The sequence below is a fragment of the Bacteroidota bacterium genome (genome assembly GCA_036522515.1).
In the GTDB taxonomy this organism is placed as follows: domain Bacteria; phylum Bacteroidota; class Ignavibacteria; order UBA10030; family SZUA-254; genus VBOC01.
On sequence record DATDFQ010000019.1, the window covers coordinates 57,672 to 115,342 of the forward strand.

Consider the following 57,671-nt stretch of genomic DNA (forward strand, 5'->3'; position numbering starts at 1 on the left):
GACCGAATTCGATTGTCGAAGGAAGCTCGGCCTGCGCCGCCTGGATTTTTACCGGCGAGATCCCCCGCGAGGCATCCCCGATATCCGCGTTTCTCAAGAGACCGGATCCGTCGTATTTCAATCCCGGCCCGACATTCTTCACCGCGACTCCGAGGCTGAGCCCTTCGATGCCTCCGAGGCCCAGGTATTGCACGCCGGCGCTGAACGCCACGCCCGATGCCGACACGCGGTCCATGCTTTCATAGATGATGTTCGTCGTGATCCCGACAAAAATCTTTTCGGACACCTGACGGGAGAACGTTCCGCCGACGACGACGAAGGTGGGAGACGCGGTCTCTCCCGTCCCGTCGGGGGCGTCTTCCGTCGTCACCGGTATCGATCCCACCACGAGCGATTTCAGAGACAACCCGAGATGGCCCAGGCTCCCGACGCGCGTGCTCACCCCGGCATACTCAACGTTGATATCGGCAAGGTAGGTCATATGAGAGAACATCAGGTCTGTGCCGTTTTCCTGGCGCGCGAGACCCGCGGGATTCCAGTACATCGCTTCCACGCCGGTGGAGGTCGCGAGTCCCGCCCCCCCGAGCGCAATGGAGACCGCACCGACGGGAATCAACAACTGGGAAGCGCCGGCTGTGCCCGATTTATCCCCCCGCCCGGCGAAGGCGCCGTTGAGCGGCAACATGAGGAACGCCGCGAACAGGAGAGCCGCCGCGGCAATGCTCCTTCTGCCGGAGACGCGAGCCATTGTACGGGGCGTCAGCATCGGACCCACGGCTTCATCACCGGCTCCCCCCTGCCGCCTGCTCTTCGCGGACGATCATCAGCTTCAGCGTTTTCTCACCAAGGTCGATTCCATTTGCGTCGCGCAGTTCGAGGTGCGCGAGGTAGAGTCCGCCTGCCGCCGGCAGGCCGTTTTCGTTGTTCAAATCCCACGTCGCGAACTGGGAGTCGTCGTCCTTCCGTATCGTCCTCACGTGCACCCCCGCCAGGTTGAAGATGCGGATGACTGCGGCCCGGGGGAGATGATTAAAGGTGACGAACCGCTGAAACCGGCTGAGCTCCCTGCTGTTCATGCCGTAGTACGGGTTCGGAAAAACGTTCACACGGTCGACTTCGCGCCTCGCCGCCGAAAGGTCGTTCGTCAGCACCGGTGAGGACTGGAAGATCTTTTCGTCGAGATCGCGGATCTCCTTGTACGCCTCGAAACGGACGATCGTCCCGGCCGGGGCGGGCACCCCGTCCCCGTCGACGTCGGCGAGGTAGGCCCGCCAGATCGAGCTGTAGATATTCCTCACAATACAATTCGACCAGATGTATGCTTTTGTCAGCGCCGAGTCGGACCGGAAGACGATATCGTCGTGGTAGGTCCCTCCCAGGGTGGCAAAGCTGTCAACCATGATCGTCACGGGATAGTAGGCCTTCACCGGAATGTCGTTGTACTCGAGGCCGGGAAATGGGACCGGCCGCCATACGCTGTCGGACCCGGTGTTGTTCATCGCGGTATAGAGCTGGCGGTAGGTGGTATCGCCCCCGTTGACGATGACATGCCAGGCCGTGAACGGGACCCTCACCCACCGCGAGCTGCGGGGCAGGCTGCCGACGAACACCGCCCAGCTCGAGTCGCCGGTGAACCGAAGCTCGACGTCGAGATCGAGCGCGCTTCCTCCCCGCAGGGTGTCGAGATCGGATGTCCCCGCCGCCACGACCATGTAGTTTTTCCCGGGGTTCGGAGTGTTGAAGACGAAGTTTCTCGCGGGTTGATAATGGGACTCCACTTCGAAGACCCCCTTCATCGCGAAGAGCGGGGAGGTCGCCTGCACGGTCATCCCGCGGGTCTCGATTCTCGCGGGAATCGTGTCCAACCGCACGCGGTGAAGAAGCGTGTCGTTCAAGGTCGAGTCGATGAAATCGAATCTCGGCTTCTTGTCCAAAAACTCCTGTGTGTTGCGCGGGACATGGAACAGAATCTTGTAGGTATGGCCGTCCGGCCGGGTCGGATCCAGCCAGGCGACGTTGACGACGGCATCGTTGATCCCCACATTGTTCCTGATACCGGGTATCAAATCCCCCGCGCGGTAGGGATAGACCGTGCCGGGATTCGGGCTGTGGGGTGTCGATGTGTGAAGGACGAGCGGCGACTCGATTCTCCGTTTCGAGATCGAGGGGTCGGGATTCTGCATCACGGCCGAGACGGCATAGTAGTATTGCTGGCCGTTCACGAGCGTTCCTCCCCGGAAGAGGTCGGATGTGACGGTGACGAAACGCGGGGAAGATACGACAAAAGCCGGTAGCTGCTTCGCGCTCCCGATTCCGGCTCCCGGCAGGGGGAGTTGATAGAGACGGTATGTCTCGAAGCGATATCCCTTCGAATTGTACGATTCGATCCTTCTCGTCTGCGCGGTATCCTTCTCCCAGTCGAGGATCAGCTTGTTTTCGAGTTCGACGATTCTCAGGGAAGGAACCGGAATCGGGTCCGGGCTTTCAAAATTGAGGTTGAACGCATCCTGCGCGGCATCGTCCGTCGCTTCAAGGGGGGTGATTCCGGAGCGGGCGTCTGTCCCCATCGCGCCCATCAGAGCGCTGACAACCTCCTGCGTGTCGCCGAGCGCCATGGAAGCGGGACCGGAGGAAATGACAAAACGGCGATCGCCCGCCTGATCGAACCGTCCGTCCACCCACCCTTCCTGCGTGAGCGGATCGCCCGGGAGCTGAAACGGAGTGCATTCCCCAGACGTGGGATCGATAAGGCATTGCGGCGGCGAGGTGAACGGAGCATACCCGCGGAGAATATTCCACCATCCCAGCGTCCCCGTGTACGAGCCGAGCAGGAAATCGACGGTGCTGGTGGTTCCGTTAAAATAGAAGAATGCCGCCGGAGGCAGATTCGCATACCCGGGGACACTCTTCAGGTCCCAGTGCGCCGAGGAACCAGGACGGACGACTCTCGGACCTGCGAGCAGATCGTAGCCTGCCACCGGGGGCACGAGCCCGAAGCCGGCATATTTCGAATCGACGTCGACAGAATTGTAGTCATAGCCCAGCCCCCGGGGGAGCGAACTCCCCGCGTAATCATCGACGTAGTCTCCGATGTCGGTGTCCGCCCACTTCGCAAGATAGAGGGAGTCGATGCGGGCGTTCGCGGGGGTGGTCGCAGTTCCCTTGTAGATGAGCCGGCACCGCTGGTAGACGACATTCTTGAGATCATCGGCACTGGCGAATGCCCAGCAGGTGACCTGCATCTCCAACCCGATTGGCGGCGATCCGTACAAACGGCCTGTCGCTCCCGGGTCCAGATCGTTCGAGACGAACCAGAGTACCTGGTCGGCGTTCGCAAGGCCGGGTTCGTCGGACGTTGAATCGGCGCTCGCGTCAGGAGCGGGCTGGTACCCCGGGATTCCGTTTCGTTCATAGTAGGGCGCCCCCTTCTCCCATGGCCATTCGAGCCAATCCTTACGGTACTGGTCCCTCAATGTCTGGATCTGCTCGCCGGTCACGCGCGAGGGCGCCACGCCGTAGAACTCGGAAGCGTCCTCCTTCAGGTCGGCCGTCCCCCACTCGCGCCTGATCCGGTAAATCCGGACGTCCGGATTCTCGGGGTTTTCGGAGACGCCCGGCCTGACGATCCGGCCGGGAACCGTTCCGGAATTGTACGACTGGCCCCCCACGCGGAGCGCGGGAAACGAACCGTCGAAGACCTTCCCGCACCAGAGGAAGCCCGCAGCATAGACGACGGTCCCGGTTCCACGGGGGAATGTGACACCCGCGGAGAAGTCATCCGGCCGGCGCTCCATCATGCCGTTATCGGTCGCCCACATCGAAACATTATTGATATTCATCAGGCTTGAGCGCGGCGAGCCGAGCAGGCCCGAGCTCCGCCTCGGCGGAGAAGGCGGTTTCTTTCCGGGCGCGCCGGTTCTGGCAAGAGGGGGCGCAAGGAGAAGAGCCGCGAGGGCGAGCATCGGAAGCAGCGGCCGCACCGCTCCAATGCGGAAGCGTTCTCCCTGGAAAGGCTTTAATCCCCTGGGATTCAAAGAGCTGGGAGGAAATTCACTGAAGAAAAGAGAGGGGAGTCCGGAATTAATTGTTATTTCAGTAACACCATTTTGATGGTACCCACGACGCGGCGGCCGTCGGTTTCGCCGCCGCCCACCTGCTCTGCGATCATCCGGGCGTAGTAGATCCCGCTCGGCACCTGCCCCGCCCGATCGCCCGCGGCATACCAGGAGACCGAATAGACGCCCGGGAAGAAATCCGCATCCGCGAGCGTCGCGACCTCTCTGCCGAGCATATCGAAGACGGTAATCCGGATGTGCGCCGAATGCTCCGTGGAGAACCGGACGCGCGTCGACGGGTTGAACGGATTGGGATAGTTCTGGGATAAGACGAATCCGCGCGGGAGCCCCGGCATGATCGGCTTCACATCCAGGATCGGGAAGGCGCCGTAGAGAATCAGAATGAGCGAAGAAATGCTCGGATTCGAAACTGAAAGCGTCGAATCGATATCCATCCGTTTGTGGACGGCGAATCCGCCGAATTCATCCATCACGACGAGGCTGTCGCAGATTCCCCGAATATATCCCGCAGGCCACGAGAACTGCATCGGGTACGACCCCGACCCTGGCTCGAACCTCATTTTAAATGTGTCGATCTGCGTATAGGTACTGAAGGGGAGATAATTCACGCGGAGCCCTTCTCCGATCAGATAGGGCGCATGGAGGTCGACGAACCTGATATCGAGCAGGCCGTTGTTCGTCATCGGGGGAAGTTCGTACTCGCCCAGAGTCGGATCGATCCCGTTCGTCGCCTGGGGACTGATGCCGAAGAACGCCGTGTCCCTTCCGGGCCCGGTCTCGCCGATCGCGATGGGGATCGCCCAGTTCGCCGCGCCCACCCGGGTGGTCCGGAAATTGGCGGTGGGTGAAAACGGCCCCCAACCGACGGAATTCCTTGCCCTGACACGCCAGTTATACCGCGTGTACGAGGAGAGCATCCTGCCGAGGACCCAGCTGGTGTTCGTGAGGTCGGAATCGTTCGAGAAAAAGTTTGTAAACAGGGCGTCCTTGGAGACCTGCAGTTGATAATTGACGGCGCCCGAAGGCTGGGTCCAGACGAACGTGGGCGTGACCGGCACATCCACCGCGCCGTCGCCGGGCTGGACGGGCGCCGGAGCCGAGGGCGGGGCGAGCGTCGAGAACGACCAGTACGCCGAGTAACCGCTCGACCCGGAATCGTTCCTCGCGCTCACGCGCCAGAAATAAGTGGTGCTGTTGAGCAGGGGGCCGACCTGTCTCTGAGATTGGACGAGCGTGGAGTCCTCGAATGCGATCAGCAGGAATGTCGAGTCGTACGCCACCTGAAGCTTGAACGAATTCGCGCGGGAGCTCGTGTCCCAGATGAACACAATATTCGTGGGCAGGCCTCCCTGTCCGTTCGAGGGGCTGAGCAGAACCGGGACCGGCGGTTTGGTGATGGAGCTCGTCGTGAAGTTCCGGATCGACGAAACACCGGACCCGGAATCGTTTACGGAATAGACGCGCCAGAAATATGTCGTGTTGGCGGCGAGAGATCCCTCCTGCCGGCTCGTCTGGGTCACGGTGTCGCTCCGGAAGATCGTGCCGAACGAGATATCAAGAGCAAGCTGAACGACGTATTTTGACGGAGCGCAGAGGCCGCTCGTCGCCCAGCTCAGGAGCACCGACGTGGGCTGGTTCGTCGCAGCGTCCGGAGGCGCGAGGAGCGCGGGGGGCGCGGGCGCCTGCAGCGGCGAAGTGAAATTCAGGGCGGCCGAAAACGGGCTCGAACCGATTGTGTTCAATGCGCTGACGCGCCAGTAGTACTTGGTGCACGCCAGGAGCGGCCCGACCGTCCTGAACGTATCGGTCAGGGACGAGTCGTCCACGATCGGGGCCGTGAAGGCCTGGTTGACGTCCACCTGGACGCGGTACTTGGTCGGATTGTTGAGGGATGAGCTCCAGACCAGCTGCGGGCTAAACGTTGAGACCGTACTGCCGGTCAAGGGGGAGCGCAGGACGGGGACACTCGGTGGCAGGAGCGCCGTGGTGAACTTTCGAGTCGCGGTGTACGCGCTTCCGAATGATGGATTCTGCGCCAGCACCCTCCAGTAGTAGTCGGTCAGACCGAGAAGGTTATTGAGAACGACCGTGGTGTCGGTAACGGTCGTGTTCAGGACGAGCTGGCCGAAGAGCGAATCGCGCGCGACCTGCACGCGGTAATCGATACTGCAGTCGTCCCTCCCCGTCCATATCAAACGCGCGTTCGCGGGGACGTCCGTCTGACCGTCGGCGTACTGCACGATCACCGGGACCGCCGGAGTCGCGAACGTGACGGTGAAGCTTGCGCTCGAAAAGTTTCCGAACCCCTGACCGTTCTGACCGCGGACGCGCCAGTAGTAGGTATCGCAGTTCGACAACGGAGAAGGAAACACCACCGACGTGTCGGACACCGTCGTGTCCCGGATCAGCGGGGCGTAGGTCGCCGACTTTGAAAGCTGCAGCTCATAGGTCAGGGGCGGCGCCCCGGCCCGCCATTTGAAGGTGGGAACCGTCGGGACGTTCTGTTGGCCCGGAGTCGGCGATACGATGGGCGGCGGCACGGGCGTCAGGGCGAGCGTCTTGAAGCTGTCGGGGGGATTCTGATAGTAACTCACCCCGAACGGATTTTTCACGAGCACCCGCCAGTAATACCAGGTGCTGGAGAGAAGACCGTTGACGTTCCGGGTGAGTACCGCACCCGAGTCGCTCAGCAGGGGATGCGCGAAATTACGCGAGGTATCCAATTGATACTTATAAGAGAAGGCGCTTGGTGTCGCGTTCCACTGAAGAGTTTCGTTCACAGGTCTTCCCGTCGAACCATTCGGCGGGGAGACGATCGTCACCGGATCGGGCGGACCGGGAGAAATCTTCGTGTGGTAGACAAACATGAAGAAGCCCTTTTGTTTCGGATCGACGGTGTAAATGCTCAGGTCAGGATCAAAATAGGTGTCGCCGAAGTACGTCCACGTCGAATCCTGCGTCATCTTGACCCGGACCTTGGTCCCTGCGACTGTCTGGCCGTTGTTCGCTACATCCCGGAGGATGATGCTGTCTGCATAGAAGCGGAGGACCGAAGGCCATGAAAGAATCTGCGGATGGGTATAGAGGTACAGGCTGTCTCCGACTGAGTTCGCATCGCCGGTAAATCCGACGATGAACGTATCGACCATCGTCGGGCCCGTATAAGGATGAATGTTCCCGAACAAGAGCCCGTTGTCGCTGAACTTCTGGCGGAAATTATTGATCCGGAGCTCCTCGAAAAATCCCAGAGGAGGAGAAGGATATTCGACATGGAAGGAGGAATCGTTCTCGTACCAGTGATCTTTGAACCCGAAAAGCGTGTCCGGCTCGATTCCGAGGGTTGCACGGGGGTGGAATCCAAAGGCCGCCTTCGCGCTCTTCCCTGTGACACTGTCGGTGATGGTCAGGTAGACCCTCCACCTCGCGGAATCGGGAACCTGCGAGACCGCGGTGAACGGATGGGACAATCCGCCGACCAGGAAGAAAGCGAGAAGGATCAGATGAGTTCGAAATTTCATAGAGCGCCGTTCGGTTCCGTCATCACTTGAGCAGGATCATTCGAATCATGCTCTCGACTCGCAAACCGGAAGCGTCCCCGGGAGCCGAAGGAACGGCTACCATCCTGGCGTAGTAGACCCCCGAGGGGACCGCGGAGCCGCGATCGTTCGCCCCGTTCCAGGTGGCGGTGTAAAATCCCTGCCGGAAGACCCCCTGGGCGAGGGTCGCGATCGTCCTGCCCAGTCCGTCGTAGACCGTAATCCGGATATCGGCCGCGCGGGGGACCGCAAATTCCATACTCGTCGTCGGGTTGAACGGGTTCGGATAATTCTGGAAAAGAGCGAAGGTCCAGGGTATCCCCCCTCCCGCTTCGTGCACTCCGGAAGAGGATGTCGTCATGAAGCTGTCGGGCGGATCCTGGAAATAGCTCAGGCCGTACGGATTGGAGACCAGCACGCGCCAGTAATACCATGTGTTCGGCGCAAGCCCGCTGACCGGTTCCGAGGTTCCCGTCAGACCGTCCGCCAGGATCGGGTGCGCGAACGTGCGAAACGTGTCGAGCTCGACTTTGTACGAGGAGGCGCCCGCAGAGGCGTCCCACTGGAGGCTACCGCTCAGCGCGACACCCGTCGCCCCGTTCGCAGGAGAGACGAGCGTGACCGGCCCCGGCGGTCCGGGAGCCGGCTTCGGGTGATAGATGTACATGAAAAACCCCTTGTGCACCGGATCGACATTATAGATGCTGAAGTCGGGATTAAAGTACGTGTCTCCGAAATAGTGGAACGTCGAGTCGGTCGTCATGTTGATGCGGACATAGGGGCCCGCAAGGGTCTGCGCGTTGTTTGAAATGTCCCGCAGGATGATGCTGTCCGCATAGAAACGAAGCACCGAAGGCCAGGTAAGAATCTGAGGGTGCGTGAAAAGATAAAGGCTGTCGCCGACGCTGTTCTGGTCGCCGTTGAAGGTGACGATAAACGTATCGACCATCGAAGGCCCGGTATAGGGATGGATGTTGCCGAAGAGGAGGCCGTTGTCGGTGAATTTCTGCCGCACGTTGTTCACGCGGAGCTCCTCGAAGAACCCCAGGGGCGGGGAGGGATATTCCACCATCGAGGGGCCGTCAGATTCGACCCAATGGTCCGTAAAACCGCGCAGCGTATCCGAGTCAATCCCGATCGTCGCTCTCGGGTGGAATCCCAGAGCCGCTCTCGCAGTCTTGCCGGTGACGCTGTCGGTGACGGTGAGGTAGATCCGGTAGCGCGCCGAGTCGGGCGCCTGGGAAAGAAGAATTGATGGCCGAAGGGCGGCCACAACGGCGGCGAGAACAAGTGCGAGAAGCATTCTTCGGGGATTCATCTGGGGTCTACCTCCAATCTGCCGGGTACCAGGGCATGGGTGGTCGCGTACAACACCATTCAGGCACTACACACAAATGCGGAAGCTCTCGCTTGTGAGCTCCCGCATTCGTGATATTCCTACTTCGTCCTCACTCACTTCCTCGCAACGCGGGAAACGGTTCCCGCTACTTCATTAATACCAGTTTGCGGACCGCCGAAAAATGTTCTTCCTTGCCGTTGCCGGCCGTCGATTGCGCGGACATGCGGACAAAATAGACGCCGCTCGTCGCCGGAATGCCCCGGTCGCTCTGGCCGTTCCACGTCGTGGTATAGACTCCCGGCGCCATTTCGCGTGAAACAAGCGTGGTGACTTTCTGACCGAGGAGATTATAGACGGAGATGTCGGTTGCCGCCCGTTGCAGGATATCGAACTCTATCGAAGTCGACGGGTTGAACGGGTTCGGATAGTTCTGATGCAACGCGTAGCTCTTCGGGGCCGTCTGATTGTCCTTCGGTACCGCGTCGGTGTAGGGCTGATGCACGCCCCAGCGGAAGACCCTGAGCCTGACCGTCGGCGCGGTGATGTTCGTGCCGTTCGGATCGTACGCGTCGCTGATGACCACGTTGTCCTGCGTCATCATGTCGATCCGGCCGGGGATAACGGCTCCGCCGACACGGTCCGACAGGAACATGCTGTCGCAGATCGCCGCCAGGTGCGCGGCATCGGGCCAGCGAACCGTGATGTTCACTCCCGGAAGCTGTGCGATGCTGTCGAGGTTGGCAAAATCGATATAGAAGGTATCTTTTTTTGCGATCGTCGAAAAATCACGAAGGTCTTTCTTGATGATCCCGAGCGTGGTGAAGCAGTTCGCCCTTCCCGGGATGCTCTGGAACACGGCGTAGAAGCCCCCCGGTGGATAGGGCGGCGAAGCATTCTCTCCAATGGCGGTATCGAGACAGTACGTGGCCGATTGATGGGTACCGAACACCAGGGAATCATGCCCTCCCACATCGTCCCTGATGTCCAACCATGCCGTGCTCGAAACAAACTGCGCGGAAAGCGTCAGGGGATAAAAGAGGGCCAGCGCAAACACCACAAAAAGAAGATTCCGGACTTGCAGCTTCATTCAATCCTCCAGATGGTCTTGAGTGATACGTTGATTGAAATATGACTTTTCGGTACCTACCGCCTTAATTAGTTCCTCCGCATCCCGCTAGGGATGCGGAGGAAGTACAACTCACCGGAACAACAACACCGGCGTACGCTTCAACTTACTTGATCAACATCATCTTCTTCACTTGCGTGAAGATCTGACCGGTCGCGGCGCCGTCGTCGTTGAGGCTCTGAGCGCTGATGCGATAGAAGTACACTCCTGACGGCAGTGCTGAGGCGTCGAAGTCCACTTCCTGGTTACCGGCATCGAGTAGTTCGTGATTGTAGAGCGTGCCCATTTCCTGGCCCAGAATGTTGTAGATCTTCAGGGTCACGGAGGCATCGTTCGGCAAGTCGAACCCGATGGTTGTCGTTGGGTTGAACGGATTTGGATAGTTCTGATACAGAGAGTACACATCCGGCAACGGTACAGGAGAGGTCGTCGGTACTGTCACAGGCGCTGCATTCGGATTCGCCTTCATGTACGAGATGGCGGATACCGGATAGAGCCCGTTGACAACGACTTTTGCAGTCCCTGCCCATGATGCGGAGTCATAGCCACCGGCCTGACCTGCCAGGAACGGCTGGACCGTCTCGCAATCAACGCCGCCGCAAGAGAAGGCGTCATTGATCTTCGAGGCAACCTCTTCCAACCGCTTGTAGGTATCGAGCGACACGAAGTCGGTGTTCGTCATGACGTTGTTCGCAGCAGCCATGATTTGACCGACCGTCTGGCCGTTGTAGGCGCCAGCCGTGCCGTCATCGTAGATGAGCGAGCTTAATCCGACCGGAGTCTTACCGGCATCGCTCAACGCGATGTTGACCGAGAGCATCAGCAGCTCTTCGAACGCGTCGTTTCTCTGCTTCTTCGGCGACAGGCTCTTGAACCGCTTCAGCATTTGCTTGCCCTTGTTGTCGATGTCGAATCCGCGATACACTTCGGTGCTGTCGACATCCGTGGAGTGGACGATCCCCTTGTCATACAGAGACTTGAACACGTCTGTGTACGACTTCGGGAACACATACGCCTTCTCCTTGCCGCCGGCATTGAGGACGCCCGCGACGCCGACTTTGATCTCGCTTGTGAGACCGAACTGCTTGAAGTAGTCGTACATCAGGGTCTGCAGATTCGCCTGGATGAACGGCTTCAGCGGTTTCGCCGGCTTCACTTTTTTGTGCAGGGCGCCGTCCTCGAACTCGTCCGAGGTAAACGTCCTGTACGTGTAGGCGCTGTCGCCGACCTTGAAGTTTCCGAAGTTCTTACCGGTCGTGATGTTCACACCGCTGGTCGGGGTAAACACGTAGCTTCCGCCGATCGGCTCCTTCGTGATCCATCCAACTTGCGCGGTTTCCGTCAAGGTGTGACTTCCGGGACCGACGTTCGTAAACGTGTAGCCGCCGGTCGTCGAATCGGAGTTCGTGGATCCGCCTCCGGTACCCGACAGGTTGATCTGCCATCCGCCGAGACCTTCTTCTCCGGCCTCACGCGTGTGGTCGCCGTTCCGATCGCGGTACTTCACACCACTGACGGTGATGTTCTTGAAGTTGCCGAAATCGAGACCGCTCTGGTTTGAACCGCTTGACACGTTCACGACGATTTGACCGGTCGCGGGGGCTGTCTGAGTCCATCCGCCCTGCACGACTTCCGTGAGCGTATCCTTGGCGCCGCCGACGCTGTCGATCGACCAGTTGCCGTTCGAGTCGGTCGTGGCGCTCGTTGAACCGAAGAAGAGACCGCCCTTGACGTTGATCTTCCAGTTGGCAAGACCACCCTCTCCGCTGTCTCTCGTGCCGTTCCCGTTCTTGTCTTCGTACTTCGTGCCGCTCAGCGTAATCATCTTGAAGTTCGCGTAGCTGATCGTCAAGCTGGTCGCGCTCGTGTCGACGATGAAGTTCTGCGTCGGGCTTCCGGCAGGAATCGTCCTGATCCATCCCGGTGTCAGGTTGGACTCAGTGAACGAGTACGAACCGGTGTCGAGCACCAGGGTCGTGTTCAGGATGAGGTTACCCAACGTGACCGAGTCGATGGTCGTGGCACCTCTCTTGAGGTAGAACTTGGCTGTCGCGCCGACCGGCATGGCCGTCACGTCGCCGCCTTCCTTGATTCCGTTACCGTTCAGGTCGACCACCTTCTCAATCTTGATCGAGCCCTTCTTGTAGTTACCGAAATCGTTGCCGGTGGAATTAAACGTCCCGCTGGCTCCGCTCACCGTAACAGGGATACAGTTGTTCGCCGGGCGTGTCTGCCTATAGGTCGCCGGTTGCGTGACTTCCTTCAGGTAGTACGTGGCGGGCGCGGCATTGAACGAATAGTTGCCGCTGCCGTCGGTGACCGCGGTCTGCACCGTGGCGCCGTTGCACGAGTCCTTATGCAGTTGAATGGTCCAGCCGGCAAGCCCGACGTCTCCGGCATCTTTCGTGCCGTTTCCGTTCTTGTCGTTGAACTTCTGGCCGGAGATCGTGCCCTGGTACACACCGAAATCCTTGCCGGTGAATACAGTGCCGCTGCCGTCGTAGCTGATCGTGTAGAACTGAGTGACCGGTTGTGTCTTGACAAAGCCCGGCTTCACGATGGAAACCTGATAGGTCCCAGGCGTCGTGAGCGGAAGGCTATACACACCGGAACCGTTCGTGGTCGCCGAATCCTTCGGGACACCGAAGTAGGCAAGGTAGACCTTACCCACGTCGGCGGGCTCGGCATTGTTGGCTCCGTTGCCGTTCACGTCGATGTACCGCGTGCCGCCAACTGAACCGGCGACAAATGTGGTCGGCGAGTTGGCAAGACGGAAGCAATCCCATGCCCAGCCGTCGCCCTTGGCCGCGTTGTTGCCGTCGACCGTACCGGAGTTGCCGCTGTTATCGGAGAACGCCAGATAGCGGAACCGGATGAAGGACTTCTGGGGGGTCGTGAGACCCTTGATCTGCAACTGTGAGAACACGTAGCCGAACGGGCCGGTGGCAGTGTCCACAACCGCGTCCTCGCCGTTGCTCGTCCAACCCGGGTTCGATTGCCCGAATGTGAACGGATAGCCGGCAAGCCGCGCACCGGCAGAGTCGAAGTTGTCGACGTCGGTGTACGCATGCTCGTAGACTGCCTTATTGTACCAGTTGACGCCATCCGGCGTATTGGTATCGCCAAGCGTCACCCAGTTGACGTTGTCTGTCGTGTACTGGAAGATGCTGCGATCCCAGTTCGGTTCGGTCAGGACCGAATGGTTGAACGAAACCCACACGTTGTCGCCCGTGAAAGCGCTGATATCGAAGAACGGGCTCAGCACCTGGTGAAGGACGCGGCCGACGCTATAATGGCCTGCGGTCTTCGTGACCCATGTTTTGCCCGATCCGCCAAACACACCGCCCAGCTTTGTAAAGCTGCCGGAGAGAACGAAATCACCTGTGCCGTTCCAGCCGGTGACCGTGCCGTCGAAGCACTCGCTGTAGAGCGAGGCGACGGTGATCTTCGGCGTGACAAGCTGCGATGCTTTCGCCGTGTCGTTCGAATGATCCTGATCGCCGCCGAGGTCCGCACTCACTGTGATGGAATACGGTCCGTTGGTGGTCGGCGTGAAGCTCGAGAACGTCACCTGGGTGCTCCCAAATGCGCCGAGGGCGCCCGAGGGCTTGGTTTCGTCGAGGAAGGTCGCCGCCAACTCGTTCTTCACGACGATGTGGACGCTAAACCCTGCGGTCCCGGTGAGTGAATTGTTCTTCACGGTCGCCTTCGGAATCGAGGGGAGGCCGAAAGGAACGCCGGACGAGGGGAGGTTGTCGATGGTGATGGTCCGTGCGTCGAGCGTGACCGATGTCGCCACGCCGGACTCGTCGTACCCTGCATCAGGCGTCGTCGCACTGCGGACGTCGCCGTCGATGTCGTCTGCAACCGTCACAGGCAGGCCGAGGTTATTGGCCGCCGAAGCGCCCGCCGCAAGGTGGAGGTTCCCGGTGCTGGTGAAGTTCGGGTTTCCGTCGGTGCTGCTGGAGTCGATATGCCAGAGTCCGATCCATGTGAAGAGTCCGCCGCCGGTCTGAATGTTCGTCACTGCGGCCGAATAGACGTTCCGGTCGCCGGAAGAGATGTCAGTACCGCGCGTATTGAACACGCGAGTGGCTGCGGAAGCCGCGTTCGTGCGGTTCACCTGGACTGCGTTGTTCCGGACGGCAAACTTACCGAACCCTGCGTTCGGATCGGGTGCGGTTGTCTGATCGCCGGAAAGCTGGAAGCCCGTGCATCCACGGCCCGAGCCGCCCGGATTGGCGCCCACGCCCGTCAGATAGACCGAGTTGTTGTAGAGCGTATCCTTGTAGCCGGGGAAATTGTCGATGCCGATATCGCCCGCCGAAATGGCGCCGATACCGAACACACGCGTGACGGCATTGTTAAAGATCTTGTTCTGGCTCGTTCCAGGGAAGCCCTGGTTCGGGGTCAAGCTGTTCAACCGGATACCCGCGTTACGGGCGGTCGTCGCCGCTGCGCCGGAATCCGAGATGACGCTATCGATGACGTTGTACGAGATCGTGCTGTTGTCTGTCCACAACGCGTAGATACCGATTGCGCGCTGGGCGTCGGAGGTTCCCGAGATGACTGCTCCTTCGCCGACGTTTCGTTTCACGCCGGTGACCGTGTTGCGCGAGAAGATGGCTCCGGTCGTCCATTCGGAATAGATACCTGTGCGCTGGACATAGTTCTGTTGTCCTGCGAACGCGGTGCCGAAGGCGTTACCGACCTGGTTGTTTGTGATCACGAGGTGATCGTCAAACGGGTCGCCGCCGACGGTCGCAATACCGATCGAAGCGCGCGTGACGAGGTTATTGTTGATCGTGATGGAACCCTGCGCGGGCTTTCCGCCTGCGTTGGTCAGAATGATGCCCGGACGCGCGTCGGTGTTCGTCCCGTTGTACATCGAGAACACCTGCGTGTTCATGACGGTGATATGGTTCGAACCATCCCTGATACGGAGAACGCCGTTCGTCGCGCTGGCGGGGAACGGCTGCGTCACGTCGTACTGGAGGATCAGGTTCCGTGTGCCCGGTGCTCCGTTTTTCTTCGTGCCGTCGATCGTGATGTACGAAGATCCCGTCATCACCCAGCCGCCGCCGTTGGCGGAGCTGTTGGTGAGGGTGACGGTGCAAGTCGTCGCAACAGTCGAATCGGGTTTGAAGAGAATGGTGTTCACCGCGCTCACGCCTGCGGGCGCGCCGATGAGCAGACCGCCTTCGGTGTATGCCGCATCGGTCAGGTAGAATGTCACCGGACCGGCGACGCCGTTGATGGCCAGGCTCGTGAGAGCGGAGCCGATCGTCGGAAATGTCTTACCGACGCCGACCCTTTGAATGCCGCTCAGACCCGCCGTGGTGGAAGAAGGCGCCGGGAGTTGTCCCCGGAATGGATCGGCCTTCTTGACCTCCATGCGAGCCGATAGAGGCACGTTGCCCTCTATGCCCTTCGAAATGCCGCCGATCGGAAGAGACTGTTGCCGCACGCCGCCTTTGCCAACCGCAAACGCAGACGTCGCAACGATCCCCATGATCAACAGCATCGTTACAACAAGTTTAAAACGATTCATATATCCTCCTACGAGGGATGGGTTATGATATGTGGATTAGTGATTAGTGGATTAGAAATTTCAATTCGTTTGATCTTCGGAGGGAAAGAGCGGAACAAACCAGGGGCGAACGCCCGAGCGGAAGTTGGTGCGAGACGACACCTCCCTGTGCAGGAGCAGAAACCGATTTACCGAGGCTGGACTGCAGGTCATACCAAACTTCAGCCGGCATATCTCCCCAGTAAATTCACATGCTTGGAAGTCATCTTGCTCACGCCTGATCGTATTGAAAAAAATTTACGTTTCCTGAACTCGCGCAGCCGCGGCGCACCGATGCTCAACCTATTCGACGAAGTTCAAGAACGCGATGTGAAGAATACACTGAAAAAAATTCGGAGACGTTGAAAACCTGAGTGTCCGACCCGCAGATTCGTTGATTCTCAAGAAGTTGTGTGGTGCTTTTGAAGGTGAGAAAGCGTCGTACTTCTTCGAGCACACATCGTCGGCGCGTCAAACTATGGTGTAATTGTAAGAAAGTTTAGATTAACTGTCAAGCATTTTCTTCAAAAATGGCATAAATATTTCGGCCATATGAAAATTTCTGCGCACTTTCCTTCAAAAAAATCGGGCTTGCGCTGCTCGAATCAAGGGAGGAGCGAGAAGATGACGGCCCCGGGAACCGCTGCGGTTTACTCGATTTGAAGCGGACCCTCCTGAGGGAATTCTTTGAATCGCGCGTTTTTTGGAGGAACTGAGGCGGGTGATCTACTGAGCGGGGTCGACGGGACTCGAACCCGCGACCTCCTGCGTGACAGGCAGGCGTTCTAACCAAGCTGAACTACGACCCCAAGGAAGAATTTCCCGGCGCGAAAATATACCAAAATTCCTCACTACTTCCAATGAAAAACTCTGTCGGGTACCGGCCGAGTTTCGTTGCGTTCTCGTCCCGCTGCGGGTTTTCGGCCCGGGTGTTGAAATTTACTCACCGCCCTCTACAGGACTCTCACCCGGCCTCCTCGCGCCACGCGTCGAGCAGGCCTTCCACGAACCGCCGCCTCTCGTCCTCGCTTCTCAGGGAGAGCAGATAGTCCCGGTTCTCCGCGACCAGCTTCCGAATCTCCGGAGTCCCTTCTTTCATGAAGGAGGATACGTACCACTCGAATGTGTCGACCGCAGACATGGCGCGCGCGAAAATGCCGGGATCAGGAAAGAAGCGCGAAACGGCTGGAGGGGTTCGTCATCCGGAACATGAGGCGGAAGTTTCCGTACTGGTCCTGGAGGCGAGAAATCGCCTGGCAAAACACGCGCCGTTTTTCCTTGCCGATGGAATACCGGACGGAGAGGATCGATTTCCAATCGTCCATGATCGCGCTGTCGAGCCGGATCATGTAGTCGACTTTGGCCTTGATCGCATGAAGGAGGAGCTCGTTGTGAATTTCCTGCGCGAAGGTCTTCTCGCGGAAGATCACCTTCTCCGTGAGCTTGATGTCCCGACCCTTGCTTGCCGGATGCTTCAGGTCGCGCTGCGCCGGGCGGCCTTTCTGCTCCTCGATCACCGCGGGGAGATGGAGCAGAAACTCATCGAGCGAGAGAACGTCGACATCCCATTCGACGGTGTCGTGCACATCGATCAGCGCCTTGAGCAAATTCACATACCGGTCCTCGATGACGGTAATAATGTTCTGATGCCCCTGGATCACCGTCCAGAAGGCGACCGGGACGAGGACGTCCTCTCCGCGGAGGATATTGAGAATCCGTTCGTGGTTGTACTTAAGGTCGGACGATTTCTTGGAGCTGAGCGTCGGTTTCCCGGCGTTGTCACGCGTGTAGTCCGCCGCATTCATCCGGTGCATGTAAAACCTCACGTCGCCGTAGTCGACGATGAAGATATTCCCCTCGTTGTCGATTCCCTTCAGCGCGAGCTTCCGCACCGGCTGACCCTTGCCCGTGCTGTCCGGCGCGTAGCTGAACCCGTAGATGTAGAACCAGTCGTCGGCCGCGAGTTCGATATCCATCGGCTCCGAGGGAAAGGGCTCCTTCGGACCGAAGTGCTCCATGATCGATTCTGTCGAATAGCCGGAATCCACCTTCACCCGATCGTCACGGCCCGCCGGCTCCACCTCTGCCGGCGACGGCGGGATGGGCTCCGGAGTCTCTCCGGAAGATTCGGCTTCACGCGCCGCCATTTCGGATTCCGCTTTCGCCCGGGCGGAAAATTCCTCCTCCTGCACTTCCTGTTCAATGAGATGGACGATGAGTTCCCGCAGATCGCTTGAGAGGAGGTACTCGAATTGCTTGAGGATCGCTTCGGCGACTTTCTCCACGGGCAGATCGGTGAACGCTTCAAGCTTCCGCCGGAGAGTCTCCTGCCGCTTTATTTTCTCGGAGAGTTCCTCGAGGATGAGTTCCGAGAGCCGTGTCCGGGTTTCTTCCTTCATCGTTCTTTTTCTACCAATGACCTTTCTTCAGTACTCGAATGCCGCGACACTCGGGCCGCGGCCGGCATTGCGAGCCAACCTTCCAAGCGGAGGGTGAGGGACTCGAACCCCCATGTCCTTTCGGACGGTGGTTTTCAAGACCACTGCCATACCATTAGGCAAACCCTCCATCATAGCGTGCCCGGTAACAGCGAACCCCTGTCTCCAATCCGTCGATAGCGGCCCGGATCGGGAGCGAAGCGTTGTTGCGCATTTAATATAGAGAAAAGCTGCGCCTCAATCAAGCGTTTGGAAGGGGTTTACCGGGTGAATCCCACAGACCGGGTAAATCGATCACCCCCGCATCCGGACGTGTGGCGCAAGGCTTGGGCGTGTCTTATTTTGTCATCCTGAGCACATTCGCTTCGCTCAGTGTAAACTCCGCGAAGGATCTCGCATACCGGAAAGACGAGATCCTTCGGTCGCTACGCTCCCTCAGGATGACATGTTCGGGGAAATTGAGACGCTGCGTAATGCTTCTTACAAAATCCCCGTCATCCAAACTGTGTGAGGACGATGCCTGCGAGTGTGATAGCCCCGCCGATGATGAAGATGAGCGAGATCGGCTGCCCAAGGAGGAAGAACGCCAGGAGCGTCGTCATCACAGGTTGGAGGTTGGTAAAGATGGCCACCTTGCTCGCCTCGATCCTTCCCAGGGCATAATACCAGAGAAAGTATGCAAAGATCGAGGTTCCCAGGGAGAGGTAGGCGAGGCCTGCCCAGTGCATGGGAGTCAACTGCGAGTAATCGAACTCAATCGCATTCACGGCACCCACAGGCAGGTAGAGCACCGTCCCGAGGATCATCGTCAGGGCGCTCGTCTGAAATGCGCCGTATTTGAGAATCATCGGCCGTCCTTTTACCGTGTAAAACGACCACGAAACGACGGCGGCGACCAGGAGCAAGTTGCCGAAGGTATAATCGGAGGCAAGGTCGATTCCGTGCTCGAAGACGACAAGGAGGATCCCGCCGAACGCAATCGACACCCCGAGCAATTTCTTCAGGGTCAGTCGCTCCTTCCCTCCCACCGCTGAAATCACAAGCACGACCGCGGGGGTCGCGGCGTACATGAGAGAGGCGTTGGACGCCGTCGTGTGCCGCAGGGCCGTCAGGAAGAGAAATTGATTCGCCGGAATCGCGAGAAAACTGAGGAGCAGAATCCTCCCGTAATCCTCCCGCGCGATCGAACTCCGGGTCCGGCGTATGAGCATGATGATCAGGAGGCCCGCTGCCGCCAGGGCCGACCGGATCATCGTCAGCCCCACCGGCTCGATATCCCTCACCACTACTTTTGCCACGAGATGGGTTCCGCTCGAAATGAGCGACTGGAATATCAGAGAGAAATATACCATGAAAAAGCGCCTGCCAGGGCCCGTTATTGGGGAAAATGATGAACAAGGTAGGGATAATTTCTCTAAGAAGGGAGATTTGATTTCCCCGTTTTTTTCGATATGTTAGGCACGATCCCCTCTGTTCGATCAATTAACCGGCATCCAATCGGCTCATGAGCGTAAAACGAGTAAATCCTCCCTCCGCCACTGAGCGCCTTTTTCTGCTGGACGGTATGGCCCTCGCCTATCGGGCATACTTCTCTTTTATAAGCCGGCCCCTGATCAACTCCAGGGGGGAAAACACCAGCGCTATTTTCGGATTCGTCAACACCCTGATGAAGATTCTTGACGAAAAGCCTGAGCATATAGCGGTGGTGTTCGATACGAAGGAACCTACGTTCCGGCATGTCATGTACCAGCCTTACAAGGCCACACGCCAGAAGATGCCGGAGGACATGGCGGGCCAACTCGACCTTCTCAAGGAAGTGGTGAGGGCCTTCAACGTGCCGTGCCTCGAGCTTCCGGGGTACGAAGCCGACGACATCATGGGAACCCTCGCCCGGAGGGCCGAACAACTGGGGATCGAGACCTACCTCGTCACCGGCGATAAGGATTTCATGCAGCTGATTTCTCCGCGCGTGAAGATGTACAGGCCGGGCAAGCGGGGCGACGACTGGGAAGTTCTTGACGAAAAAGCCGTGAAGGTAAAATTCGGAGTCGCGCCGGACCGTGTCACGGACGTTCTCGGCCTGATCGGGGATAAGTCAGACAATGTGCCCGGCGTCCCGGGGATAGGAGAAAAGACGGCAATCCCTCTGGTGCAGAAATACGGCTCGCTCGAACGAATCCTAAAGGAGATCGATCAGATCCCGCAGCAGGGGATCAGACAAAAACTCACCGACCACACCGGCGAAGCCGTCCTCTCGAAAAAACTCGTCACCATCGACACCGCCGTCCCGATCGAGGTCGATATCCATCACCTTGTCGCGAAACCTCTCAACAGGGAAAAACTTGTCACGCTCTTCGGGAACCTCGAATTCCGGACGCTTGCGAGGAAGATTTCCGAATCGCGCTCCGGAGCTGAAGAATCTCCCGCTCCTCCCCCGCCCCGCCCGACGAGCGATATCACGAATGACGAACACGTCTATCACCTTGTGGCGACCGAGAAGGATCTCGCCAAACTCGTGAAATTGCTCGGGTCCTCCGCGCGTTTCGTCTTCGACACCGAAACCACAGGCACCGATCCCCTCCAGGCGGAACTGGTGGGGCTTTCCTTCGCCGTCGCTCCGAGAGAGGCGTGGTACGTGCCGGTCGAAAGCACGCCGGGGTTTCCCGTGGAGCATGTCTTGAAAAGCCTCGCCCCCGTCTTCGCCGATCCGGCGATCGGAAAAGCCGGCCAGAATGTCAAGTACGACATGCTGGTATTGGCGAGGCACGGCATCCGGGTCGAAGGGCCCGTGTTCGACACGATGGTCGCGAATTACATCCTCCGCCAGGAGAGCCGCCACAACCTCGACTCGCTGGCCGCGGAGCATCTCGGCTACTCGATGATATCGTACGACGAACTCACGGGGACCGGCAAGGATCGGAAGCCGCTACGCGAGATCGAGGTACAGAAGGTGGCGGACTACTCCGCCCAGGACGCCGACATCACGTTCCGTCTCCTCGAGAAACTCTCGGCGGCCCTCGGGGAGCAGTCCCTCCTGCGGCTTGCGGAAGATGTCGAATTTCCCCTGATCCCCGTTCTCGCGGAGATGGAACAGGCCGGCGTCGCGCTCGACGTCGGATACCTGGCCGATCTCTCTAAAGATATGGAACGCCAGCTGGCGGTTCTCACCTCGGAGATCTACCGGCAATCCGGCGAGACATTCAACATCAACTCCACCCAGCAGCTCAGCAAGATCCTGTTCGAAAAATTGGGGCTCGCATCGGGGAAGAAAACCAAGACGGGTTTTTCGACCGACGTCGGCGTGCTCGAGATGTTGCGCCACGAACACGACGTCGTCGGGAAGCTGCTCGAGTACCGGCAACTTCAGAAACTCAAGTCGACCTATGTCGATGCCCTCCCGGCCCTGATCAACCCCGGGACCGGACGGGTCCATACTTCCTTCAATCAAACCGTCGCCGCAACCGGACGCCTTTCGAGCAGCAACCCGAACCTGCAGAATATCCCCATTCGCACCGAAGCCGGCAAGAGCATCCGGAAAGCCTTCATCCCGGGAAAGAAGGGCGCGCGGATCCTCTCCGCCGATTACTCCCAGATCGAACTGAGGGTGATGGCGCACGTCTCCGGAGACGAGGGGCTGACAGAGGCGTTCACAAACGGCGAAGACATCCACACCACGACGGCCGCGGGAGTGTTCGGCATACCTGTCCGGGAGGTGACGCGAGAGATGCGACGGCGCGCCAAGGAGGTGAATTTCGGAATCATGTACGGGATCGGACCGTACGGACTCGCAACCAGGCTCGACATTCCCCAGGCCGAGGCGAAAGCCATTATCGCGCGGTATTTTGAGAGGTTCCCGAAGGTGAATCAATATATCGGCGACACCATCGCGAAGGCGCGAAGCGACGGGTATGTCAGCACTCTCCTCGGGAGGCGGCGCTACCTCCCCGACGTGCGAAGCCGGAATTTCACAGTCCGAAGCAACGCCGAGCGCCAGGCAATCAACATGCCCATCCAGGGGACCGCCGCCGATATGATCAAGATTGCGATGATTCGAATCCACGCCGCGCTCGGCAAGAAACAAACCGGCGTCAGGATGCTTCTTCAGGTGCACGACGAACTGGTGTTCGAGGTGGACAAGAGTCCGGCGGGGGGAAAAGCCGCTTCACTCGAAAAAACAAAAGCCATCGTGATCAGGGAAATGAAACAGGCGTTGCCCCTCTCCGTGCCTGTCGAGGTCGAGGCCGGAATCGGAACAAACTGGCTGGAGGCCCACTCGTGAGAAACAATTTCAGCCCGGGATTCCGGATCCGGAAGGAGCCGTTCATGAAACGTTCGTTTATACTGCTTATGACACTGTCGGCGCTGTGCCCGGGAGCCGGCAGGCTCTGCGAGGCGCAATGGTCTCACGATCCCCTGCGAAACAATCCGCTCTGCATCGCGCCGGGAGATCAGTCCTATCCGGCGATGGTAGGCGACGGCGAAGGAGGAGCGATCATCACCTGGACGGACGCCCGGGGAAGCGACATCGACATTTACGCGCAGCATATCAGCGCCGCGGGGCGAGTGGAATGGGCTGCGAACGGCCTTCCGGTCTGTCTCGCACGAAACGACCAGACGGCGCCGACCATCGTGAGCGACGGCGAGGGGGGAGCGATTCTTACCTGGACCGATAACAGGACGGGCACGAACGACATCTACGGCCAGCACGTGAGCCGGAGCGGGCTCGCCCTCTGGCAGAAGAACGGAGTACCCATCTGTTCTGCCGTGAACGACCAGGTGGCATCGACGCTCGTGGCCGACGGCCAGGGAGGCGCGATCGTCGCCTGGCGGGACCTCCGGGGCGGAGCGAGCTACGACATTTATGCCCAACGCGTCAACTCCACGGGGAGCGGCCTCTGGTCGCCCGACGGGGTACCGGTCTGCACGGCACCAAACCGGCAAACGGACCCCGCGATCGCCACCGACGCGGCCGGGGGCGCAATCATCGCATGGCTCGACAACCGGAAGGGAAACGCCGATCTCTATGCGCAGCGCATGAGCGCATCTGGTTTGCCCCTCTGGAGCCGGGACGGAGTCCTGATCTCCGAGTCGGGGAGCGACCAGAGAAATCCGGCGATCATCGGCGACGGCGCAGGGGGAGGGATCATCGTCTGGCGTGACGCACGGAACGGAACGAATTATGATATCTACGCTGAACGCGTGGACGGATCCGGGGCGAATCAGTGGGCTCTGAACGGGATTCCGATCTGCACGGCCGCGGGGGACCAGGAATCGCCGCAGATTATCAACGACGGGCTGAGGGGCGGAATCATCGCCTGGACCGATAACCGGAACGGGAACAAAGACATTTTTGCACAGCACATCGACATCGCCGGAACCATCCAGTGGCCCGCGGACGGAATTCCCGTCTGCAAGTCGGCGGGGAACCAGATCTATCCCGCGATCACAAGCGACGGCCTGGGCGGGGCGATTATCGCCTGGCTCGATTACCGCCACGGTGAAGGCGACATCTACGCGCAGCGGATCGGCGGCCTCGGCGCCTCTGAATGGCCCGCGGACGGGGTCGCGGTGAGCAGCTCTCCCGGCGAACAATTCAACCCGGTGATCGTGACGGGAACCGGACGGGGCGCCATCATCGCCTGGTACGACTACCGGACGGGGACAAGCTCCGACATCTATTCGCAGAGGGTCGACCGGGTCGGATACCTCGGGGACGCCGCCCCCCATCTCGCCCGCGTGCGACCGGCGCCCGGCGACTCGCAGCGAACCGTCACGCTCCTGTGGAACGGCTCCTACGTCGATTCGTGGCCGAACCAGACCGTCACGTCATACGCGCTCTGGAGGGGTGAAAAGCCCACGGCGTCCGAGCGGTTCGCGTCCGTTTCCACTCTCACCACAAACGTGGAGGATTCGATTTACTGGGAGTATGTCGCGACCATAAAACCGCACTGGCTGAACGGATACTCGTTTACGCTTCCGTCGCGCACCGACGGAACGCGGATCGGGGAAGGGCAGGAGTACTATATGGTTTCGGCTCTCACCTCCGAACCGCTTGTCTACTGGGACTCGGAGATCGGCCAGATCGAATGGAGCCCAAGGAGGGCGCTGCCGCCTCTCCCCTCCGCCCAGCTCTCGAGCCGGTTCTCGTTCCCCCCCGCTCCGCCGGGAGCCGAGTCTAAAGCGAGCGAGAGCCCGCGTTGAATTCCGGGAGCGCGCCCGCAAAACCCGGCCTGGCCCGGCGGCTCGGCCTGTTCGACGCGACGATGATCGTAATGGGAGGGATCATCGGTTCGGGCATCTTCATCAATCCTTCCACCGTCGCACGGCAGGTTCATCTCCCTGTTCTGATTCTCGGCGCATGGCTCGTGGGCGGGATCATCGCCATGATCGGCGCCTTCATCTACGCGGAGCTGGCCGCTCGGAGGCCGCACGTCGGGGGCCAGTACGCGTATCTCCGCGAATGTTACCATCCCTTGATCGCATTCCTGTTCGGCTGGTCGCTCTTTCTGATCAGCGATTGCGGGGGGATGGCGGCGGTGGCGGTGATCTTTGCGCGGTACTACATTGAGCTGACGGGGGTTCCGCTGAGCGAGCCGGTGGTCGCAATTCTCGCGCTCGGGGTTCTGACGATCGTCAATTGCCTCGGAGTGCGGACGGGATCGACCGTTCAGAACATCCTCATGGTCACGAAGATCCTCGCGATACTCCTCCTGGTGGGGCTCGGGTTCCGGCTGATCGTCCAGGCGGGCGGATTTGCACAGCCTGCCGTCGCTCCCCCCTCTCCCCCCCTCTCGTTCGACCTGCTGACCACGTTCGGGGCGGCGCTCGTGCCTGTCCTCTTCGCCTACGGGGGCTGGCAGACCGCGAACTTTGTCGCCGGAGAAATACGCGAGCCGCAGAAGAATCTCCCCCGCGGCCTGATCATCGGAGTCGCCGGGGTGGTCGTGCTCTATCTTGCGGTGAATCTGGTCTGTGTCGGGACTCTCGGAGCCGAGGGGCTCGCGGCGACGGGAACTCCGGCCACGGCGGTCATGAGAATGGCGCTGGGACAAAAAGGTGCTTCGCTGATCGCCGTGGGCATCGCCATCTCGACGCTCGGGTTCCTGAGCCAATCGATCCTGACCGCGCCGCGCGTCTACTTTGCGATGGCGCAGGACGGACTCTTTTTCAAGAGCGTCGCATGGCTGCATCCCCGGACCCGGGTTCCCGTGGTGGCGATCATTCTCCAGGGATCACTCGCGATGCTCCTCACCCTTTCGGGAACCTACGAACAGCTCCTCAGCTATGTCGTGTCGGACGATTTCTTGTTCTTTGGATTATCGGCGTCGTGCATCTTTCTTCTCCGCAAACGCCAGGGTCCGGACGACTCCGGAAGCGGTTTTAACATGCCGGGGCATCCCTGGTCGACCATCCTTTTTATTACGATCTGTTTTTGCATCGTGGTGAACACCGTTTATAAATATCCGGCGAACACCGGCATCGGGATCGCGATCATCCTCACAGGAATTCCCGTCTATTATTTCTGGAAATCCCTCCGGCGACCCCGATGACGCCGGGCCGCCGCCTGAAATCGGAGTACATGGAGTGGGTGAAAACCGGCGGGCATGCGCGCTACAATCTCGCGTCGAGCGACCTCCTCCCTGTCCGCATCGACGGGCTCTCCTTCACCCCCGGCGACCTCGAGCTCACGGGTCCGGGCGGATACGGATACCGTCCGCTCACGGAGGCGGTCGCCGAGCGGTACGAAGTCGACCCGGGCCGCGTGGTGACCACGGCCGGAACTTCCATGGCGAACCACCTCGCGCTCGCCGCGCTCCTGGAACCCGGGGACGAAGTGTTGATCGAACAGCCCACCTACGAATTGATCGTGTCGGCGGCGGAATTCCTCGGGGCGAAGGTCATCCGCTTCCCCCGCCGGTTCGAGTCCGGCTTTCAGATCGATCCGGAGGATATCATCCGGGCCGCCGGCGCCCGGACCCGCCTCATCGTGCTGACGAACCTTCATAACCCGAGCAGCGCCTTCACCGATGAAGCGACTCTGTCGCGGATCGGGGAAATCGCACGGCGGACGGGCGCGCGCGTTCTCGTCGACGAGGTCTACCTCGACGCCGCGTTCGACCTCCGGCCCCGGACGTCCCACCATCTCGGCAGGGAGTTTGTCGTCACGAACAGCCTGACAAAGGTGTACGGCTTGAGCGGCTTACGGTGCGGGTGGATCCTCGCGGAGACCGCGGTCGCGGAAAAAATCTGGAGGCTTGCGGACCTTTTTTACAGCAGCCTGCCGCATGTGGCCGAGCGCCTGAGCGTGATCGCGTTCAGCCAGCTTCCCGCCCTCGAGCGCCGCGCCCGCGGGATCCTCGAGGCGAACGCCGCAGCCGTCAACAGGTTCTTCCGCGTACGGGGCGATCTCGAATCGCTGGAACACGCACGGGGGTTGGTGGCGTTGCCGCGCCTCAAAGCGGGCGACAGCTCCGGTTTCTGCGACCGGTTGCTGGCGAACTACGAGACGTCGGTCGTGCCGGGACGGTTCTTCGATCTGCCGCGTCATCTGCGGATCGGACTCGGGGGTGAACCGGCGGACGTGGAAGAAGGGCTCCGGCGGCTTGCCGGGGCGCTTGACGAGGAGGGGAAACGCTGAGTTACTGAACCTGCGCCCTGCGGCGGAGAAGCAGGGCGAGGCCGAGCACGACGAGGGCGAGAGGCCAGTAGAGCCTGACGGCATCCCACACATCATACCGGTCGAGGTATCCGAGCTCGGTGAGGACGAACGCCACGCCGATTCCGCAGAGCAGGCTCGCGGGAATGAGCAGCTCCCATTCATGGAAGTTGTTGAGGAACAGCATCAGAAGCGCGATGCCGAAGATCAGGAACGTGGCGGGGAAGAACATTCCCATCCGGACGTCGACGTAGTCGGAGGAACGGAGCAGGAAAAAAAGACCGTAGAGGAACGCGACGGTTCCTCCGAAAATCGCCCCCCTCCTGTTCCGCGCAAATCCCTGGACCGCTTTCACCAGTCCGAAGATGAGCAGGATGGACCAGATTGCCATGTGGAATCCGAACTGGATCAGATCGAGCCGGTCGAGCAGCATGACCACCCCGAGCAGGATCAGGCCGACGGCAAGCCAGTGCGTTCGATGCCTGGGAACTTCCGGCATTGGAACCTGGGGAAGCTGGGTCGTTGACCCCTGGGTCGTTGGAACCTCGGTCATTGGGCCCCCGCTGGTGAAGTCATCACCGGCTTTTCCTCGGGCATCACGATCGCAAGAATAATATAGAGCAGAAGCCCCCACCCGAAGGAAGCCAGCACCACCACCAGATAGAGCACCCGGACGATCGTGGGATCGAGATGGAAGTAGTCCGCAATCCCCCCGCAGACTCCGAACACTTTCCGGTCCTTCGTGGAGCGCCGAAGCTCTTTCGGCCGCACGGGGTTCGCCGCCCCCGGTTCTGCCGCCTGGCCGGAGGCGGATTCAGCGCCGCTCTGCCGGCGGCGGTAGGAATAAATGAGCACGATTCCGAGGAGGACGAGCAGGCTCGGGAGCAGGATCGAGTGCGAAAACGACCACCAGTTCACGTCTGCGAGCCAGCCGAGATTGATCAGGAGAACGAACGCTCCGAGAAGCACGAGCGTGATGCCGAAAAACCGCCGTTTGTCGGTCGGTTGGGAGAAGGGGCTCCCCGCAGGATGGACCGGCGCATCGCCCGGATTCGAGGGCATGATGATCATCGCGGCGATGTACAAAAAAAAGCCCGATCCCCCGAGAAGGGTCACGAGCACGCACAGAATGCGGACGATCGTAGGATCGATATCGAAGTATTCTGCGATTCCGCCGCAGATCCCGTCGATCACGCGGTTCCGCCTCGACTTGTATAACCTCTTCTGAATGTGCGCTCCTGCTTCCATTTTTGGGGTCTCCCTGGCTTTTCTCTCTACACTACTTCTACGCACTTGCCGGGGAGAATGTTTCGCCAAAAAACCGCTGGAAAACAGCGCTGAGCGCCGTCAGACCTCCATGATTTCCTTTTCTTTGATCACGACGAGCGTGTCGACATCCTTTATATACTTGTCGGTCATCTTTTGAACCTCGGCTTCGGCCCGCTTCCGTTCGTCTTCGGAGAAATGCTCCGCCTTTTCCGAGCGCTTCAGGTGCTCGATCGCGTCGCGGCGGACGTTTCTCACCGCAATCTTTCCCTCTTCGGCGAATTTTTTGACGAGCTTCACGATTTCCCTCCGGCGCTCCTCGTTGAGCGGGGGGATCGGGACGCGGATCACATTGCCGTCCGCCACGGGGTTCAGGCCGAGGTTTTCGGCCTGGATGGCTTTTTCGATGGGGCCGACCATGGCCTTGTCCCACGGCTGGACCGAAATCGTATGCACATCCATGACGCTCACGTTGGCGACCTGGTGGAGGGGCATGTGTGATCCGTAATATTCCACCTTGATGCCGTCGAGCAGGGCGGTGGTCGCCTTGCCGGTCCGGATCTTCACCAGTTCAAGGCGCACGACTTCCGTCGCCTTGTGCATTTTTTCGTCTGTCTGCTTGAGGATTTCCTTGGTCATTCCGCCTCGCTTGGGATGTTCAACAGGTCAGGTCTTTTGCCGCCGCTTGCGCTTTCCCGCCTGGACCGTGCGGGCGGAAGAGACAATCGTGCCGAGCTTCTCTCCGCCGACGATCCGCTTCAAAGAGCCGGGGACATTCATGTTGAAGACGACGATCGGCATCGAGTTCTCCTTGCAGAGGGTGATCGCCGTCAGGTCCATCACTTTGAGATCTTTCTTCAGGACGTCCTGGTACGAGATCGCCCCGAATCTGTTCGCTTTCGGATTTTTCTCCGGATCGGAGGTGTAAATCCCGTCGACCCGGGTTCCCTTCATGATGACGTCCGCCCCGATCTCCACCGCCCGGAGCGCCGCGGCGGTGTCGGTCGTGAAATAGGCGTTGCCGGTGCCGGCGCCGAAGATCACGACGCGGCCTTTTTCGAGGTGGCGGATCGCCCTCCGCCGGATAAAGGGCTCGGCGATCTCCTCCATCTTAATGGAGCTGAGCAAACGGGTAAAGGTGCCCCGCCGCTCGAGCGCGCTCTGAAGCGCAAGTCCGTTCATGATTGTCGCGAGCATTCCCATCAGGTCGCCGGTGACTCTGTCGACACCGTCGGATGAGTTCTCGACCCCCCTGTAGATGTTGCCTCCCCCGATGACGATTCCGATCTCCACTCCCGACTGCTGGAGCTCCGCGATCTCCTCCGCGTACCGCTGAAGGACCCGGGGATCGATGCCGAAATCCTTCTCGCCCATGAGGGCTTCGCCGCTCACCTTCAGGAGAATGCGTTTATACTTCATCGAGACGCGTGCGGAACGTTATAGGATCGGTAGCCGCAAGCTTTAGCTTGCGGACTCTCCCCGCGGGAGTTTCACATGTGTTCAGGAACCGTTTTCGCCAAGATGGAACCGCCTGAACCTGCGGACCGTCACTTTCTCTCCGGTCTTCGCCGTCAGGTCGAGGATCAGGTCCTTCACGGTCTTTCCCGAATCGCGGATGAACGTTTGCTCGAGCAGGCAAACTTCCTGATAATATTTTTCCAATTTTCCGTTCGCGATCCGGTCGATCATCTGTTCCGGCTTTTTCTCGTTCCTGGCCTGCGTCCGGTAAATCTCCAGCTCGTGGTCGATGGTTTCACGGGCCACATCCTCCCGCGCGATGTAGCGCGGACTCATCGCCGCGATTTGCATCGCCAGGTCCCTCGCGAGCGCCCTGAAGTCGTCCGTCTTCGCGACGAAATCGGTCTCGCAATTCACCTCCACCATCGCGCCGATCCGCCCGCCCGCATGGATGTACGCTTCGACCAGCCCCTGGTTCGTTATCCTGTCGGCGCGTTTCTCGGCCGTCGCGGCCCCCTTCTTCCGGAGATAGTCGATGGCCTTTTCGAGGTTCCCCCCGGAGGCGGCCAGCGCCTGCTTGCAGTCCATCACTCCCGCGCCGGTCTTCTCGCGCAGCTCCTTCACATGTTCCGGTTTAATCTCAGCAGTCACAGTCGGATCTCATCCTTTCAAATGTTCATTCAGAAACGGCCTGGGTCTGCTCCCGGCCGGCATCCCCTTCCATTCCTTCGAGTTGTGCGTTTGTCCGCTCCGACCCTTCGAGGATCGCGGTCGCGAAGATCCTGGTGATCATCTGGACCGACTTGATGGCATCGTCGTTCGCGGGGATCGGATAATCGACTTCGGTGGGGTTGCAGTTCGTGTCCACGATCGCAAACACGGGAATCCCGAGCCGCTTCGCCTCCTTCACGGCGATCTCCTCCTTCTTGATGTCGACGACATAGAGGGCGCCGGGGAGCCTCGTCATTTCGACGACGCCGGAAAGAACTTTCGCGAGCTTTTCCTTTTCGCGGTCGAGGACGAGCGCTTCCTTTTTCGTAATCTTGTCGTACGTCCCGTCGGTCTCCATCTTCTCGATGTTGGTCAGGCGCTTGACGCTCTTGCGGATCGTCGTGAAATTCGTCAGCATCCCGCCCAGCCAGCGCTCCGAAACGTAAAACTGGCGGCAGCGCTTCGCTTCCTCCTCGATCACCAGGCTCGCCTGTTTTTTCGTTCCCACAAGGAGGACGCGCCTTCCGTCCGCGATGATGCCGGAGACGGCGTTGCAGGCCGCTTCGAGAAGCTCTTGTGTTTTCTTGAGGTCGATGATGTGGATACCGTTCCGTTCCATGAATATGAACGGCTTCATCTTGGGGTTCCATCGGCGGGTCAGGTGCCCGAAATGGGCGCCTGCTTCGATCAGGTCTGTCAGTTCAACGCGTGGCATACCAGCGGTACTCCTTTATGTCAGTTGGCTCTTCTACTCCCGTCATCTTCCGCCGGAATCGGCCGCCTGCGACGCAGGCGAACGCGACACTGCCGACGGAATCAGAGAGTATGATTGATTACGGCTAACGCTTCGAGAACTGGAACCTCTTGCGCGCCTTCTTTTGACCGTACTTCTTTCGCTCCACCATCCTCGGGTCGCGCGTCATCAGGCTGTCGACGCGCAGCTTCGACCGGAGGTCCCCGTTGAGCTCGACGAGCGCGCGGGAGATTCCGAGCTTCACCGCCCCCGCCTGCCCCGAAAGGCCGCCTCCCCGGACGTTTGCGACGACGTCATACTTGCCGACCGTCTCCGTCACGGCAAACGGCAACAGCACCTCGCTTCGCATCGTATCGACCGGGAAATAATGTTCCAGCGCCCTGCGGTTGACCGTGATGGTGCCCGAACCGGGCTTGAGCACCACGCGGGCCACCGATGTCTTCCGGCGTCCGATCGTGATGATCTGGTGAGAATGTGTGATCATGAACGCTCCTCGGTTTTCAAGTTCCTATAAATCCAATTTCAGCGGCTCGGGTTTCTGAGCGGCGTGGGGATGGGCGGCGTCCCGGTACACTTTCAGTTTTTTGATCACATTCGCGCCGAGCCTGTTGTGCGGGATCATTCCCTTCACGGCGTGCATCACGATGCGCTCGGGGTTGGTCTTCATCAATTCCTTGAACGACTCGACAGTCGCCCCGCCCGGGTAACCGGTGTAATGAAAGTAGGTCTTCAGCTCGGTGCGCCGGCCGAGGACCTTCACTTTTCCCGCGTTCACGATGACGACGAAGTCGCCGCAATCGCTGTTGGGCGTGAAGACGGGCTTGTGCTTGCCGCGCAAGACGTGCGCGACACGGCTCGCGATCCGGCCGAGGGTCTGGCCGCTTGCGTCCACCACATACCATTTCCGTTCAACTTCTTGTTGCGTGAACGAGTGCGTTAACCTCTGTCCCAGTGCCACTGAAATGTCCTCAAAAATTGTTCAATCACGCGGAATCGGATCGGCGTACCTGACTCAGCCGGGGGGCTGAAGCCTCTTAAGCTACTGAAAAATTGGCTAAAAGGCAAGGGGAAAAATGGGAATCCGCCAGTTTGGCCCTCTTCCTCCCCGCTCGCCATCCTGAGCACATTCGCTTCGCTCAGTGTAAACCCCGCGAAGGATCTCCCGCCATTTAAAAGCGAAAAAGCCAGATCCTTCGGTCGCTACGCTCCCTCAGGATGACAAATAACAGGAAAATGCGACACCACCGGAATAACGGAAAAATCCTTGCTTGAATCTGAACAGGAGACTTTGTAGATTAACCCGTGCTCCGGATCCAACCAGAATTTCACCACCTATTTTCGGCGGGAACGCGATGAACATCCTCGTGGTCGACGACGAACGCGAATACAGAACTCTCGTGGGCAACTTCCTGGAGGATCAGGGTTGGACGGTATTCCTCGCAGGGGACGGCCAGGAGGGGATGGATACGCTCTACCGTGAAAAGATCGACATCATCGTGTCGGACATCTACATGCCGGTCATGGACGGGTTGAAGTTCCACCGTTCCGTGAGGGGGAACGCCAAGTTCGCGGAGATACCGTTCCTCTTCGTCTCCGCGTTCGACGACCCGCACACGATGGACGCGATCAAGAACCCGAGGATCGACGGCTTTTCGAGGAAGGGACGGCCGGTGGCCGACCTGAAGTCGTGGATACAGTATCTCCTGACCCCGGTGGACAAAAGACCCCCCACTCCCCCGGGAGAATCCACCCGCTCCACCGGCAGAGAATGGCGGCGCGATCTCCCGCGCACCAGGAGAAGGTAAGACTCTCTAAAGCTGTTGCTCTGCGTGGTAGGAGCTCCGCACGAGCGGTCCCGACTCCACGTGCCGGAAACCCATCTTCAGTCCCTCCTCTTTCAGCATCCTGAACTCATCCGGGTCCACGAATCGGTCGACCGGCAGATGGTCTCGTGTCGGTTGAAGGTATTGCCCGAGAGTCAGAATCCGGCACTCGACCTCCCTGAGGTCATTCAGGACATCGAACACCTCGTTCATACTCTCCCCGATTCCCAGCATCAGCCCCGTCTTTGTCGCGAACCCCCGTCTCCGGGCGCGATCGAGCAATTGAAGCGAGCGTTCGTATTTCGCCTGCGGCCTCACCGTTGGGTAGAGCCGGGGGACAGTTTCCATGTTGTGGTTGAGGATGTCGGGCAGCGCGTCGAGCACTATATCGAGCGCGAACTCATCCCCCCGGAAGTCCGGAATCAGGACCTCGATCGTAACACCCGGGCTTGCCGCGCGGACCTCTCGTATCGTCTCGGCGAAGATCTGGGCGCCTCCGTCGTAGAGTTCGTCCCTGTTGACCGACGTGATCACCGCATGGCGCAATCCCAGGAGTGCGACGGCCTCCGCGACGCGGCGAGGTTCGTCCCCGTCAAGCTCCTCCGGCTTCCCGGTTTTCACCGCGCAGAAACCGCAGCTCCGCGTGCAGACGTCGCCGAGAATCATGAAGGTGGCGGTCCCGTTGTTCCAGCATTCGCCCGTGTTCGGACAGCGGGCTTCCTGGCAGACGGTGTGCAGCCGGTGCGAGTCGACGATGTTCTTCAGGCGGGCATACCGCTCTCCCCCCGGAATCCGGGCCTTGAGCCAGGGGGGCCTGCGGCCGGGAGGCTGGGCGGCGGGCTGGCCGCCGGTGGCGGAAGACGGGGGCGCTATTTCCTGAATGATGAAGTCCATCGCCGGGTCAGACGATCTGAGATTCGTCGAACTTCTCGAGACGCTTCACCACCGTTTCCATGAACGACCCGCCGAGCGCGCCATCCACGATCCGGTGATCGAAGGCGAGCGTGAGATACGCGATGGAACGGATTGCGATCGCGTCGTTGATGACGACGGGCCTTTTCTCGATGGCGCCGGTGCCGAGGATCGCGACCTGGGGATGGTTGATGATGGGGACTCCGACCATCGTCCCGAAGACCCCGTAGTTCGTCAGCGTGAACGTCCCCCCCTCGATATCCGCAGGGCTCAGCTTCTTCGCGCGGGTCCGCGACGCGAGATCGTTGACCGCCCGGGCGAGCCCCGTAAAATTCTTCTCGTCCGCATTTTTGATCACCGGCACGATGAGGCCCGTCTCGGAGGCGACGGCGATGCCGAGGTTGATGAATTTTTTCATGATGATCTTGTCCCCTTCGAGGGAACAGTTGACGAGCGGAAACTCCTTGAGCGCCCTGATCACGGCGTCGCAGATGAAGGGCATGAACGTCAGCTTGAATCCTTCCCGTTTCTCGAACGATTCGCCTATCTTCCGGCGGGCCCTGTCCACATTGGTCATATCGCACTCGTGGACGGCCCAGACGTGCGGGGCCGTCTGCACGCTTTTCACCATGTGTTCCGACATCCGCTTCAGAACGTTGCTCATCTGCAGGATATCGTAATTCGGCCCGGGATATTTCGCGCTGAGTTCGCTGCCGTCGAAATGCTTCAGGGTTGACTCGATGCGTGGAGCGGCCGGACCCGCAGGCTGTGCAGCCGGCGCGGGGGCTCCCGGCGTTGCGGCCGCCGGCACGGTCCCCTTTTTGCGCATCTCGAGGTAGCCCAGAATGTCCTTCTTCGACACGCGGCCGCCTTCGCCCGTTCCCGGTATTCGTTCAAGTTCCGCCATCGCGATTCCCTCTTCGCGGGCGATGTTCATGACGAGCGGCGAATAGAATCTTCCTCCCGCTGCCGGGGCAGGCTCGGGTGACGGCGCCGGGGGTGCGGCTTGCGGGGCGGCGGGGGGCGCGGGTTTTGCGGCGGCCGCCTGGGCGGGCTTCGCCGGCTCGCTTGCCTTCGGAGGTGAAACCGGCTGCTGCGCGCCGGGGGCCGGCACCGCGGCGGATTCATCCGTGTCGATTTCCGCGATGACGGTCCGGACCTCGACCGTCTTCTGCTCGTCGAAGAGGAGCTTCGTGACAACTCCGGTCGCCGGAGAAGGGATTTCCGAATCGACCTTGTCGGTGCTGATCTCAAGGAGAGTCTCGTCCTTCTTCACCTTATCGCCCGGTTTCTTGTGCCACTTGATGATGGTGCCCTCGGTGAGACTTTCACCGAGTTGCGGCATGACAACGTCGACTTTCGCCATGGAATTCTCTCAGGAGTAATGGTTATTTCAATATGCTGCCAGTTGGCGCAGTATGTTCAGAACTTTTTGTGTGTTCGGAAGGAAAAATTCCTCCAGCGGCGGCGCGAACGGCACGGGGGTGTCGATCGATCCGATTCGCTTCACGGGCGCGTCGAGGTATTCGAACGCACGGTCGGCGATGAGAGCGGCGATTTCTCCGCCGATGCCGCCCGTGAGGTTGTCCTCGTGGAGGATGAGGGCCCTTCCGGTCTTCTTCACCGAATCGAGAATCGCACCGGTATCCAGCGGCAGAAGCGTCCGGAGATCGAGCACTTCGACATCGGTTCCCTCTTTCGAGATGGCCTCCGCGGCTTCGATTGCCCAGTGAACACCCGTCCCGTAGGTGATCACGGAGATGTCGCTTCCCTTCCTCTTGAGATCCGCCTTGCCGATCGGGACCACAAAATCCTCTTCGGTCAATTCCGCTTTGACGTGGCGGTAGAGATACTTGTGTTCGAAATAGAGGACCGGATCGGGATCGCGGATCGCGGCTTTGATCAACCCCTTCGCGTCGTACGGCGTGGAGGGCGCAACGATCTTAAGGCCGGGGACGTGGAAGAACCACGCCTCCGGGTTCGTCGAATGAAAGGGGCCGCCGCGGATCCCTCCTCCGGAGGGGAGCCGCACGACCATCGGGACCGGAATGCCAGTCCTGTAGTGAAATTTCGAAACGTTGTTCACGATCTGATTGAACCCGTTGGTCACAAAATCGGCGAACTGCATCTCCGCCACCGGCCGCATCCCCACGATGGCGGCGCCCATCGCCGCCCCGATGATGGCCGACTCTCCGAGCACCGTGTCGATGACGCGGTCTTCGCCGAACTCCTTCGCAAAGCCCTCGGTCGCCTTGAACGCACCGCCGTACGCTCCGATGTCTTCGCCGAGGAGGAACACCGAACTGTCGCGCCGCATCTCCTCGCGAAGACCCTCGCTGATCGCGCCGATGTATGTGACAGGCTCTCTCACGGTCGCGAACTCTCCTCCGCATACACGCCCGTTGCGGCGTCGCTGCCTTGAGGGTAACCCGCTTCGAGCCCCTTCCGGAGCGCCTCCTCAACGAGGCGTTTCGCGCCGGCGATCAGGGACGCTTTCTTTTGATCCGTCAAGAGGCCCTTCGAGAAAAGAAGTTTCTCCGTCCGCTCGAGCGGGTCTTTCTTGTTCCATTCTGCCAGGAGGTCTTTCGGCACGTACCATGCGGTATCGTGCGCGGCATGGCCCTGCATCCGCATCGTCACGCATTCGATCATCGAGGGACCGCCACCGTCCCGGGCTCTCTCCACCGCTTCCTTGCAGACGCGGTAGACGGAAGGGAGGTCGGTCCCGTCCACCGAAACGCCGGGGATGCCGTATCCGCTCGCCCGCTCGGAAAGATGCGCGACCAGAAACTGTTTCGAGATCGGCGTGGAGTAAGCGTATTGGTTGTTTTCGATGATCAGGACGAAGGGGAGACGCATCACCGAAGCCATCGCGAGCCCTTCGTGCACTTCGCCGACGTTCGAGCCCCCGTCCCCGATATAGGTCATGGCCACCGACTTTTCTTTCCGCAGCTTGCTCGCGAGGGCGACACCGACAGCCACGGGCACCATCGCACCGAGATGGCTGATGTTCCCGAATATCTTCTTCGCCGGATCTGCATAGTGCCCCGTTCCGTCGCGCCCCCTCGAGAATCCGCCCGCGCGGCCCAGATATTGCAAAGCCAGTTTATCGAGGGACTGTCCCCTCACGAGATGGGCTCCGAGGTCCCGGTGCATCGGGAAAATGTAGTCGTCTTTTCCCAGGGAATAGGCGCTCCCCACCGATGTTGCTTCGTTCCCCCGTCCGGAATATGCCCCCCCCACGATCTTGCCCTGCTGGTAAAGCCGGAGGATCGCATCCTCAAATTCACGGGTCTGGAGCATGTATCCGTACATTGCCAGGAGGTCGTCATTCCCAACCCCGGAATCCGGTTCCACTTTCCGAACCGGACCGGACTTCGAGGCCGAACGCTTTGATTTTACAAGATCCGGAGAGGGCATCGGTTAGTAACCGGCCAATTGCTGCAAGGCGGAAACGATGTCTTTCGTCTGCGGGAGCATGGCATTTTCGAGCGTTGGCCCGTAAGGGACCGGAGCATCTTTAGCCGCTACTCTGGCGACGGGAGCATCAAGCGATGCGAATGCTTCTGCTCCCAGGCGAGCAGCGATTTCTGCTCCGAACCCTCCTGTGAGCGTATCCTCGTGCACGATAAGGGCTTTCCCGGTTTTCTTCACCGAGGCCAAAACTGTATCAAAATCGAGCGGGTTGAGTGTCCTCAGGTCGATCACCTCAACGCTGCTCCCTTCCTCTGCAACGGTGCGCGCCGCTTCCACCGACCTTTGAACCATCATCCCCCAGGTGATCACCGTGATGTCGTTCCCCTGCTGCACGACCCTTGCCAGTCCGAACGGGAGACAATACTCCATTCCGGGTTCGATTGCCGCGGCATAGCTGGCCCTGTAGAGCCCCTTATGCTCACAGAAAATTACCGGGTCGCCGGAGCGGCAAGCGGTCTTCAAGAGGGCTTTGGCGTCGGATGCGTTTGAAGGAAAGACCACTCTGAGCCCCGGGACGTGTGTGAAGAACCCATCTATGCTCTGGCTATGATAGAGGCCGCCATGAATATATCCCCCGACCGCCACACGGACGACCATCGGACATGACCACTCATTGAACGACCGGAACCGGAGCATGGCCACCTCGTCCCTCAGCTGCATGAACGCGGGCCAGATGTAATCTCCGAACTGTATTTCAACGACCGGCTTGAAGCCCCGCACCGCCAGACCGAGCGCCGTGCCGACGATGCTCGCCTCCGCGAGAGGCGAGTTGAAAACCCTTTCGCGCCCGAATCTTGCTGTGAGTCCTTTCGTCGCGGTAAACACTCCTCCCTTATCCCCCGCGACATCCTCGCCATAGATCAGCATCTTCGGGTTGCGGTCCATTTCCTCGGCGAGAGCGTGATTGATCGCATCGACCATCACGATCGACTTCCCCTCGGGAGCCGGCTCGACAAATCCTTTTGCGGGCACCCCCTCTTCAGGGGAATAGACGTACTTCAGGAGCGTTCCCGGATCCTGCTGCGGTTCCGCCTCCGCCATGTCGGCGGCGCGGTCGATCCGTTCCAGCACTTCCCGCTGGATTTTTGCCACCCCATCGCGCGTGACCAGGCCTTCGGCAATGAGCCGTTGCTCCAGCCGTGGAAGGGGATCGCGCGCCCGATCTTTGGCAAGCTCGTCCTCCGAGCGATACTTTCGCTGGTCGTCCGAGGAGGAATGGGCAAGAAGCCGGACGGTGTTGGCAAGAATCAGGCTCGGCCCTTCTCCCTTCCTTGCTTTGCCGACCGCTTCGAGGGCCACCTTGTGAGAGGCCAGAAAATCGCAGCCGTCCACTTCGTACCGGTTCAGCCCTTCATAGCCGCTCACCAGATGGTAGACCGAGGTCGCCGCCGTTTGCTCCCTGGCAGGCACGCTGATCGCGTACCGGTTGTCCTGGATTAGGAAAATCACCGGGAGATGCTCGCGGGCGGCCCAATTGACCGCCTCGTGAAATTCTCCTTCGCTGGTCGACCCCTCGCCGGAGGAGACGTACACGACTTCGTCCGTTCCCTCCCGGACGGCGCCAAGCGCGGTCCCGACCGCCTGCAGGTATTGCGTGCCTGTGGGACTGGATTGAGAAACGATCCGCCATTTCTTGTGGCCCCAGTGAAACGGCATGGCGAAACCCGCGCTGCTCGGACCTTTCGCCCTGTGGAGCGCCTCGAGGAACACCTCTTCGACCGTGTATCCGAATGCAAGCGAAAAAGGGAGATCCCGGTAGTACGGATAGGCCCAATCCCTGCCGGGAGTGAGAGCCATTGCGGTCGCAACCTGGACCGCTTCATGCCCCGAACCGCCGATGTGAAAAAACACCTTCCCCTGCCGGAGCAGCGTGAGAATTTTGTCGTCGATCTTCCGCGCCGTAAACATCGTCCGGTAGGCATCGATGAGCGTCGGTCCGGCGCCTGTACCGCCGGCATCCCGATTCATCGACTCGCCGTTCGTCTTTTTCCCTTTTACCCTGGGTGGGGACTCTTCTCCCCTCGCGGGCGGCCTTCTTACTGGGGACATTCCACATCCTCTGAATGAAATTGACGTACCATCTCTCTGAAATCCGCCGCGTCGCGGCTGAATGCTTCGACGCCGAAGACGGCGGAAAAATGATGTGCGATCTCTCCCGAGACCGCCGAAAGCGGTAGCTCGCATCCCAGCCGCTTTTGCATGGAGGTGACGCCGCGGTGAAAAATTCCGCACGGGATGATCCGTTCGAAGTAGGAGAGATCCGTGTTCACGTTGAGGGCAAACCCGTGCATCGTCACCCAGCGGCTGACCTTTATGCCGATGGCCGCAATTTTTTCACTCCCCACCCATACGCCCGTAAAATCCCCGTCGCGCCGCGCGGAGAGGCCATATCCGGCAAGCGTCCGGATCAGCACTTCCTCCAGGTCCCGAAGATAGCGATGAACGTCGCGGTAGTAGGCGCTCAGGTCGATAATGGGATACCCGACGATCTGGCCCGGCCCGTGGTAGGTGATGTCCCCTCCCCGGTCGGTCAGGCAAACCTCGATCCCCCCCTCGCTCAGTTCGCCCTCGGCCGCGAGCAGATGATCGGGGTCGGCGTTTCTTCCGAGTGTGTAGACGTGATTGTGCTGATTGAGGAGGAGGACATCCGGGATTTTTCCGTCCAGGCGCAGACCGAACACCTCCCGCTGCAATTCCCAAGCAGCCCGGTAGGAGGTGAGCCCGAGATCCACCACTTCAATCATATGTGGATCGCGTGACCGTACGCGCCCTCGGCCGCTTCCAACACCGCTTCGGAGAGAGTCGGGTGGGCATGAATCGTTTTCATGATTCCGTCGGCGGTGGACTCCAGCGTCTTTGCCACGCCGAGTTCGGCGATCATCTCGGTGGCTTCAGATCCGAGTATGTGCGCGCCGAGGAGCTCCCCGTACTTTTCATCGAAGATGAGTTTCACAAGGCCCTCGGTCTCGCCGATGGCTCGCGCCTTCCCGCTCGCGCTGAACGGAAACCGGCCCACCTTGATCGACCGGCCTTCGGCGATCGCGCGCTCTTCGGTCATGCCGAGGCTCGCGACCTGCGGCTGGCAGTAGGTGCAACCCGGGATGTTGTCATAGTCGATCGGCTGGGGATTTTTCCCGGCGATCGCCTCGACGCAGATCACCCCTTCCCGTTGCGCGACGTGGGCCAGCCAGGGGGGTCCGGCGACGTCGCCGATTGCATAGAGACCGGGCACATTCGTCCGGCCGAAGTCATCCGTCTTGATCCACCCGTTCTCAAGGATGACGCCCGCGGTTTCGAGCCCGAGCTGCTCCACATTTCCCTGCACCCCGATCGCCATGAGCGCGACCTCTCCCGCAAATTGCTTCTTTCCCTCCTTCGTCGAGACGCCAACGGTGACGTCCTTCGCGACGGTCACGCTTTCGGTCTTCAGCTCGGTGTGGATCCCGACCCCTTGTTTTTTCAGGCTGCTCTCGAGCAATTTCGAGATCTCTTTGTCCTCAATGGGAAGGATGTTCGGCTTCATTTCCAGAAGGGTCACTGCGGTGCCGAAGGCATTGTAAAAGTAGGCGAATTCCACTCCGATCGCGCCCGCCCCGATGATGACCATCGATTTTGGAATTTCCGGCAGGACCATCGCCTCCATGTAGGAGATCACCCGTTTCCCGTCGATCTTCACGTTCGGGATCGAGCGCGCCCTCGCGCCTGTGGCGATGATGATATGGCCCGAGGAGACCGTCTCCGTTTCCTTTCCCTCGCGCGAAACCGAGACTTTTCCATTTCCAAGGAGCAGACCCTGGCCCGGGATGTGCTCTATCTTATTCTTTTTGAAGAGGTATTCCACCCCTTTGGAGTTCCGGAGCGCGACATCCCGGCTCCGCTTGACGATTTTCGTAAAATCGAACTTCAAATCCTTGCAGCTGATCCCCCATTCGTCCGCATCCTTGAAATGGCGGTAGAGCTCGGCGTTTTTCAGGAGGGCCTTGGTCGGAATGCATCCCCAGTTGAGGCAGATCCCGCCCAGCTTGTCCCGCTCGATGACCGCCGTCTTCATCCCGAGCTGGGCCGCGCGGATGGCAGCGACGTATCCTCCGGGGCCCCCTCCGATCACGAGTAAGTCGAATTGTCGTTCAGCCATGCACGTTTCTGGATAAAACAAAAAAAGGGTTTCGCACCCGGTTTTATGGCTGCCGCAGCCCGCGAACCGGCTGCCGCGCGAAAAAATATATGAAATAGCGGCGGTAAAGTCAAAGAAGGACACCCCGCTGAAAACGGTGGTGTCTCAATTTGGGCGAACCTCTCTCGACCTCGTCATGCTGACATGCTCCTGGTCAGCATCTTTCAACTCTTTTATGAAGATCCCGGCCTAAAACATGTCGGGATGACGAGAGAAGGTGAAACTGCGACACTACTCAGAAAACGGTAGTGTCTTATTTTGTCATCCTGAGCGCAGCGAAGGATCTTCTCCGAACCGGAACGAGATCCTTCGGTCGCTACGCTCCCTCAGGATGACATGTTCGGTGAGACTGCGACACTACCCTGAAAACCGTGTCGTTGACAATGGCCTCCGAATAGACTACCTTGCCTCCCTCGGGGCTTTACCATTCCTTCAGCAAGGAGTCCATCCGACATCGCTTCGTAACCGCTTCAGGAACGGAAGTTCTTTCCACCAATCTCAAGAATGGAGTTATGAAAATGTGTAAAGTCTCTACGGCATTCGTTTGTATCGTGCTATCAATTCTGACCTCAGGCGCAGCACACAGCCAATGGGTGCAAACTGACGGACCCTACGGCGGTTACGTCTATTCCCTCGCGGTGAGCGGGACGAAAATATTTGCGGGAACGTATGGCGGCGGGGTTTATCTTTCCACCAACAACGGCACAAGCTGGACTGCGGTCGATTCCGGCCTGACCAATCTCTATGTCCAAGATCTCGCCGTTTCGGGCACGAATCTGTTCGCCGGAACTGCGAATGGCGGTGTTTTTCTTTCCACCGATAACGGTACAAGCTGGGGGCCGGTGAATTCAGGCTTGACTGCGCTCAATGTCGGGGCTCTCGCTTCCGGCGGCTCGGGGAGTCTCTTTGCCGCATCAATAGGGCACGGGGTCTTTCGTTCCACCGACGACGGCGCCAACTGGAGTGCGGTCGATTCCGGCTTAACCGATAATCATGTCTATGAGCTCGCTCTCTCGGGCACGAATCTATTTGCCGGAACTGGTACCGGCATTTTCCTTTCAACCGACGATGGCACCAGCTGGATTGGGGTCGATTCTGGATTGACCCATTCTGGGTTTAAGGCCTTCGCCGTCTCGGGTACGAATCTGTTTGCCGGATCGTTTGGCGGCGAGGTTTTTCTTTCCACCGACAATGGTACGAGCTGGACTGCAGTCGATTCCGGCTTGACCTGTACTTCAGTCTATTCCCTTGCCATTTCGGGCACGAATCTCTTTGCCGGAACTGATGCCGGCGTTTTCCGTTCCACCAACGATGGTTCAACCTGGACGGAGGTCAATTCCGGTCTGACCAATCCTGGTATCGAGGCCCTTGCCGTCCTGGGAACAAATCTCTTTGCAGGAACACTTGGCGCCGGAGTCTTTGTTTCCACCGACAACGGCTTAAGTTGGACGGCGGTCAATTCCGGCGGGAGCAGAACCTCTGTCCGCGCCTTCGCCGTCTCGGGATCGAATCTCTTTTCCGGAACTGACGGCGGCGCCTTTCGTTCCAGTAACAGCGGCGCCAGCTGGACGACGGTCAACTCTGGACTGACCATTATTCACACCCCCAATACCGAGGTCCAGTCTCTTGCGGTCTCGGGCACGAAACTCTTTGCGGGAACGTATGGCGGCGACGTCTTCCGCTCCACCAATGATGGCACAACCTGGACGGCGGTCGGATCTGGATGTGTCTTCGTCTACTCCCTTGCGGTCTCGGGGACGAATATCTATGCCGGGGGTAACGGGATCTCGCTCTCCACAAATGACGGAACAACCTGGACCCGGATCATCTCTGGATTGCCGAATAATGATGTGAATGCCCTTGCAGTCCTGGGCACGAATCTCTTCGCGGGAACCGGTGGCACGGGCGTCTATCTCTCCACGGACAACGGCACAAACTGGAATCCGGTCAATTCCGGTTTGGCCAACAATACTGTTTTTGCCCTTACCGTCTCCGGCACAAATCTCTTCGCCGGGACCGCAGGAGGAGTTTTCCTTTCCACGGACAATGGCACGGTCTGGACTGCCGTCGATTCCGGCTTGACCAACAGTGTCGTCACGGCCCTCTCCAGCTTCTCGGGAATCCTCTTCGCCGGTACGTATGGGGGAGGCGTCTTTCTTTCCACGGACAACGGGACGAGCTGGACGGAGGTGAACGCCGGCTTGACCAACAGGATTGTCCGGGCCCTTGCCGTCTCAGACACAAACCTCTTCGCAGGCACTTCCGGCGGCGGAGTCTGGCGGCGATCGCTGTTTGAGCTACTAGAAAATAGCACAACCCTTGGCCAGGGATGGAACCTTATCTCCGTCCCCCTCAAGGTCAATGATTTCCGCAAGACGACTCTTTTTCCAGGGGCCACCTCCGGTGCGATCGCTTATCAGGGAGGCTACCTCGCGAAGGACACGCTGGCGAATGGAAGAGGCTATTGGCTCAGGTGTGGTGCCTCCCAGCTAGTCCCCTGGTTCGGCGACACTCTCACGACAGACTCGCTCGACGTTCTCGCAGGATGGAATCTTATCGGGTCGATCACCTCGCCCGTCCCCGTCGGGTCGATTGGTTCGGATCCGCCGGGGATTCAGACCTCGCGGTTCTTCGGATACGCCGGTCATTACCAGGTCAGTGATATGCTTCAACCGGGAATGGGGTATTGGGTCAAGGTGAGCCAGAGCGGAAAGTTAATTCTTTCATCAGGCGGGTCGGCGGCACCGGCAAACCGTATCAACATTGTGCTGAATGAAGAACATCCGCCTCCGGCACCGGATGATGCGGCCGCGGGACACCCGAACACGAGAATCCCGCAAGAGTTTGCTCTCGAGCAGAATTACCCGAATCCCTTTAATCCGAGCACAGCGATCGGGTTTTCAATTCCTCGAGCCGGTTTGGTGTCGATCAAGGTGTTTAACACACTCGGGGAGGTTGTCGGGGTGCTGGTAGATGAAGAGCTTGAAGCCGGCCGGTATACAAGGACCTGGGACGCATCGGGTGTCTCAAGCGGCATTTATTTTTACCGCGTGCGGTCGGGCTCCTTTTCGGAAACAAGGAAACTCATGGTAATCAGATGAACAGTCAACACTGGTCCACTCGCGGCAACGCCTGAGAGGCCTCCGCAACAGCCCCCCTTATGATAGCACGCGGGGAGGCCAAATCGCCTTCACTGAAACCGTCTCCGGTGACTCCGGTTATTGCATCTTTGCGCTGAATTCCGTATCATTGCATGCGCCGAGTTCAAACTACGATGACCTCCGTTACCCCCGATGAAAAGATCGTTGTCAGGAACCGAAAGGCGGCGCACGATTATTTCATCATCGACCGCTACGAAGCCGGCATCGTCCTGAAGGGCACCGAGGTCAAGTCCCTGCGCCAGGGAAACGCCAATCTGCAGGACGGATACGCGGTCGTCAAGGACGGGGAAGTCTGGCTGATCGGGCTCCATATCAGCCCGTTCGAAAAGGGGAACATCAACAATCACGATCCCAAACGGGACCGGAAGCTCCTCCTCCACAAGCAGGAGATACGCCGGATGTTCGGCAAGCTTTCGCAGAAGGGCCTGACCCTCGTTCCGCTCAGAATTTACTTCAACAAGAAAGTCGCAAAAGTGGAGTTGGCTGTCGCCCGGGGAAAGAAAGACTACGACAAGCGAGAGGCAATCGCCAAGCGCGATGCCGAGCGACATATGCGCCGCGAATATGCCGGCTGAGACCGAGCCGGGCTCTTTTTCTTCCGTTTCTTCCATCCTATTCATCTTCTGAGGAGTCCCGTCAGTGTACGTTCCCACAAAGATCTTTTTCACCAAAGGAGTCGGCCGCCACAAGGATTATCTCCAGTCCTTCGAACTCGCTCTGCGCGACGCGAAAATCGAGAAATGCAATCTCGTGACCGTCTCCAGTATTTACCCCGCCGGTTGCAAGCGGGTGCCGCCGGAAGACGGCCTCAGCCTGCTCCAGGCCGGGCAGATTACGTTTGCGGTGATGGCGCGGAACGCTACCAACGAGCCGAACCGGCTGATCGCGGCTTCGCTCGGCGTCGCGACCCCGGCGGACAGTTCGCAGTACGGATACCTCTCCGAACATCATCCGTACGGCGAGACCGATGAGCGCGCGGGAGAGTATGCCGAAGACCTTGCCGCCACGATGCTGGCCACGACCCTCGGTGTGGAATTCGACGCCGATACCGGATGGGACGAGCGGGAAAAGCTCTACAAGATGAGCGGAAAGATCGTGAAGACCTACAACGTGACGCAATCGGCGGAGGGAGACAAGAACGGACTTTGGACGACGGTTATCGCGAGCGCGATTCTTCTTCCCTGAGAAAGCCCGCCGATCCCGCGAATAACGTCGAAGACACCGAAGAGTACCCGAACCGCCTCCCGAGCAATTGAATACCCCCGGTGCCCCCGACAGGATGACTGTCACCTACGGGGCATCCTGGAATTTTCGTACACGCTTCCGGGGCATTAACCGAAGTGAAAAAACACCTCCCGACCTGGTCCTGATTCCGGGCCTAATATAGAAAAGACCCTTCAGCCTGTCAAGTAAAATCGCAGACGCATCCGGAAAAAAATGTTCCGGTGTGCCGCTTGCTACATGACCGACTGATAGAAGGCGTAGCTCTTGAGAACGGCGCGGACGTAGCCGATTGTCTGGCGGGATTCGCCGAAGTAACCGCTCGGAGGCCGCCCGGCCTCCCAGACGGTTTCATGGAGCGAATAATAACGTTTGGAGAGGAGCGGCAGAATGCTCTGCACGGAACTCCAGCGTTGTCCATCTTCCCCGACGTACGCTGCGAGCTCCTGCGCGTCATAGATGCGGGCCGGGCCCGCGTTATATGCTGCGAGCGCCAGAGAAAGACGGTCGTTCTCCCCCGCGCACGGGAAGAGAGCATAGAGTTTGGAGAAGTAATAGACTCCGGCTCGTATGTTTTGGAGGGGAAGTTCGGGGTCGGGGAGATCAAGCTCTTCCCTCAGCTCAGAGTTCGTGACCGGCATGATCTGCATGTAACCTCTCGCACCCCGTCCGCTCAACGCCTTCCCGTCAAATCGCGATTCCTGGTTGATAATCGCGAGAATGAGCCGGAAATCGACACCATACATGGCGGAATAGGTCTTTACCGCCTCGAAACTGGACTTCTCAAGGCCGGGGAATGCGGGCTCGGTGGAAGGGGCGGAGGCAAGTTGATCCACAAACCTTTGTTCTCCCCGAATCCTCAAGATGTCGCCCGACGAGAGCGGCGCAAGGCAGACCGCCACGCTGATTACCGAAAGCGTCGTAAAGAGCACACCTTTGAGCAATATCGAGAACCGTATGAGCACTAGTTCCTCTAAATTGACGATTGCGAGACTTCGGTTAAAGCAAGAAGGATACATCGAGAAGGGTACAGGAGAAATATACCATGGACGAGTTCAAGAGTCAATACCCCCAAAAACTCAAACAGGTAAAGCGGGAAAGCGGCGGGTGAAATTATGAGGGGCGTCACCTGATTCGCATGACGCAGGGCACATGATCCCCGGCGCGACGGAAGCCCTATTCCTGCCTTGCAATCGCCAGCAAATCAGCGTCCGTTGGGTACTTTTAAGGAGCGAGAGAGATTCGGTAGGCGCGACCTTCAGGTTGCGCAGGTCGGTCACTCCCATTCTTCTCGTTCCGCCGCTCTGCGGCGGAATGCATATTGGGACGCTCCGCGTCCCAACCTCGTCGCGGCGCAGAGCGTCGCGGACTGCGTTCCCACGCAGAGCGTGGGAACGAGAAAAATCACGCAAGCTAAAGCTTGCGGATACCGGGTCTTCAGCCAATTCGGTAGCCGCCCCATTCTCAACCGGCTTGATATTGAAAGAAGTCTTTTCTATCTTTCGGCCTTCGCCGGTGCGGATGGGGGCTGCGGAGATTGATGGGCCGTACCCGGCGACATTCCACGATCTGTCCATATCAGGATCGGTGTGCCGTAGTACGCGGGGTCGGGTACTCGTCGCATGCCGGTGTTTTTCGTTCTCAAATTTCCCATGGCTCCGGATCCGGAGCGGTGGTTTACTTCTGAGAGTACCGCATGAAATTTCGATCTCGCCAGGTGTTCCTTGCCCTCTTCCTCGCCGGTGAAATGCTCCTGTCCGGCGCCGCGCGCTCTCAAGCTCCAGACTCAGCCCGGTGGAGGGTCTATCTGACCGTCACCGACAGCCTGACGCACAAGCCAGCGCAGGCCGCGTTCGGCTTCCATCCCAGAGCCACGCTGGGCATCGACACTGCCCTGATGTTCGGATTCAAGGACCACTGGACACAGGAAGACACTCCCTACGTGAGGGAATTCCCCTCCCCGCCGCTCGGATTCTTTCAGGAGCTTCGCATTAACAACGTCCGGCAGAAGCTCAACGACAACGGGACCGTCTTCGTAAACCTCCACCCCTACACGGGCCCGTCGATGGTCGATACCTTTATCGTCTCGTTCAACGGGGACCAGAACTTTCTGGGGGATAGCCTCTATCTCTACACCCATCCGCAGATACTTTCCTGGCCCTCGGTGTTGTCTGCTTACGCGGACAGCATCATCCTTCGGGATATCTCGGACAATCTTCAGACTTCGGCCGGGCCGAACGTTCATGTCGACATGACGCAGGACTCGACGTACACCTATTCCGGAGAGCAATATTTCGATCCCAACACCAGCACCTACACTGTCGATCCCCTGCACAAGGGGTTCTTCATGTATGTTTACCATCCGAAGATCTCTCCGGGCCCGCCTGTCGTGACGCTGTTGTCGCCTCTGAACGGCACCACGAACAGGCCCGTACAGGATACTCTCCGGTGGGCCTCCGTACCCGGGGCCGACTTCTACAAGGTTCAGGTGGACACGAACCGCGGGTTCACGGACACGATTTTTACCGACTCCACCCATGCCACGTCGCGCGTCATCCCGGGGCTTCATCGAAACCCCTGGTATTACTGGCGCGTGATCACCCAAAACTCGTACGGCGTAGGCTATTATCAGGATCCGCCTGATAGTTTCGCCGCTTCGCCGGGCGTGATCGCCGGGGCCGTCTACAATGACCTCGACGGCGACGGACAGCGAGACCCGGGAGATACGAACCTCGCGAACTGGAGGATTGTCCTGAAAGACCAGTTTGAGGCCACTCTTGATTCAACGCTCACGGATGCATCAGGCCATTATCATTTTTCCGGCCTCACTGCCGGGCAGTACATCCTCCTCGAGAGACAGCAGCCCTCCTGGATTCAGACCGATCCTCCGGCAGTCGGAAATCTTACGGTCACCATCTTCAAGGGAGATACCTCGACCGGAAACGACTTCGGCGACATCGCCAGCGTCGTCTACACCGGCCCTCCCAACGGAAACTGGTCGTCGCCTTCCAACTGGGCGGGGGGTCAGGTTCCGGGACCCACCACACCGGCGATTATTCCCGCCAATACGGCTGTCGTCCTCGATGCTCTCCCGAGCGCGTCCGTTCTCTATCTGAAAGTGCAGGGAGGCGGAAGCCTTACCTGCACTGATCCGTCTCTGGTACTCACCGTAACGAAATCGATTCAGATCGATCCGGGAGGAACGATCCAGTTCCCGGACGGGCCTCTCGGAACGACTGACATCACGGCTGCGAGCGACACGGGCGGCATCGTTGATTACGCCGATTTCATCAACAACGGGACGTTTCACGCCGGGCACTCAACCGTCACCTTCGCCGGAAACAACCCGAAGGTCATCATGAGCACCGAGGCAAAGACCGCGGGGGGAACCAACTTTTACGACCTTCAGATCGAGGGCGACAGCCTTATCTCGATCGGAAATATTACGGTTGCGCACCAATTGACACTCGATTATTCTCTCAAGCAACGGCTGGAGGATACAATTACCATCACCGACTCGTCGCCCGGCGCGCTGACCGGCAACGGGACGGTTCCGGCCGGTTCGATCAAGCGGGCGATCCTGCAGGCTGAAACCACCGCGTACCGGTTTGAGTCACCCAAGTCGTTCATCAAATTCGACGGGACAGGGACCTACCCGACCGACATGACTGTGACGACGCTGCCGGATACGGCGCCTCCCTCCTTCCGTCTCAACTGGCTCGTGGTGGGCGGTGCGAACGATACGGCGGGAAACGCCGTCAAGGCGGGATCCGTAACGCATTTCTCCAAATGGGCTGTTGGTGTCCCACAGCCCAACTCTGCCCTCGGGGTAGCCGTCGTCAACCGCGAATACGTTCTCAAATCTTCAGGCGGGGGCGGGGCGACTTCAACGGTTCAGCTTGACTATGACCAATCCGAGGTGCCGCCGGGGACCAATGAAACGACGTTGCAGCTCCTGCGCGGACCGTGCATAGTCGACAGCCTGCCGGAAAAATGGAACATGGTTTCCGTGCCGCTTCTGGCAGATAACGATCTCAAGGACTCGCTCTTTCCCGGTGCATCTTCGCCGGCATTCTCATACGACGCGGGATATGCGGTCGAACCGCATCTGACAATGGGGAGAGGTTACTGGCTGAGATATCCTTCCCCGAAGCACGTGCAGATCGTCGGCGCCGAAGTCGAAGAGGATACGCTTGCTCTGGCTGCGGGATGGAATATGATCGGTGCATTGAGTTATCCGATTCGCGCCACCTCGGTGGCTTCGATTCCTCCGGGTATCGTCACAAGCCGCTTCTTCGATTACGCCGGCGGATACCGCGTCGCCGACAGCCTCAGGCCGCTCCGTGCCTATTGGGTGAAGGCAAGCGGTCCGGGCCAGTTGATTCTCTCTGCCGTGACGGGTAACGCAAAGGCCTCCCCGCCTTCTTCCCTCCTGAACCGTTTCAATTCAGTCGTGTTCCGGGATGCTGCGGGAAGCGAACAGCGCTTGTATTTCGGCTCCGGGGGGAATCTTGACATGCGGCAATTCGAGCTACCGCCCGTAGGACCCGAGGGCGCGTTCGACGTCCGTTTTTCAACTCAACGGATGCTGGAGGTCGGCGAGCCTCAGCACGAGAAGACTCTCCCGATCCTGGTCTCATCGGCGAACTATCCGGTTGCGGTGAGCTGGACGATCTCAGACCAGTCCCTCCATCCGGTCTTGCAGCTTGATGGAAAAAATGTAAGCCTCGCCGGAAGCGGCAAAGCCGAGCTTGCGGATGCGGGAACGCTTCCTCGTCTTCTCCTTTCTTCGACGGCCGGCAGAGAACTTCCGAAGGAATTTGCTCTTCTTCAGAATTACCCGAATCCGTTCAATCCGGCGACAGTGATAGAGTATCAGTTGCCCGTCGCGAGCAGGGTGATCCTCAGAATCTACGATCCGATCGGCCGGCAAGTCGCTGTGCCCGTGAACGGATCAGAGGAAGCGGGATTCAAGTCGGTGGTTTGGAACGGAACAGGGCTGGCAAGCGGTGTCTATTTTTACCGGCTGGAGGCGACGGGGAGCTCAGAACACTCCAGGTCGTTTATCCAGGTGAGGAAGATGTTGCTCGTTCGGTAGGCGCGACCTTCAGGTCGCGTGACTGGCTCACTCCCATTCGATGGTCGAGGGGGGTTTCGAACTGATATCGTAGACGATCCGGTTCACCCCCCTGACTTCGTTCACAATCCGGCTGGAAGCCCGCGCAAGGAGATCGTGAGGAAGCGGAGCCCATCCGGCAGTCATCCCGTCCTGGCTCGTCACCGCCCGGAGGGCCACGACACGCTCATAGGTGCGCTGGTCGCCCATCACGCCGACCGTCTGTACCGGCAGGAGCACTGCGAAGGCCTGCCAGAGGGTATCATAGAGCCCCGAGAGCCGCACTTCGTCCACAAAGATCTTGTCGGCGGCCCGTAGGATTTCCAAATCTTCCGGCGTCACCTCCCCGATGATCCTCACCGCCAGCCCGGGACCGGGGAACGGATGCCGTCCGATCAATTCAGAGGGAAGTCCCAGTTCCCTCCCCACCGCCCGAACCTCATCCTTGAACAACTCGCGGAACGGCTCAATCAAACCGAGGTTCATCTTTGCGGGGAGGCCTCCGACATTGTGGTGCGTCTTGATCGTGTGGGAGGGCCCGCGGAAGGAAGTGGACTCGATGACGTCGGGGTAGAGCGTGCCCTGGCCCAGAAAGCCGACATCTCCGATCGTGCGCGCCTCCTGCTCGAAGACCTCGATAAACGTCTTTCCGATGATCTTCCGTTTCTGTTCGGGGTCGGTGACTCCCTTCAACTCCCCGAGAAATCTCTCTGTCGCGTCCACGTAGTCGAGACGGAAATGGTAGCTGTCACGGTAGACCTTGAGGACCAGCTCGCTCTCTCCCGCCCTCATGAGGCCGTTGTCGATATGAATGCAATAGAGCCGGTCCCCGATCGCCCGGTGAAGCAGGACGGCAAGGACGGAGGAATCGACCCCTCCGCTCAGCGCGCAAATCACGTTGCGATCCCCCGTCGCCGCCCGGATATCCCGGATTGATTCTTCTATGATCGAGCCCGGGTTCCACCCGCCGGAACAGCCGCAAATCCCGAAGACGAAATTCCGGATGATTTCCCTCCCCTTGACGGTGTGCTCGACCTCCGGATGGAACTGCACTCCATAGATCTTCCGCTCGCTGTTTCCGATCGCGCAGATGGGGGAACCGTTCGAATGGGCGAGGCATTCAAACCCCGGAGGCATCTTCACGAGGTGATCTGCGTGGCTCATCCAGACCCGGGTCGCGGGGGGACCCCCTTTTCCATTTTGTTCGTTCGGGATCCCCTCGAAGAGCTCTCCCGGCCTGTCGATCACAAGTTCAGCGGCTCCAAACTCCCTTCGCGCGGCAGGATCCACCTGCCCTCCGAGATTCTGCGCGATCACCTGGAGACCGTAGCAAATCCCGAGGACGGGGATGCCGAGCTCGAACAACCCCGGCGCCGGATGGGGCGCGTCATCCGCGTAGACGCTGGAGGGGCCGCCGGAGAGGATGATGCCTTTCGGGTGCATGCTGCGGATTTTCTCTTCGGAAAGATCGAACGGTTGAAGTTCCGAATAGACTCCGAGTTCCCGGACCCGCCGCGCGATGAGCTGCGAGTACTGGGCACCAAAATCGAGGACGAGTATGATCTCCGGGTGGCGCATTGCGTTGAAAGTAGTCTCAGTATACGGAAAACACCGGCGAGTTTCCACCGCGGCCTAAAGCCTGCGCCTACCGGTCCCAACGGGGTTGCGGCGCAGAGCGCCGCGGTATGCGTTCCCACGCAGAGCGTGGGAACGAGGAACAAAACCGAACAAACGCAGGCTAAAGCCTGCGGCTACCGGTCCCGGCCGGGTTGCGGCGCAGAGCGCCGCGGGATGCGTTCCCACGCGGAGCGTGGGAACGAGGATAGGCGCGCGACCATCAGGTCGCAGGATCATCCCATGCGAGCCGGCGGGCAGAAATCAATCCGATGACTGGACCCGCCGCAAGAAATGAATACAGGTACTCCGCCGGCACCGATGATGAAAGGTACGAGAGAAGTTCGATGCTGACGATCGTGATCGAAAAACCGATCGAGGTTACGATCGTGAGCGCGGACCCGGTCAGGCCCTCGGGCGCATGCCTCGCGACAAGGGCGGAGAATTGGGGGGAGTCTCCGACGACCGTCATCCCCCAGAGAAGCATGAGCGCGAGAAACCATCCTTCCGCCAGCCCGAAGAAGAAGGAAGAGAAAAGGCAGCACGCCGCTGAGACGGAGAGCTGAACCCATGCCACCTTCGCGCTCCCCCACCGGGCCGAGAGGAATCCGCCGGCGGCGCACCCGATACTCCCGGCCGCGATGACTGCGAACGACCAGAATGAGGCGTTGATGCCTGTTCCTCCAGTCCGGTATGCCGCAAGCACCAGAGGCAGAAAAGCGTAGAACGCATAAAGCTCCCACATGTGGCCGAAGTACCCGAACGCCGACGAACGGAGCTTCTTCGATCGAAATATCACGCGCAGGGATCCCGGGTCGAATCTGGCTCCCCGGGTATCGTAGGGCCCGTCCCGGACCAGCACCTCCATCAGGATTCCCCCCATGGCAGCCGCCGCCGATACGGAGACGAGCACGATTTGCCACGGGATCGTCCCGCCGCTACTCCGGATCAAATGGGGGAACGACGTCCCGAGCACGAGCGCGCCGACGAGCAGGCCGAGCGCGTTGCCCAGCCCCTCGCGGTACCACCCGGCGGCGATCTTCATACCCACCGGGTAAATGCCGGCAAGAGCGACGCCGGTGAGAAAGCGCAAGAGGATGACAGAAGGAAGCCCGCCCGGCGAAAAGAGAAGGGCAAGATTGAAAAGCGCGCCGGAAAAGGAGCAGATGCTGAAGAGAGTCCTGGGCGAGACCCGGTCGGGGAGGGAGGCAAGCGAAAAGAAAAATGTGCCGATGATAAAACCGAACTGCAGGGCGGAGGTCGTGACGCCAAGGAGGTCGCCGCCGATCCCCAGGTGCCGCTGGAGGTCCGGCAGGACCGCATTGCTCGCAAACCAGAGTGACGTCCCGAAGAATTGGGAGAGAACGAGAACGGGGAGAATCCGCCTGGGCCGGGCCGGACTCAATGCTCCACTTCGATGTACTCTTCCACCGGAGGACAGGTGCAGACAAGGTGGCGGTCTCCGTACGCGCTGTTCACCCTGCCGACCGCCGGCCAGAACTTTCTCTGCCGGGTCCAGGGCGCCGGGAATGCCGCCCGTTCGCGCGAATAGGGATGCTTCCAATCATCCGCCGCGATCATCCCCGCCGTATGGGGCGCGTTCTTGAGCAGGTTGTCGATCTTGTCGGCACTCCCCCGCTCGATCTCCTCAATCTCGCGGCGGATATCGATCAACGCCTCGCAGTACCGGTCGAGCTCCCCCTTGTCTTCGCTCTCCGTCGGCTCGATCATCAGCGTCCCCGCCACCGGGAACGAGACGGTGGGGGCGTGAAATCCGTAATCCATCAAGCGCTTCGCGATGTCCTCCGCCTCGACGCCGGCGGTCGCCTTGAGCTGGCGCGCGTCGAGGATGAATTCGTGGGCCACCGTCCCCGCGCCGCCGCGGTAGAGGATCGGATAATGGTCCTGCAGGCGCTTCGCCATATAGTTCGCGTTCAGGATGGCGATGGAGGTCGCCTCGGTCAACCCCTCTGCGCCCATCATCGCGATGTACGCCCAGGAGATCACCAGGATTCCCGCGCTTCCCCACGGAGCGGCCGAAACCGGCCCGATCGCGCGCGCTCCCCCGACTTCAACGACGGGATGCGACGGAAGAAAGGGCGCGAGTTTTTCCACGACGCCGATCGGCCCCATGCCCGGGCCGCCCCCGCCGTGCGGGATGCAAAAAGTCTTGTGAAGATTGAGGTGGCAGACGTCGGCTCCGAGTTCCGCCGGACGGCAGAGGCCCACCTGCGCGTTCAGGTTCGCGCCGTCCATGTAAACCATGCCGCCGTTCTTGTGAACGATGTCGCAAATCTCCCTGATCCCCTCTTCGAACACCCCGTGTGTCGAAGGATATGTCACCATCAGGGCGCCGAGGTCGGCTTTGTGATCGGCGGCTTTCTGTTTCAGATCTTCGATGTCGATGGTCCCGTCCTCCCGCGATTGGACGACGATCACCCGCATGCCGGCCATCACCGCGCTCGCAGGGTTGGTGCCGTGGGCGGAAGCGGGGATCAGGCAGACGTTGCGTCCCCCCTCTCCGCGGGACTCGTGATACGCCCGGATCACCAGGAGGCCGGTGTACTCCCCCTGGGCGCCCGAATTCGGTTGGAGGGAGATTGCGGGGAAACCGGTCATCTCACCGAGCTGGGCTTCCAGCCGGCTGAAGAGTTCCAGATACCCCGCGGTCTGGTCCATAGGCGCGAAGGGGTGAAGCGCGCTGAACTCCGGCCAGGTGACCGGGAGCAGCTCGGTCGTTGCGTTCAGCTTCATCGTGCAGGACCCGAGCGGGATCATGCTCGTCGTCAGGGAAAGGTCCTTCTGTTCAAGCGACCGGATGTAACGGAGGACCTGCGTCTCCGAATGATGGACATGAAACACCGGGTGGGTCAGGAATTCCGACTCTCTCCGCAGGGCTCCCTCGTATTCGGGCGCCGTACGTTTGAAAAGTTCTCCGGCGTCAACCGTACCCCTCCTGTTGTGGGAGAAAACCTCGAGGAGTGTTTCCACTTCCGCCGCCGAAGAGCGTTCGTCGAGCGAGATCCCGAACGACCGGTCGTCGTACCAACGGATGTTGATCTTCTCCGAGTGAAGCGCCGCTTCGAGGTAGTGCATCAGGCTCTCGTCTGCTTCGCCACTGATGGTATCGAAGAAATCGTCATGCTTGAGCGTGTAACCGAGGCGTTTCAACCCTTCGGAGAGGCTCTTTGTCAGATGATGGATCCTGCGGGCGATCCCCCGAAGGCCGGCGGGGCCGTGGTAAACCGCGTACATGCCCGCCATGACCGCGAGAAGAACCTGTGCCGTGCAGATATTGGAGGTCGCCTTTTCCCGGCGGATGTGCTGTTCGCGCGTTTGGAGCGCCATCCGAAGCGCCGGCATTCCGAGGGAGTCTACCGAGACGCCGATCAGCCGGCCGGGTGTCAGCCGCTTGAACTCGTCTTTCGTCGCGAAGAACGCCGCGTGCGGGCCGCCAAAGCCGAGCGGGACGCCGAAGCGCTGTGTGTTCCCGACGGCAGCGTCGGCCCCAAATTCGCCCGGGGGGGTGATAAGGGCGAGGCTCAGAAGATCGGCAGCCGCCACCACGTGCGCCCCGGAGCGGTGGGCGCGCTCACAAAACGGCCGGTAGTCGTAGACCGCGCCGTCTGTCGCCGGGTACTGCACGAGGGCGCCGAACACCGAGTCTGAAAATTCGAACGTATTGAAATCGCCCACGACGACCGTGATTCCCAGCGGACGCGCCCGGGTCCGGATCACCCCGATCGTCTGAGGATGGCAGGAATCGGATACGAAGAAGGTCCCTCCCGTCGAGAGGCCCTTGAACGCATGAAACATCCTCATCGCCTCCGCCGCGGCGGTCGCCTCATCGAGCAGTGAGGCGTTGGCGATCGGAAGCCCTGTAAGATCGGAGACGACGGTCTGAAAATTCAGGAGGGCTTCCAGACGTCCCTGCGCAATTTCCGACTGGTAGGGAGTGTAGGCCGTGTACCAGCCCGGATTCTCGAGAATGTTTCTCCGAATGACAGTGGGAGTGACCGTGTCGGAATACCCCATCCCGATGAGCGACCGGTAGATCTTGTTCATCGATGCGATTTCCGTGAGCTCGGCCAGGATTTGTTCCTCGGAACGGGCGGGGTCGAGCCGGAGCGGCGATCGGGTTCGGATCTGGGACGGGACAGCGCTCTTAATGAATTCTTCGAGCGAAGAGAATCCGATCTCTTCGATCATCAGCCGGATTTCTTCAGCCGAGGGCCCGATGTGGCGCCCTGCAAACGGGCGGCCGAGAGAGAGTTGAGTGCGATTCATGGAAAAACGGGGGCGGGATTACTTGCCGATCAACGCGCGGTACTCTCCGGACCCGAGCAACTTGTCGACATCACCCTTCACTGCGATCCGGACCTTCATGATCCAGCCGCCGTCGTACGGATCCTTGTTGATCAGCTCGGGTGATTTTTCGAGCTCGGCGTTCACCTCCTCGACCTCTCCGGAGACGGGGGCGAACAGGTCGGAGACCGCCTTGACCGCCTCGATCGTTCCGAAGCTTTCCCCCTGCTTCAACTTCCTCCCTTTGGCGGGAAGCTCGACGAACACGATATCTCCCAACTCACCCTGAGCGTAGTCGGTGATCCCGACGGTTCCGATGCCGTTGTCGAGACGGATCCATTCATGATCTTTGGTGTACTTCAATTGCTCGGGAAATGTCATTGCATGTTCTCGTGGTTGGTGGTCGTCAGTGCTACTCGTCCGGGCTAGTCGCGGTAGTAGTGCTGCTCCAGGAACCCGGTGTCGTAATTGCCGCTCTTGAACACCTCGTTTTTCATGACGCGCCGGTGGAACGGGATCGTGGTGTGGATCCCCTCGACGGTGAACTCCTCCAGGGCGCCGGACATTTTCTGAACGGCCTCCGCGCGGGTCGGAGCAAATACGATCAGCTTTGCGATCAGCGAATCGTAGAACGGGGGGACATGGTACCCGGCGTAGCAATGGGTATCGACCCTGACGCCGTAGCCTCCGGGCAGGTGGAAGCTCTTCAGCTCCCCGGGGGACGGCCGGAACTCGTGGTCGGGATCCTCGGCGTTGATCCTGCATTCCATCGCGTGCCCGCGGGGCTTGAACTCTTTCTTGCGGATCCTCTCCCCGGCCGCAACCTGCAACTGGAGGCGGATCAGGTCGAAACCGGTCACCAGCTCCGTCACGGGGTGTTCCACCTGGATCCTGGTGTTCATTTCCATGAAATAGAAATTCCGGTCGTGATCGAGAAGA

The 57,671-nt window shown here is 59.7% G+C and carries 39 protein-coding genes and 2 tRNA genes (2 of these 41 cut by a window edge); 9 read left to right on the plus strand and 32 right to left on the minus strand.

What is annotated here, in order from left to right:
• The 11 genes from VI215_02900 to VI215_02950 form a co-directional block, all read right to left on the minus strand.
• Nucleotides 1–766: the 5' portion of a PorV/PorQ family protein gene (locus tag VI215_02900; GenBank protein ID HEY6191255.1), read on the minus strand. 305 nt of this gene lie to the left of the window's left edge; the window shows 766 of its 1,071 coding nt (coding positions 1–766); the start codon lies at nt 764–766; its stop codon lies beyond the left edge, outside the window.
• 16 nt (nt 767–782) lie between these two features.
• Complete coding sequence (locus tag VI215_02905; GenBank protein ID HEY6191256.1) at nt 783–3,980, minus strand: hypothetical protein; 3,198 nt, start codon at nt 3,978–3,980, stop codon at nt 783–785.
• A gap of 107 nt (nt 3,981–4,087) precedes the next feature.
• On the minus strand, nt 4,088–7,594 hold the full coding sequence (locus VI215_02910; protein ID HEY6191257.1) for a hypothetical protein: 3,507 nt from the start codon (nt 7,592–7,594) through the stop codon (nt 4,088–4,090).
• Between the two features lie 22 nt (nt 7,595–7,616).
• Nucleotides 7,617–8,930, minus strand: coding sequence for a FlgD immunoglobulin-like domain containing protein (locus VI215_02915; GenBank protein HEY6191258.1), 1,314 nt, complete (start codon nt 8,928–8,930; stop codon nt 7,617–7,619).
• 166 nt (nt 8,931–9,096) lie between these two features.
• Entirely contained in the window at nt 9,097–10,038 is a 942-nt protein-coding gene (locus tag VI215_02920) for a T9SS type A sorting domain-containing protein (GenBank protein HEY6191259.1), read from the minus strand.
• Between the two features lie 145 nt (nt 10,039–10,183).
• Nucleotides 10,184–15,628: an SdrD B-like domain-containing protein gene (locus VI215_02925; GenBank protein HEY6191260.1), complete on the minus strand. Its 5,445-nt coding sequence runs from the start codon at nt 15,626–15,628 to the stop codon at nt 10,184–10,186.
• 752 nt (nt 15,629–16,380) lie between these two features.
• Nucleotides 16,381–16,455 (minus strand) — tRNA-Asp (locus tag VI215_02930).
• A 155-nt stretch (nt 16,456–16,610) separates the two neighbouring features.
• A complete protein-coding gene (locus tag VI215_02935) occupies nt 16,611–16,787 on the minus strand; it encodes a hypothetical protein (protein HEY6191261.1) in 177 nt (58 codons plus the stop codon).
• 22 nt (nt 16,788–16,809) lie between these two features.
• Nucleotides 16,810–18,045 (minus strand): GvpL/GvpF family gas vesicle protein, encoded by a 1,236-nt coding sequence (locus VI215_02940; GenBank protein ID HEY6191262.1) that lies wholly within the window; start codon nt 18,043–18,045, stop codon nt 16,810–16,812.
• An 87-nt stretch (nt 18,046–18,132) separates the two neighbouring features.
• Nucleotides 18,133–18,214: transfer RNA gene (locus VI215_02945), tRNA-Ser, on the minus strand.
• A gap of 364 nt (nt 18,215–18,578) precedes the next feature.
• A complete protein-coding gene (locus VI215_02950) occupies nt 18,579–19,436 on the minus strand; it encodes a DMT family transporter (protein ID HEY6191263.1) in 858 nt (285 codons plus the stop codon).
• Between the two features lie 152 nt (nt 19,437–19,588).
• On the opposite strand from VI215_02950, the gene polA reads away from it, so the two are divergent.
• Genes polA through VI215_02970 form a run of 4 tightly spaced genes read left to right on the plus strand, consistent with a single transcriptional unit; the run spans nt 19,589 to nt 26,722 of the window.
• Nucleotides 19,589–22,363 (plus strand): DNA polymerase I, encoded by a 2,775-nt coding sequence (gene polA, locus VI215_02955; protein ID HEY6191264.1) that lies wholly within the window; start codon nt 19,589–19,591, stop codon nt 22,361–22,363.
• 44 nt (nt 22,364–22,407) lie between these two features.
• Nucleotides 22,408–24,285, plus strand: a complete 1,878-nt coding sequence (locus tag VI215_02960; protein HEY6191265.1) for a hypothetical protein — start codon at nt 22,408–22,410, stop codon at nt 24,283–24,285.
• Nucleotides 24,282–25,634, plus strand: coding sequence for an amino acid permease (locus VI215_02965; protein HEY6191266.1), 1,353 nt, complete (start codon nt 24,282–24,284; stop codon nt 25,632–25,634). Before VI215_02960 ends, VI215_02965 begins: the two co-directional genes overlap by 4 nt.
• A complete protein-coding gene (locus tag VI215_02970) occupies nt 25,631–26,722 on the plus strand; it encodes a pyridoxal phosphate-dependent aminotransferase (protein ID HEY6191267.1) in 1,092 nt (363 codons plus the stop codon). Before VI215_02965 ends, VI215_02970 begins: the two co-directional genes overlap by 4 nt.
• Nucleotide 26,723: 1 nt before the next feature.
• Here the strand turns inward: VI215_02970 and VI215_02975 are convergent, their stop codons facing one another.
• The 8 genes from VI215_02975 to rplM form a co-directional block, all read right to left on the minus strand.
• The gene (locus VI215_02975) at nt 26,724–27,293 is read right to left on the minus strand and encodes a DUF5668 domain-containing protein (GenBank protein HEY6191268.1); all 570 of its coding nucleotides are present in this window, start codon (nt 27,291–27,293) and stop codon (nt 26,724–26,726) included.
• Nucleotides 27,290–27,988 (minus strand): PspC domain-containing protein, encoded by a 699-nt coding sequence (locus tag VI215_02980; GenBank protein ID HEY6191269.1) that lies wholly within the window; start codon nt 27,986–27,988, stop codon nt 27,290–27,292. Before VI215_02980 ends, VI215_02975 begins: the two co-directional genes overlap by 4 nt.
• Nucleotides 27,989–28,087: 99 nt before the next feature.
• Nucleotides 28,088–28,645 carry a ribosome recycling factor gene (gene frr, locus VI215_02985; protein HEY6191270.1) on the minus strand — a complete coding sequence of 186 codons (558 nt, stop codon included), beginning with the start codon at nt 28,643–28,645 and terminating at the stop codon, nt 28,088–28,090.
• Nucleotides 28,646–28,672: 27 nt separating this feature from the next.
• Nucleotides 28,673–29,425 carry a UMP kinase gene (pyrH, locus tag VI215_02990; protein HEY6191271.1) on the minus strand — a complete coding sequence of 251 codons (753 nt, stop codon included), beginning with the start codon at nt 29,423–29,425 and terminating at the stop codon, nt 28,673–28,675.
• An 81-nt stretch (nt 29,426–29,506) separates the two neighbouring features.
• Complete coding sequence (tsf, locus tag VI215_02995) at nt 29,507–30,103, minus strand: translation elongation factor Ts (protein ID HEY6191272.1); 597 nt, start codon at nt 30,101–30,103, stop codon at nt 29,507–29,509.
• Between the two features lie 37 nt (nt 30,104–30,140).
• Nucleotides 30,141–30,890, minus strand: a complete 750-nt coding sequence (rpsB, locus tag VI215_03000; GenBank protein HEY6191273.1) for a 30S ribosomal protein S2 — start codon at nt 30,888–30,890, stop codon at nt 30,141–30,143.
• Between the two features lie 124 nt (nt 30,891–31,014).
• On the minus strand, nt 31,015–31,413 hold the full coding sequence (rpsI, locus tag VI215_03005) for a 30S ribosomal protein S9 (protein HEY6191274.1): 399 nt from the start codon (nt 31,411–31,413) through the stop codon (nt 31,015–31,017).
• A gap of 24 nt (nt 31,414–31,437) precedes the next feature.
• Complete coding sequence (gene rplM / locus VI215_03010; GenBank protein ID HEY6191275.1) at nt 31,438–31,887, minus strand: 50S ribosomal protein L13; 450 nt, start codon at nt 31,885–31,887, stop codon at nt 31,438–31,440.
• Between the two features lie 394 nt (nt 31,888–32,281).
• Here rplM and VI215_03015 point away from each other — a divergent pair, with 394 nt between their 5' ends.
• Nucleotides 32,282–32,734 carry a response regulator gene (locus tag VI215_03015; protein ID HEY6191276.1) on the plus strand — a complete coding sequence of 151 codons (453 nt, stop codon included), beginning with the start codon at nt 32,282–32,284 and terminating at the stop codon, nt 32,732–32,734.
• 6 nt (nt 32,735–32,740) lie between these two features.
• Here VI215_03015 and lipA read toward each other — a convergent pair whose 3' ends face one another.
• From lipA to lpdA, 7 genes are all read right to left on the minus strand, one after another.
• Complete coding sequence (lipA, locus tag VI215_03020) at nt 32,741–33,646, minus strand: lipoyl synthase (GenBank protein HEY6191277.1); 906 nt, start codon at nt 33,644–33,646, stop codon at nt 32,741–32,743.
• A 7-nt stretch (nt 33,647–33,653) separates the two neighbouring features.
• On the minus strand, nt 33,654–35,030 hold the full coding sequence (locus VI215_03025) for a dihydrolipoamide acetyltransferase family protein (GenBank protein HEY6191278.1): 1,377 nt from the start codon (nt 35,028–35,030) through the stop codon (nt 33,654–33,656).
• A 27-nt stretch (nt 35,031–35,057) separates the two neighbouring features.
• Nucleotides 35,058–36,035: an alpha-ketoacid dehydrogenase subunit beta gene (locus VI215_03030; protein ID HEY6191279.1), complete on the minus strand. Its 978-nt coding sequence runs from the start codon at nt 36,033–36,035 to the stop codon at nt 35,058–35,060.
• Complete coding sequence (locus VI215_03035; protein ID HEY6191280.1) at nt 36,032–37,021, minus strand: thiamine pyrophosphate-dependent dehydrogenase E1 component subunit alpha; 990 nt, start codon at nt 37,019–37,021, stop codon at nt 36,032–36,034. Before VI215_03035 ends, VI215_03030 begins: the two co-directional genes overlap by 4 nt.
• A 66-nt stretch (nt 37,022–37,087) precedes the next feature.
• Complete coding sequence (locus tag VI215_03040) at nt 37,088–39,190, minus strand: dehydrogenase E1 component subunit alpha/beta (protein ID HEY6191281.1); 2,103 nt, start codon at nt 39,188–39,190, stop codon at nt 37,088–37,090.
• Entirely contained in the window at nt 39,178–39,885 is a 708-nt protein-coding gene (lipB, locus tag VI215_03045) for a lipoyl(octanoyl) transferase LipB (protein HEY6191282.1), read from the minus strand. The genes VI215_03040 and lipB overlap by 13 nt, the downstream gene beginning before the upstream one ends.
• Nucleotides 39,882–41,276, minus strand: coding sequence for a dihydrolipoyl dehydrogenase (gene lpdA, locus VI215_03050; GenBank protein HEY6191283.1), 1,395 nt, complete (start codon nt 41,274–41,276; stop codon nt 39,882–39,884). The genes lipB and lpdA overlap by 4 nt, the downstream gene beginning before the upstream one ends.
• A gap of 557 nt (nt 41,277–41,833) precedes the next feature.
• On the opposite strand from lpdA, the gene VI215_03055 reads away from it, so the two are divergent.
• The 3 genes from VI215_03055 to VI215_03065 all read left to right on the plus strand — a co-directional run bounded on the left by VI215_03055 (nt 41,834) and on the right by VI215_03065 (nt 45,661).
• Nucleotides 41,834–44,416: a T9SS type A sorting domain-containing protein gene (locus tag VI215_03055; protein HEY6191284.1), complete on the plus strand. Its 2,583-nt coding sequence runs from the start codon at nt 41,834–41,836 to the stop codon at nt 44,414–44,416.
• A gap of 173 nt (nt 44,417–44,589) precedes the next feature.
• Entirely contained in the window at nt 44,590–45,051 is a 462-nt protein-coding gene (smpB, locus tag VI215_03060) for an SsrA-binding protein SmpB (protein ID HEY6191285.1), read from the plus strand.
• Nucleotides 45,052–45,115: 64 nt separating this feature from the next.
• Nucleotides 45,116–45,661 carry an arginine decarboxylase, pyruvoyl-dependent gene (locus VI215_03065; GenBank protein ID HEY6191286.1) on the plus strand — a complete coding sequence of 182 codons (546 nt, stop codon included), beginning with the start codon at nt 45,116–45,118 and terminating at the stop codon, nt 45,659–45,661.
• 272 nt (nt 45,662–45,933) lie between these two features.
• On the opposite strand, the gene VI215_03070 is transcribed toward VI215_03065, so the two are convergent.
• Nucleotides 45,934–46,662, minus strand: a complete 729-nt coding sequence (locus VI215_03070) for a transglycosylase SLT domain-containing protein (GenBank protein ID HEY6191287.1) — start codon at nt 46,660–46,662, stop codon at nt 45,934–45,936.
• 731 nt (nt 46,663–47,393) lie between these two features.
• On the opposite strand from VI215_03070, the gene VI215_03075 reads away from it, so the two are divergent.
• A complete protein-coding gene (locus VI215_03075; GenBank protein ID HEY6191288.1) occupies nt 47,394–50,795 on the plus strand; it encodes an SdrD B-like domain-containing protein in 3,402 nt (1,133 codons plus the stop codon).
• Nucleotides 50,796–50,822: 27 nt separating this feature from the next.
• Here the strand turns inward: VI215_03075 and guaA are convergent, their stop codons facing one another.
• The 5 genes from guaA to accC form a co-directional block, all read right to left on the minus strand.
• Nucleotides 50,823–52,391: a glutamine-hydrolyzing GMP synthase gene (gene guaA / locus VI215_03080; GenBank protein HEY6191289.1), complete on the minus strand. Its 1,569-nt coding sequence runs from the start codon at nt 52,389–52,391 to the stop codon at nt 50,823–50,825.
• Nucleotides 52,392–52,650: 259 nt separating this feature from the next.
• A complete protein-coding gene (locus tag VI215_03085; GenBank protein HEY6191290.1) occupies nt 52,651–53,832 on the minus strand; it encodes an MFS transporter in 1,182 nt (393 codons plus the stop codon).
• The gene (gcvP, locus tag VI215_03090; protein ID HEY6191291.1) at nt 53,829–56,714 is read right to left on the minus strand and encodes an aminomethyl-transferring glycine dehydrogenase; all 2,886 of its coding nucleotides are present in this window, start codon (nt 56,712–56,714) and stop codon (nt 53,829–53,831) included. The genes VI215_03085 and gcvP overlap by 4 nt, the downstream gene beginning before the upstream one ends.
• Before the next feature lie 18 nt (nt 56,715–56,732).
• Nucleotides 56,733–57,113: a glycine cleavage system protein GcvH gene (gene gcvH, locus VI215_03095; GenBank protein HEY6191292.1), complete on the minus strand. Its 381-nt coding sequence runs from the start codon at nt 57,111–57,113 to the stop codon at nt 56,733–56,735.
• A gap of 44 nt (nt 57,114–57,157) precedes the next feature.
• Nucleotides 57,158–57,671, minus strand: partial view of an acetyl-CoA carboxylase biotin carboxylase subunit gene (accC, locus tag VI215_03100; GenBank protein ID HEY6191293.1) — the 3' end only. It continues 827 nt past the right edge of the window; the window shows 514 of its 1,341 coding nt (coding positions 828–1,341); its start codon lies beyond the right edge, outside the window — the gene reads right to left on this strand; the stop codon is at nt 57,158–57,160.

Excerpts from the sequence above, each read along its gene's own strand:
- VI215_02910 (HEY6191257.1), bottom strand. The coding sequence starts at position 7,594 with ATGAAATTTCGAACTCATCTGATCCTTCTCGCTTTCTTCCTGGTCGGC.
- VI215_02915 (HEY6191258.1), bottom strand. The coding sequence starts at position 8,930 with ATGAATCCCCGAAGAATGCTTCTCGCACTTGTTCTCGCCGCCGTTGTG.
- VI215_02920 (HEY6191259.1), bottom strand. The coding sequence starts at position 10,038 with ATGAAGCTGCAAGTCCGGAATCTTCTTTTTGTGGTGTTTGCGCTGGCC.
- VI215_02925 (HEY6191260.1), bottom strand. The coding sequence starts at position 15,628 with ATGAATCGTTTTAAACTTGTTGTAACGATGCTGTTGATCATGGGGATC.
- VI215_02935 (HEY6191261.1), bottom strand. The coding sequence starts at position 16,787 with ATGTCTGCGGTCGACACATTCGAGTGGTACGTATCCTCCTTCATGAAA.
- VI215_02940 (HEY6191262.1), bottom strand. The coding sequence starts at position 18,045 with ATGAAGGAAGAAACCCGGACACGGCTCTCGGAACTCATCCTCGAGGAA.
- VI215_02950 (HEY6191263.1), bottom strand. The coding sequence starts at position 19,436 with ATGGTATATTTCTCTCTGATATTCCAGTCGCTCATTTCGAGCGGAACC.
- polA (HEY6191264.1), top strand. The coding sequence starts at position 19,589 with ATGAGCGTAAAACGAGTAAATCCTCCCTCCGCCACTGAGCGCCTTTTT.
- VI215_02960 (HEY6191265.1), top strand. The coding sequence starts at position 22,408 with ATGAAACGTTCGTTTATACTGCTTATGACACTGTCGGCGCTGTGCCCG.
- VI215_02970 (HEY6191267.1), top strand. The coding sequence starts at position 25,631 with ATGACGCCGGGCCGCCGCCTGAAATCGGAGTACATGGAGTGGGTGAAA.
- VI215_02975 (HEY6191268.1), bottom strand. The coding sequence starts at position 27,293 with ATGACCGAGGTTCCAACGACCCAGGGGTCAACGACCCAGCTTCCCCAG.
- VI215_02980 (HEY6191269.1), bottom strand. The coding sequence starts at position 27,988 with ATGGAAGCAGGAGCGCACATTCAGAAGAGGTTATACAAGTCGAGGCGG.
- frr (HEY6191270.1), bottom strand. The coding sequence starts at position 28,645 with ATGACCAAGGAAATCCTCAAGCAGACAGACGAAAAAATGCACAAGGCG.
- pyrH (HEY6191271.1), bottom strand. The coding sequence starts at position 29,425 with ATGAAGTATAAACGCATTCTCCTGAAGGTGAGCGGCGAAGCCCTCATG.
- rpsB (HEY6191273.1), bottom strand. The coding sequence starts at position 30,890 with ATGCCACGCGTTGAACTGACAGACCTGATCGAAGCAGGCGCCCATTTC.
- rpsI (HEY6191274.1), bottom strand. The coding sequence starts at position 31,413 with ATGATCACACATTCTCACCAGATCATCACGATCGGACGCCGGAAGACA.
- VI215_03015 (HEY6191276.1), top strand. The coding sequence starts at position 32,282 with ATGAACATCCTCGTGGTCGACGACGAACGCGAATACAGAACTCTCGTG.
- lipA (HEY6191277.1), bottom strand. The coding sequence starts at position 33,646 with ATGGACTTCATCATTCAGGAAATAGCGCCCCCGTCTTCCGCCACCGGC.
- VI215_03025 (HEY6191278.1), bottom strand. The coding sequence starts at position 35,030 with ATGGCGAAAGTCGACGTTGTCATGCCGCAACTCGGTGAAAGTCTCACC.
- VI215_03040 (HEY6191281.1), bottom strand. The coding sequence starts at position 39,190 with ATGTCCCCAGTAAGAAGGCCGCCCGCGAGGGGAGAAGAGTCCCCACCC.
- lipB (HEY6191282.1), bottom strand. The coding sequence starts at position 39,885 with ATGATTGAAGTGGTGGATCTCGGGCTCACCTCCTACCGGGCTGCTTGG.
- lpdA (HEY6191283.1), bottom strand. The coding sequence starts at position 41,276 with ATGGCTGAACGACAATTCGACTTACTCGTGATCGGAGGGGGCCCCGGA.
- VI215_03055 (HEY6191284.1), top strand. The coding sequence starts at position 41,834 with ATGTGTAAAGTCTCTACGGCATTCGTTTGTATCGTGCTATCAATTCTG.
- smpB (HEY6191285.1), top strand. The coding sequence starts at position 44,590 with ATGACCTCCGTTACCCCCGATGAAAAGATCGTTGTCAGGAACCGAAAG.
- VI215_03075 (HEY6191288.1), top strand. The coding sequence starts at position 47,394 with ATGAAATTTCGATCTCGCCAGGTGTTCCTTGCCCTCTTCCTCGCCGGT.
- guaA (HEY6191289.1), bottom strand. The coding sequence starts at position 52,391 with ATGCGCCACCCGGAGATCATACTCGTCCTCGATTTTGGTGCCCAGTAC.
- gcvP (HEY6191291.1), bottom strand. The coding sequence starts at position 56,714 with ATGAATCGCACTCAACTCTCTCTCGGCCGCCCGTTTGCAGGGCGCCAC.
- gcvH (HEY6191292.1), bottom strand. The coding sequence starts at position 57,113 with ATGACATTTCCCGAGCAATTGAAGTACACCAAAGATCATGAATGGATC.